The following is a 57,173-nucleotide window of genomic DNA, read 5'->3' as shown; positions in this document are numbered from 1 at the left end:
GCGCTGGCTCTGCGGCCGGTCGACCTCGATCCGGACCGGACCTACGGCGAGCGGTGGGCGTTCATGGTCGAGGACTTGTTCTCGACCATGAGCGGCGCGGGCCACAAGGACGAGGTGACGAAGGACTTCGAGTACACCCGGGAGGACGCCGAGATGCTGATCGTCGCGACCGCCGGGATGCTCAAGCGGCTGTCCGTCGACAGCTCGCTTTAGCCGGCCGAGAATCACATAAGGTGGCTCGGACTATCCGTTGGGTCCACGCTTCGCAGCGCCTCGGAAGATTCTGCCCTGGGTGGCTACCCAGCAGGTCAGCACGCACTGGCTACGCCATACAACCTTGACCTGGGTGGAACGGAGCTTCGGCTATGCGGTAGCTCGAGCGTTCGCAGGTTACAACGGCAGGTCCGATGCGGGTACGACCAGCACCTATGTGCGAGCTGATATCTACGAGGTCGCCCGAGCCCTGGCAGCGCTTACAGGTGAGCCGCATCCTCTGCTGCCGGCAGCTTCGGCGCCGCCCGCTGATCTTGGGGGCTCCGGGATCAAGGCTGTTGCTCGGCCCGGCGCCGGTGGCTAGTTCGGGTGATAGCCGTACTCAGCAAGCCGGTCGCGGGCGATCTGTAGTTCCTCATCGGTGAAGAGCGCCGACCAGGGTTCGCGCAGGATGAATGCCTCGACGGTGAGGTCGAGGCGGCCCTTCTCCCAGAGGGTGGTGAATCCGCTGGAGACCGAGGACGCGTGCAGGAGTTGCCGGGCCGCGCCGAGCCCGCCGTGGGTGGAGATCATGCGGATGTAGATGGTCGCGTTGTAGTTGATTTCGCGCTTCATGGCGCGGTAGCCGTTGACGAGCGCCTGGTGGAAGTTCTTCTCCAGTTCCTCGTTTCGCGCCGACGGCGCGTTCTCCGGTGCCTCGGTGGTGGCGGGTGGCACGGCGTCCATGGAAGTCTTCGGCGGCCTGCCGGCTGCGTTCGGACCGAGCGCGATGTGATCGGCGAGCCCGGTGCCGAGGTGCTGCGGACGGGGCATGCTACGCGCGTGTAATCCACGGACGAGGGCCGTGTAGATGTCGCGTAGCGAGAGCAGATCGTCCGCGCCGGGGATGCCGTCGCGTAGGACTCGGAGCAGTTCGCCGGTGAAGGCGGTGAATCGTTCACCGGCCGGAGCGATGGCAGTCGAGTTCGCCGGTGCGGAGGTGAGGGTGTAGGTGCCGCTGATGTCGATGGCGGCGGTGACTACTGATGAGACGGAGGTCATTGCGGTCGCCGCATGCCCGGAGAAGCAGCAGTCCAGGATCAGGATCCGGTTCTTCGCCGGGCTCTCGGCCAAGGCGGTGCGCAGCCACTCTATGGGAACGGCGGTGTAGGCAACGCGGTGTGGATCAGTTTCGGCCACGGCGAGGTGCAGTACTCCGCGAGGAGTAAGTAGACCATGGCCTGCGTAGTAGACGATCACGGTGTCGTCAGCGGCGTTGACAGTCTCGTCGAGCGCCGTGCCGACCTCGCGCTGGGCGCGTGGATTGATCAGCTGGCGACATCGGGAAGGATTTACTACTCCGGCGGCCGGATCCGTGAGCATTTCCGCCAGCGCGGTCACGTTGTTGGCGACGGACGGCAGGTCACTGATCGCATCACTCGTGAATTGTGCTGTTCCGATCAGCAGGGCGTTGGAGAGCCTTGGGTCCGGCAGACGCGTACTCATGAGAGTCCGCCAGTCGTCTCATACGCTTCTCGCAGCAGCCGGGCGGCGGCGCTCGCATTCGCGGAGTCGATCTCGACGCGCCGGCTGCTGTCGCCATCGGTGATCTCGACACTGATCCTGGTGCGGCGGGCCGACAGCCAGGCACTCAGCGTGCCGGCGAGCACGGCCACCGCACCGCCGCTTCCGAGCGCCACGGTCAACGTCTCCGTGACACCGCCCATGTCACCCGGCTTCAACTCCGCTGCAACCGACCGGACTCGGCCACGCAACTCGTCGTCGCGTTGGAGCCAGGCGTAGAGCGACGCCAGTTGATCGGCTGTGTCGTCAACAAGTGCGATGCTTGCGTGCACCCAACGATGATCCGCTACCCGCTGCACGAGCGCCACATGCCAGTAGTGTCGCGTAGGCGACCATTCCGAGTCCGCATGCAAGTCAAAGAAGGGCAAGCGGCCCGACGTGGCGGGCCACATCGCTATCGCCTCGTTGTGCGGCCCTGCCGACACCGTCACTAACGTTTGGTCGCCGTCGACCTGCGTCAGTTGTCCGTGGGCGCGCAACGGCACGCTGCGCTGGGCGGACCTGGATCTGGTCACCGTCTGCACCTCCGCCGCCAGAAGGATCGGCCGGAGGCAGATCCTGGCACACACGACACGAGACCGAGGCGACCTTCGACGAGGCGATGCTGGAGAAGGTTCCGGTGGAGTCGGTGCTGGTCGGCTCGGTCGGCGACGTCGCCGCCGTGCTGCTGCAGCGCTGACGACGTACCGGAGAACTTGCGGCTCCCGAGCTGGCCATGCTGTCGACCTCCGGGTTGGGAGCTTCTGAGGAGGGGGTCAGGGTTTTGTCTGAGGCGGCACCGCCTGGTCAGGGCGGATTGGAGACCAGTCCCGTCGGGTGCCGAAGGGCCCGGCCGCCTGTTGGTGCGCCTCGTTCAGGATCGCCTCCGCCTTCCGCCGTGCGGCGGCCACGATCGCCTCGGCTTCACGCCGGGCCTCGGCTCGGTGGTCGTTGCCCTGTTCCTCGGCGAGTTTGAGAATCTGTTCGACGCGGGTGCCGAGGCCGGCGAGCGTCGGTCGCTCCCCACTTCGCCGTCGCCGGTGCGCGACGACGGCTTTTCCCCTGCCCGTGCCGTCGTCCGTCACCGGTGAGTCCTTGTCGGGATCGTCCCCGACGAGGTCGGTCTCCGCCGTGCCGACCAGAGAGAGCACGATGCCGAGCGCGATGATCGCGACGCCGGGCCAGAAGGCGGCCGGTCCGAGGGCTGATCCGGCGGTGGCGCCGACACCGAGTCCGAAGAGGACCGCGCTCGTCCCGGCCGGCTTACGCATGGGTGCTCCTTCGGGATGGTGTGGGTGGGGGGTCCCGTTCCAGCATGACGATCGAGTCAACCCGGGTCGATACCCGAACTGCCCCGCGCCACCTGGCGACGGTGGGGTCGCAGGTGTGTGTTGTCGTAAGGCTGCTACCGGATCGGCACCCGGCGTGCTGGGATCACCCTTGTGGTGATGCAGTGCCGGGTGCTGGGCCCGCCGGAAGTCGTCCGGGACGGGCGGGTGGTGCCCCTCGGCGGGCCCAAACAGCAGGCACTGCTGGCGTTGTTCCTGCTGCGACCGAACCGGTTCGTCGCCGCCGACTGGCTGGTCGAGGCGCTGTGGGACGGGCGGCCACCGCCCAGCGCCCATACGACGTTGCGCACGTACGTCGCCGGGCTGCGCCGGGCCGTGGAGCCCGAGCGTTCCCGCGGTGAGCCGGCCCGGGTCCTCTGTAGCCGTCCGAGGGGGTACGAGCTGCGGGTGGCTATAGAGACCATCGATGCGATCCGGTTCGGCGGCCTCGTGGACCGGGCGGCGGCCGAGTTCGGGGCGGGGGAGCCGGCGGCCGCCGAGCGCAGCTACGCCGAGGCCTTGGCGTTGTGGCGTGGCGAGCCGCTGGCGGGCGTCGCGGAGCTGAGCGCTGTGCGCCCGGAGGTGGCACGCCTGGCTGAGCTGCGGTTCAGCGCGGAGGAGGGGTGGTTGAGCGCTGCCGTCCTGGCCGGCCGGGACGCGACGTCACTGGCGGAACTGCGCCGGTTCGTCTCGGCGCACCCGCTGCGGGAAAGGGCTCGCGCGCAGTTGATGCTGGCGCTGTACCGGTCCGGCCGGCAGACCGAGGCGCTGGCGGTCTTCGACGAGGGGCGCCGGATCCTGGCCGACGAGTACGGCCTCGACCCCGGCGAAGAGATCCGGGCGGTGCACCGGCTGATCCTGGAGCAGGCGGTGCTGTCGGAGTCCGGCCGACTGTCAGAGCCCGGCAGCCCGGCGGAGATCGTCCGTCCGGCGGGGGCCGACCCTCTGGTGCAGTCCGGCCATCCGGCGGCGTTCGGCGCACCCGATCGGGGCATGGGCCCGCTGATGGGGCGCGGCGCGGAGCTGGGGCGGCTGCGGGAAACACTGCGGACCGCAATCCGGCACGGCGGGCGGATGCTGGCCCTGGTGGGGGAGCCCGGCATCGGCAAGACCACCCTCGCCGCGGCACTCGGGACGCAGGCAGCCGCAGACGGCGTACCCGTGGTCTGGGGCCGCTGTCCTGACGTTGGGCAGGCGCCGCCGTTCTGGCTGTGGCGCCAGGTGGTACGCGTGCTCGTGGCGATGCAGGAGGCCGGCGCCACGGGCTCGGCGAGCCGGCTGGACGGGTTCGCCGCCGGATCGCTGCCCGGACCGGCAGACAACGGACCCGACCCAACGGCGCGGTTCCAGGTGTACGAGGCCGTGTCCGAACTGGTGCGCGCGGTGGCCCGGCAGCGCGGCCTGCTGGTCGTGCTGGACGACCTGCACGCCGCCGACCCGGATTCGCTGCTGTTGCTGCGGTTCCTCTGTGCCCAGCTGTCGGGCGCCCGGGCCCTGGTGGTCGCCACTCTCCGGCCGTATGAGCATGATCCGGCCCTGGTGGCGACCGTCGCCGAGCTGGCGCGCGGATCGGGGTTCGGTCAGCTCCGGCTCGCCGGACTGGACGCGTCCTCGGTCGCCGACCTCGTCCGGGACCGGACCGGGGTGGCGCCGTCGGAGCCGGTGGTGGCCCGGCTGGTGACCCGTACCGGCGGGAATCCCTTCTTCATCACCGAGCTGCTCCGGTCCCACGCTGACCCGGCAGCCGGCGCGGAGCTGCCGCCGAGCATCCGGGACACCGTACGGCTGCGGCTCGGCGGGCTCCCCGATGCCGCCCGGCGCTGCCTCGACCTGCTCAGCGTGGCCGGCCACGACCTGGACCTTCAGGTGATGGCGACGGCGCTGGACACCACGGCCCCGGCGCTCGCCGAAGGGCTCGCCCCGGCGTACACGGCGGCCCTGGTGACCGAGGCCGGACCGGGCGCGGTCACCTTCTGCCATCCGCTCATCGCCGAGGTCACCTACGCCGAACTGGTCCCGCCGCGCCGGGCCGCGCTGCACGCCCGGCTGGCCAGGACCTACGAGCGGGCCGCCGATGTGGCACCGGCCGAGCTGGCCCACCACTACGGTCAGGCCATCGGGCTCGGCCACGGCGAGGACTACCTGCGGTGGTCACTGCGCGCCGCCGACGACGCGACCCGGCGGGTCGCCTACGAGGACGCGCTCGGCCACCTCGAACGCGCCGCCCACCGGCTCGCCCCGGCCGCGCAGGTGTCGCCCGCCGCGGCGATGACCGAACTGGGCGTCCAGTTGCACCGCGCGTCTCTGCTGCAGATGACGGTCGGTGTCGGCAGCGACGCCGTCGACCAGGTCTGCGCCCGCGCCCGTGAGCTGTTGACGCTGGCGGGGCCGGATGCCGACATCCGTCACGCCCTCTGGGCGCTGGGGGAGCTGGCCGCCAACCGGGCCGAGTACGCGATCTGCGCCGATCTCGCCGGGCGACTGGTGCGGGCCGAGGACGACGGCAGCGGGTTGTTCGCCGTGGCCGGCGGGTACCTGCTGGGCGCCCTCGGCTACTTCATCGGCCGGCCGGCCGATGGCGAGCGCCGGCTCACCGCCGCGATCGACCGGCTGCGCACGGTCGACCGGGGACTGCTGCGCCGGGAGGTGGGCCGGCGTCCGGTGCTGGGCTGCCACAACTTCCGGGCGCTGGTCCGCTCGGTGCGCGGCGACCGCTGCGGCGCCTGGGCGGACATTGCCGACGCCGAGGCCCTCGCCGAGGAGCTGGACGACCCGTACGGCCGGGCGAACGCGGCACTCTACGCCGCCTGGCTGGCGATGCAGGAACACGACGTCGTCGCGGCTGATTCCGCGGCGCGCCGGTGCCGGGACATCGGCCGGGCCACCGGCCTGCCGCACATGGTGGCAACCGGTGCGTTCTTCACCGAATGGGCTGCCGCCCGGGGCGGCGACCACGGGCGGCTCGAAGCTATGTGCGCCGCCGGTGACGAGATCTACCGTCCGGGACTGCGCTCCACCCGGACCATCCTGCTCTGCGCGATGGCCGAGGCGTACCTGACCGCCGGCCGCGCGGAGAGAGCGGCGAGCTTGGCGCAGGAGGGGCTGGCCGTGGCGGACCGGGTGGGCGAGCGGGTGTTCGTCGCGGAGCTGCACCGGATCCGCGGCGTAGCCCGCCGTGACCGAACGGAGTGGAACACCGGGGCCCGGATCGCCACCGAACAGGGTGCCCGGCTGTTCCTGCCCCGGTTCGCCGCCGACGGCGCTTCCCGCCGGCTGTAGAGGCCGGCCTCCACGTCGTCTCCACAGCTTTTCCACGCCGGCCTGGTGCCCTGGTCAGCGTCGGGTGAGGACGGCCGGCGCCGTCTCCACAGGAAGCCGTTGTCGAAAGGGCAGCACGATGAATCCGGTACAACCGTCGGTTCACCACCCGGTCCAGGAGGTCGAGGTGGCAGTCATCGGCTGCGGGCCGGTGGGCGCGCTCACCGCCAACCTGCTCGGCGCCCGCGGCGTCACCACGCTGGTCGTGGAGCGCAGCGTCGCCCCGCACGGCCAGCCGCGGGCCTTTTCCTGCGACGACGAGGCGTTGCGCATCTACCAGCAGGCCGGCCTGCTCGACGAGCTGCGGGACGACATGATCGCCCCGCCGCTCGTCGAGTACGTCAACCGCGCGGGCCGGGTCTTCGCCCGGATGGCGCTGTCCGAGACGGATTTCGGGTACGGGCACGCGCCGCTGCGCTTCTTCGACCAGCCACGGCTGGAACGGACGCTGCGGGCCGGGCTGGGCCGCTTCGGACACGTCCAGCTCTCGCTCGGCACCGAACTGGTCGGCCTCACGCAGGACGACGACGGGGTGACCGTGCAGCTGTCCGATGTGGCCACCCAACGGCGGTGGACGGTCCGCGCCAGGTATGTGCTCGGTTGCGACGGCGCCCGCAGTGCCACCCGGTCGGCCGTCCGGATCCCGCTGGCCGGGGCGAGCTACGCCGAGCCGTGGCTGGCGGTCTCCGGCGACGTGCCACCCGACGCCGTACGGGTCAAGGACACCAGGTTCGTCTGCGACTGGCAGCGGCCCGCGTTCGTGTCTCCCGGCGCGGCCGACAGCTACCGGCTGGAGTTCATGCTGCGCCCGGGCGAGACCGAGGCCGAGATGCAGCAGCCGGACATCATCGCCGCGCTCGTCTCACCGTACGTCGATCCGGCACGTTTCGGCGTCACCCGGGCGGTGGTCTACTCCTTCCACCACCTCATCGCGCAGCGGTGGCGGCAGGGGAGGGTCTTCCTGCTGGGCGACGCGGCCCACCAGATGCCCCCGTTCATGGGCCAGGGTCTGTGCAGCGGGCTGCGTGACGCGGCGAACCTGTCGTGGAAACTGGCCCTGGTGCTGTCGGGCGCCGCCGACGCTGCGGTACTGGAGACGTACGAGACCGAGCGGCGCCCGCACACCACGGAGATGGCGCGCACGAGCGTCCGGCTGGGGCACGTCTTCCTGGCCCGCAACCGCTCCGCCGCCTGGCTTCGGGACACAGTGCTCCGGGCGCTCCAGACGATCCCCCGGGTACGGCGGTTCGTGGAGCGGTTCGAGTTCAAGCCGGTGCCGGCGTACCGGCGGGGCCTGATGGCCGGCGGTCGGCGAGACGGCGTGGTCGGGACGATGTTTCCCCAGCCGCGGATCGTGATGCCGGGGTCCACCGGTGTGCGCCTGCTCGACGAGGCGCTCGGCGACGGCTTCGCCGTGCTCGGCCCCGCCGCAGCGGGCAGTGCGTTCGGATCGCAGTGGCAAGGGCTGCCGGTGCGGTTCGTTGCCGTCCACCCGTGCGGCACCCCGGTGGCAGATCTGCCGGTCCCGGCCAGGGCGGGCCGGCCGGAGCGGGTCGATGTCGTCGACGTCGACGGTGTGCTCGGCGGGTGGCTGCGGCGCCACCGCGCCGACCTGGTGGTGCTGCGGCCGGACCGGTTCGTCTTCGCCCTGACGGCGGCCGTCGCGTTGGAGCAGACCGGGCGGGATCTGAGTGCCACCCTCGGCGTGTCGTCGGGCGGACCGGGTCGGCCCCTGCCGCACGGCCCGGGGGTCGCGGCGGCACCGGGACGGCGGATGTGACCATGCCGGTCTCGTTAATCCACATTCGTGAGGCGACCACGAAGGGGAGCGAGGTGAGCACGTACGACCGATCGATCCTTTCCAGAAAGTTAACCCTCGTTTACAGTGCTGTCATAGGCCGTAGGGCCCTCGAAGCACAATCCGCGGGGTGCGCCGGTCTCATCAGCACCAGGCCCGGTTACGACTAAAGGAGTAGCCCATGGACCCTGCCGACACCCTCGCCGACGAGTGCGCCAAGACGGCGGCCGGGCTGACCGTTCCCGCGCTGCTGCACCGCAATGCCACCGAGTTCGCCGATCTGCCGGCGTTGACCACCCTCGGCCGTGACGACACCCGTACGTGGGCCGAGCTGCGCGCTGAGGTCACCGAGCTCTCCTGCGGCCTGGCCGAAATCGGCCTGGAGCCGGGGCACCGCATGTTGATCATGATGTCGAGCAGGCCGGAACACTGGCTGGTCGACCTGGCCGCAGTCCATCTGGGCGCGGTGCCCTCCACGATCTATCCGACACTGAGCGCCGATCAGATGCGCTACCTGGCGCTGCACAGCGGTGCCCAGGTGCTCGTGCTCGAAGGCGCCGCCGAGCTGGCCCGCTGGCGGGCGATCCTGCCCGAGCTGCCGCAGCTTCGCCGGGTGGTGCTGGTCAACGGGGCCGAACCCGGCGACGGTGACCCGATGCTCGTGCCGCTGTCGCAGTTACGTTCCATCGGCCGGGCCGCGCACCGGAGCGACCCGGACGCCTTCGAGCGGCGCTGGCGGGAGATCCGCCCCGAGCAGCCGGTGACGCTGCTGTACACCTCGGGGACGACCGGCGACCCGAAGGGCGTCGTGCTCAGCCACCACAACGTGATCTATCAGGCGGTGGCACTTGAGGCCCTCGTGGCCGTCCCCGATCACGCGCCGTCGGTCGCCTATCTGCCGCTGGCCCACATCGCCGAGCGGTTCCTGGGCGTCTACAACCCCATTTACCGCGCCGGTCACGTGACCATCTGCCCCGACCCCACGCAGCTGGTCATGGCGCTGCGTGCGGTCGCTCCGCCCTCGTTCTTCGGCGTGCCGCGGATCTGGGAGAAGATGGCCGCCGGCATCCAGGCCCAGTTGGCCACCGTGGAGCCCGCGGTGCGGGCCGCCTTCGACGCCGCCGGCGCGCTTGCCCTTCAGGCGTACGAGCTGCGCGCGGCGGGCCAGGCCGTGCCGGACGAGTTGGCGGCCCGGTTGGCGCAGGCCGACGCCACGGTGCTGCGACCGATCAAGTCCTCACTGGGTCTGCAGAACATGGTCTGGGCCGGCAGCGGGGCGGCCCCGATCCCCGTCGAGGTCCTGCGGTTCCTCGCCGGGATCGGCGTCGACGTGCTGGAGGTGTGGGGGATGACCGAGACCACCGGCACCGCCACCATCAACCTCCCGGAGCGTTTCCGCACCGGGACCGTCGGGCGGCCGCACCTCGGCATGCGGGTGCGCCTCGCCGACGACGGCGAGATCCTCGTGCGCGGCCCGCTGGTCTGCTCGGGCTACCTGCGCGGCGACGGCGGCGTCGAGCCGATCGTCGACGCGGACGGCTGGCTCGCCACCGGTGACGTCGGCACCGTCGACGAGGACGGCTTCCTCACCATCACCGACCGCAAAAAGGAACTCATCATCACCTCGAGCGGCAAGAACATCTCGCCGGCGCAGATCGAAGGGCTGCTCCGGGCGCATCCGCTCATCGGTCAGGCGGTCGCGATCGGCGACCGGAGGCCCTACGTCACCGCGTTGATCGTGCTGGATGACGAGTTCGCGCCGCAGTGGGCGCGGGCGCGCGGCATCGCCGACGCGCAGCTGCCCGACCTGGCCTCGGACCCGCTGCTGCTCGCCGAGATCCAGGCCGCCGTCGACGCCGCGAACGCCAAACTCGCCCGGCCGGAGCAGGTCAAGAGTTTCCAGGTGCTGCCGTCGAGCTGGACGCCGGAGTCCGGCGAGCTGACCCCGACCTTGAAGCTGCGGCGGCGCATCATCGTCGACCGCTACAGCGAGAGCATCAACGGCCTCTACTAGTCGGCGGGAGACCACCGCCGGGCGGGCCGCCGTGCGCCACTGCGCGCGCGGCGTCCGCCGTGTCTGCCACTCCTGCCAGGTTGTCGAGCCGCACCTCCAGCGCCACGTTGCCGGAGGTGCGGCTCGCGTCGTACACGCCTCTTGCCGAGACAGTCAAGCTCCTCTATGTTAATAGAGAATCACATGCTCGATGCACTGGAAACTCGCTTTCAGTACGTCCGCAAGCTCGTGTTCAGGGAGATTTCTGGCCGATTTGGGAAGTGGTGCAAATGGAAAATCTCAACAGACGAAGAGTCCTGACCCTCGGTGCCGCGCTGGGCCTGGCGGCCGCGGCAGAGGCGCCCAAGGCCTGGGCGTGGTCGTCGGCCAACTCGATCGCCGGCACCGACACGGTCATCGACCCGTGGGACGTCTGGGATGACGACACCGACCCGCTCGTCGCCACCCTGCTCGACAACGGTCAGATCCCGGCCGTCAACGCCGCGTTCGACTCCTGGCGCAGAAACGGCGACCCACTGCCCAGTGGTCTCCCTCCCGCGCTCACCGCCTATCTCTCCCGCGTCAACACCCTGCCGGCCTGGGCCGACCAGGCCAAGCTCGACCGTGCCGCGCAGTTCAACGAGCGCATGAGCATGTACTTCTTCCTGCTGTACGGCCTCGGCAGCGGAATCATGAGCACGGTGATCCCGCGGGAAGCCCGCAACGTCTACTGGTCCGAGGGCGGTGCCGACATGCAGGCGCGCGCGGCCAAGACCTTCACGTACGGGTACGACCTGAACGCCGCCGACGCCTTCAAGCCGACGGGCCACTTCGTGGTCACCTCCCACAAGACCCGCCTGACCCACGCCGCGGTGCGGCACCTGCTGCCCCAGTCGCCCGCCTGGCGGGCGGTCACCGACCATCCGATCCCGATCAGCAACGGCGACATCCTGATCACCTTCCACAGCCTCGGCACGTACGTGCACAGCAAGCTGCGCGAGTGGCGCGGCTGGGGCCTGCGGGTGTCGGCCGCGGAGGAGGAGGCCTACTTGCACATGTGGCAGGTCGCGCTGCACCTGCTGGGCGTGCGGGACGAGTTCATCCCGAACAGCTGGGCTGCCGCCCACGAGCAGTCGCAGTACGTGCTGACGCCACTGCTGGCGCCGACCCGGGAGGGCATCGACCTGGCCGACACCCTGTTGAACCTGACCTCCTCGGTCGACCTGGGCGTCACCAAAGGATTCCAGCGCGAGTTCGCGCGCTACCTGCTCAGCGACAGAATCGGCAACTGGCTGCGGCTGCCGCGCGACTATGTGTCGCGGGGCGTGATCGAGGCCGGCTGGCCGACGTACCTGGTGTTCCGCGAAGGGTTGTCGCCGGTCATGCCGCGCACCTTCTCCATGTTCGACCGGTTCGTGCGGGGCCTGGCGATGCTCTTCCTCAACAACGGCAGCTCGCCGGACCACACTCCCATCACCATTCCGACCCGGAACCGGCCCGGCGCCTGAGCCGGCCGCTTCATCGCATGAGGGCGCCGGTGACCAGGGCCGTGACAGCGTCCCGGTGAGCGGGCGTGTTCTGCCAGCGCAGAGCACGCCCGCCCTCGACCACGACGCCGAACCCCGCATGCACCAGCAGCCGGGCCTGTCGCGCGTCCAGCTCCGGGCGGAGTGTCCGCAGCTGCTGCTCCCAGACGGCGATGTGCTCACGCTGCGCGAGGATCAGTGGGCGCTGCAGATCGGCCGGAAGGCTGGCGACCTCCGCGTCGGCGACGCTGTTGAGCGCGTTGTGTTCGAAGCAGTAGGCAACGTACGCCGCGGCCAGCGCGGCCATCGCCTGACGCGGATCGGCGGCCTGGCGGAGGCTGCGGTCAACCGCCTGAGCCAGCAGCCCCGCCGCCTGCAGACACGCGCTCACCAGGATGTCGACCTTGCCGGTGTAATGGCGGTAGATCGCGGACGGGGCGAGCCCGGCGGCCTGCGCGATCTGCACGTTCGTGACGTTGGCGAACCCGTCCCGGGCGAACAGCGGGATGGCCGCCGCCAGGATCTCGGCCCGCCGGGTGCGCGGCACCGGCTGGACCGGCAACTCGACCTGGCGGGTGCTGCCGGCAGCCGCCGTCGGATCGGTGGCGACCACACCCATGGCGGATGCCAGCAACAACTCCTCGATCCGGCGCTGCGCGATCGAGGTGCGGTGCATGGTGACGGACCCGATCACGCCGAGGGCCGCCACCGCCCGGAGCCGCTCCTCGGGCAGCGGGTACTCGCGCCGCACCATCTCGATGACACGCCCGACGACGTGCGTGAACTTCGTGCGCAGCTGCCGGCGGTCCTCCCGCTCGAGGTAGCGGGCCTCCCAGCGGTAGAGGCCACCCGACGCGCGGTGCGAGACAGTGACCCGGATGAGAGCGGCGAGCACGTCCTGCAGGGCCGCCTCCGGTGGCCACTGGTCGAGGACCTCGATGAGGTTGTCCACCATGCCGTTGGCGCATTCGGCGAAGAGCGCGTACTTGTTGGGAAAGTGCCGGTATAGGGCCGCCGCGCTGATACCGACGACGGCGGCGATCTCCTCCATGGACGCCCCGTGGTAGCCGCGCTCGCTGAAGACCTGGCCGGCCGCGTCGACGATGCTCTGTTTGCGGTTGCGCGGCCGGGTGGCGGCAGTCGGCCCGGTGGTCACCGGGTCACCCGATCAGACGTGGGCGGGCGCAAGACCATAGGTGCCAGTCAATCACAGCGCCATTACGGCTCTGTGAAGCCACGGGCGGGCTCCGGTCGAGCATGCAGCACCGTGCCCCGGAGGGCCTCTCGGGTCACCCCGGTCGGCGTGGTCAGGGACATCCCGGAACGTACCCGGAAAGGCGGCCTTTCCTCTGGTATGGCACCCCGGTGCCAGGTGACGCTGCCGGTACCGACACCGGAGGTGCCACGTGGCCGCACGACGACATCCCGTCACCCGAGTCCTCAGCACCCTGGCCGCTGTGGTCGTCGTTCTCTGTGGAGCCGGCGCCGTCGCGGCGGGCTGGGCGTTCAGCCGTGTCGGCACCGACACGGTCGACCGGGTCGATTTCGTACGCCCGCTCGCCGTGCCGCCTCTGGCACCCTCGCGCGTCGACGGGTGCAGTTGCGGGCGGCCGAGCGGCTCGCCCCGTCCCCGGTGGTGCCGGACGCGCTGGTGCCGATGGAACGTCTCGGCCCGGCCTCCGCCGTCGCCACCCGCACCCTCGAATTCCTCGGTCGCGGCATCAACGGCCGCTCGATGGACATGGACCGGATCGACTTCGCCGCCACCCGCGGCACGACCGAGGTCTGGGAGGTGGTGAACGCCGAGGACACCCCGCACAACTTCCACGTGCACGACGCGCAGTTCCAGGTGCTGACCGTCGGCGGTGGTCCGCCACCTGCGGCGTTGAGCGGCTGGAAGGACACCGTCTATCTGCCGCCGCACCGGCCGATCCGCATCGCCCTGCGCTTCACCGACCACAGCGACCCGGACGTGCCGTACATGTACCACTGCCACCTGCTCTGGCACGAGGACACCGGGATGATGGGGCAGTTCGTGGTGGTGGAACCGGGCCAGTCGCCAGGGCGCCCACCCCGCCACGGCGACCACACCGGACACGACTGAGGTACGCCGATGAGCACACCACCCGGCTAGCCTCTGTCCCGTGACCCTTCACCGGTTGTCGATCCGCGAGGCGCGGCGCATTGCTGTACGTGCGCAGCTTCTGGACGGCGCGCGGCCGGGCGGACTCGTCGAGATGGTGCGTCACCTGACCCTGCTGCAGATCGATCCGACCGCGGCTGTCGCACCCACGGCAGACCTCGTCTGCTGGAGCCGGCTGGGCCGGGACCGGCTCTGGGACCTCGCCGAGCGGATTTACCCCGACGAGCCCATGGTGCCGCCGGCCGAGGCGCTGCGCCGACGCGACGAACGCCGTCTGCGGGCGTTGGGCATCGCCCGGGCCAAGACGACCAAGGTGCCGATCGAGCCGTACGACGTCGGCGAGGCCGGCGAACCGGCGGTCGTGGAGGGCGTGCCGGGGCCGTGGCGGGTCGACCCGGCCCAGCTCGGGCAGCCGTTCAATGGACGTACGGCGCTGTTGTCGCCCTTCGACCGCCTCATCCACGACCGGAGGCGCGCACTGGAGCTCTTCGATTTCGACTATGGACTGGAGATGTACAAGCCGGCCACGAGGCGGCGCTGGGGGTACTACGCATTGCCGATCCTGCACGGCGACCGGCTGGTGGGCAACCTCGACGCGAAGGCCGACCGCAAGGCGGGGGTGCTTCGGGTGAACGCCGTCCACGAGGACGAGCCGTTCGGCGCCGACGTCACCGCAGCCGTCGACGGTGAGATCGCGGCGCTCGCCGACTGGCTTCAATTGGAACTGGTGCGCGGGTAGGCAGGCGCTCCACCCTGGCCGTGGCCTGGGTCGCCGCCGGACGCCGCGCCGCCTACGTCACCGATGGCCGGTTGGGCGTCTTCACCTCGCGAATCGTGGATCTGCGGGGCGACCGGTGCGGGAGTTGCCCATTTCGGTGATGCTCTGTTGGATGGCAAGGCCGGTCATGACGTCGGTCGATGTTCGGCCGGTCCGGCCGCGCCGATGCCCAGGAGAGGTATCAGACAATGACCATCAGCAGGGAAATGCTTCAGGGCAGGGTCGCCTGGGTGACGGGTGCCGGTCAGGGCGTGGGGGCGGCGGTCGCCGAAGGGCTGTCGCGGGCCGGCGCGTCCGTGATCCTCCAGTCCCGCCGCCCGGATGCGCTGCAGAGGGTCCGGGGCAAGATCGTGGCGGACGGCGGTACGGCCGAGGTCGTCGCCGGCGACGTCACCGACGAGTCCGCCGCCGAGTCCGTCGTGGCGCTGGCCCGGCAGCGGTGGGGCCGTCTCGACATCCTGGTGAACAACGCCGGGATCAGCCCGGCGCTGAGCCGAAGCGAGCAGTTGAGCGTCGCGGACTGGCAGCAGGTGATCGACACCAACCTGTCCGGGGTGTTCGTCTGCGCCCGCGCCGCCGGCGCGTTCATGATCGAGCAGGGAACGGGCAGCATCGTCAACATGTCCTCGGTCCACGGCCAGGTCGGGTTTCCACGGCTGGCCGCGTACAGCGCGAGCAAGGGCGGGGTCGAGCAGTTGACCCGGACGCTGGCGCTGGAGTGGGCGGCTGCCGGCGTACGGGTGAACGCGGTCGCGCCCGGTTACCTGGAGACGCCGATGACGCAGGGGCTGCGCAGCCACGACGAGTGGTCGCAGCGCCTGCGGGACCGGATTCCGATGGGCCGATTCGGCCGCCCCGACGAGGTCGTCGGCGCGGTCGCCTTCCTGGCCTCGGACGCCGCCAGCTACATCACCGGCAGCATCCTGCACGTGGACGGTGGTTGGACCGCGCAGTGACGATGGCGCAGGGGCATCGGTTAACCCGTTTTCCCGTGAGCCCCAGCGGTGACCGGTGCGGCGATGTGGTCTGGTGACCTCGGTTCCATGGGAAACAAGGGCGCGTCCTCCGCGCCCCCTTTCCAGGAAGTTAACGCTCGTTTACAGTGCTGCCATGGTTGCGGAGAAGCCTGCGATGGACGCGAGTCAGGCCCGGGCCCGCTTCTTCGGGCTTCGGCGGCAGGGAGGCCCGGTCTCCGCCATCGAGCTCGACGAGATCTGGGCCGCGCTGGAGACGGTGCGTCCCGAAGAACTCCTCGGCGAGTGGAAGGGCGCCGAGTTCGACACCGGCCACCCTGTCAACGGCCAGCTGGAAAAGATCCGCTGGTACGGCAAGACCTTCGTCTCCGTCAAGGACGTCAAGCCGCTCGTCTGCCGCGACGAGAGCGGCGAGCTCTACTCCAACACGGTTGTCGGCAAGGGCGAGGCGAGTCTGTGGAACGTCGAGTTCCGCGGTGAGTCCACCGCGACGATGGTCTACGACCGTCAGCCGGTCTTCGACCACTTCAAGCGGGTCGACGAAAAGACCCTGATGGGGATCATGAACGGTAAGAAGTTCCCCGCCGACGGGCCCTTTTTCTACTTCCTGCTCGAGCGCGTCGGCTGAACCGGGCCCGTCCCGAAGGAGTGTGGTCATGCGGATCCGGGCGGCGCTCACCGAGACCCCGGGCGGACCCTTCGTCCTCCAGGACGTCGATCTCGAAGCCCCTCGGCCGGACGAGGTGCTGGTCCGGATCACCGCGGCCGGTCTCTGCCACACCGACCTCGGCATGCAGGCGACCTGGCCCCGGCGGCGTACACCGATGGTCTTCGGTCACGAGGGAGCGGGTGTCGTCGAGGCGGTCGGTGTCCAGGTGGGCGGCCTGGCGCCGGGCGACCATGTCTGCCTGACCTTTGACAGCTGCGGATCGTGCGCGCAGTGCGCGGCCGGGCAGCCGGCGTACTGCCACTCGCAGCACGCCCTCAACACCTCCGGCCGTCGTGGTGACGGCAGCACCGGGCTCTCCCGTGACGGTGCGCCTGTGTACGGCAGATTCTTCGGCCAGTCCTCCTTCGCCACGTACGCGCTCGCCCACGAGCGCAACACCGTCAAGGTCCCCGCCGACCTTGCGGCGGTGCTGGCGGCGCCCCTGGGCTGCGGTGTGCAGACGGGGGCGGGCACCGTCTTCAACCGGCTGCGCCCAGAACCGGGAAGCGCCCTGGTCGTCATCGGTGCCGGCGGGGTCGGGCTCAGCGCGCTCATGGCCGCGGTCGTGGCGGGCTGCGACCCGGTGATCGTCGTCGAGCCGGTCGCCTCGCGACGCGCCCTCGCCGTCGAACTCGGCGCCAAGGCGGCCCTGGATCCGAACGGCGCCGACGACCTCGTCAGCGCAGTGCGGGACCTGACCGGCGGCGGCGCACACCACATAGTGGACAGCACCAGCCGGTCGGAGGTGCTCCGGCAGGCTGTCGCCGCTCTGCGTCCCCGGGGTGACCTCGCCCTCGTCGGCATCGGCGACACGATCTCGCTCGACGTCATGGCCCTGCTCACCCAGGGAATCCGGCTCCACGGCGTGATCGAGGGGGACGCGGAACCGGCGCGCTTCATCCCCGAGCTGGTCGGGCTGCACCAGCGCGGCCGCTTCCCGCTGGACCGGCTCGTCACCACCTTCCCGTTCGAAAAGATCGGCGACGCCGTGGCAGGCATGCGCGACGGTACGGCGATCAAGCCCGTCCTCACCTTCGACTGAGCCGCCCGCCGCGCCGCGGCGCCTGTGCGTCTTGGGGCGGTACCCGTCGTCACCTCAGGGCGGCGGCCAGACGCTGGGCGTTCATGTACGCGATGGCCTCCACGGAGATCATCGGGTTGACTCCCAGCGACGCGGGGAAGGTCGACGCGTCGGCGACGACCAGGTTCGGGACCTCCCACGTGGCGCCGTCGGGCCCGGCCACCGACGTATCCCGGCTGCCGCCCATGCGGGCCGCGCCCATGATGTGCAGGGCAGCCATCGCGACCTGGCCGGGACCGGTGCCCAGGGCGTTCGTACGCCGGATGAAGTCGTCGACGGAGCTCTCGCCGCGCTCCCAGATCCGGCCACGCTGATGCCCGGAGAAGAGCCGGAGGGCGCCTGCGGCCTCGAGGATCCTGGCACCGCCGGCGATCCCGGCGCGCAGGTGAGCGGCGTCGTAGACGGAGATCCGGTAGTGCACCGTCGGCTCGCCGTCGTCGCCGACCCGGACCTCCCCGCTGTCGCGGTCGCGGGTGATGATGCCGATTCCGCTCAGGTGCGGCAGGGAGCGCATCTGGTCCAGGTGCGACTGGGCGCCCCGCCAGCTCATGAACGACACGGCGGTGGCCGGGTTGGTGGCGGCGGTCTCGTAGATCACGCCGTAACCGCGGCCGTCGAGGTCGGCGTGTTCGGTGGAGTAACGGGTCTGCATTCCGCCCTCCCACGGCCGCACCTCCTCGGCGAAGACACCCCAGACGCCGGTGGCGGGGTGCAGATGGAGGTGCCGGCCGATGTTGGGGTTGGTGAGGCCGGAGCGGCGCAGCAGGGCCGGGGTCTGCACGCTGCCCGCGGCGGCGACCACGGCGCGGGCGTGAATGGTCACCGGGTGGCCGTCGGCGGTGTGGCCGGTGACACCGGTCGCCCGGCCGCCGCTGACGGTGACGGTGCGGACATCGACACCGACGACGAGCCGCGCACCCGAGGCCTCGGCGTCGACGAGCCAGGTCTTGCTTACCGACTGCTTGGCGCCGATGCGGCAGCCCAGCCCGCACCGTCCGCACTCGACGCCGGTGTCGCAGCCGAGGACGTTGCGGGGCATCTCGTCGACGTGCCAGCCGAGCGTGCTCAGCCCCCGCTCCATGAGCGCGTCACGGGACGAGACCCGGCCGTGGTCGCGGTTGACGCCGAGCCGGGACCAGACCGCGTCGAGGCAGTGGTCGTACTCGTCGCTGACGAACTGCGGTACGCCCAGCGCCGCCCACTCCTCACGCACCCGCGGCGGAGTGCGGAATGAGGTGGTGTAGTTGACCACGGTGCTGCCGCCGAGGCACTGTCCCTGCAGGATGCTCAGCTGCCCCTCTGCGCTCGCCGAAGGGCCGGGAGCGTAGAGCCGGGACATGCCGGAGAGTTCGCCGCCGTCGAAGTCCCGGTCGTCGTAGTAGCCGCCCTTCTCCACGACGATCACATCCAGCCCTTCGGCGGCGAGGACGGCCGCGGCGGTGCCGCCGCCGGCGCCCGACCCGACGACGACCACATCGCAGTCCAGGGTCGTCGCCCCGGACGGGCGGATCGGCGTCAGTACCGGCTCGGGCGCGTCGGGCCTGGTGCCGAGCGGGCCCGGGTAACCGATGGCGTCCCAGAGCGGCGAATGTCCGGTCGGTCCGGGCGTCATGTAGTACGACAGGGTGGCGGCGCCCTTGAGCGCCTGGAAGAGCGCCCGCTTGCTGGTGATGCTCGACCCGGCCAGGGCGAGCAGCATCTGCTCGCGTCGCTCCTGGCTCTGCTGGGAAAACCGCCGTGGGCTGCCACTGAGGACGAGTTGGGTGACGGGGGAGTCCCACCGCTCCAGCAGCCGGAGGAACTGCTCGGTCTCGGCGGCGCGCGGGTTGCTCAGCACCAGGGCGGCCATGACATCGACCGCGCCGAGCCGGCTGGCCGGCGGAAGTCCGTCCCCGTCCCCGGGGGCGAACGTGTCGCAGATGCTCTCCAGGGCGGCGCGTTGCTTGGCGGACAGCTCCATCGTCTCTCCGTTCGGAGGGGGACCGGGTCGGGCGTGCTCCGGCCGGGCGTGGGGAGGTGCCGAAAATCGGGCTGGTCGATGCTGCGCCGGCCGCCCTCGGGCGCCTGGCGCGGAGCCGGAAGCCGCAGCGCGGTAGGAGCCCGGGGTGTTCATGGGTGCCGAGCACGGTGACACCCGGAGGGTGGCAGGAGACCGGGTCGGCTTGCGGACGACGGCGGGGACAACTCCGTCAACTCTTTACGGCACTGTAAATCATCGTTAACTTTCTGGAAAGCGTAAGAAAGTCATACCAGGGCTTGGCGCCACCTCGGCCGGCCAGTCGCGTGAGGCCGAAACCGCTCGCCGCTCCCCCCGACGCAGCTACGTCCTGATGCGAATGGCGGTCGTCACAGCCGAGCGAATTCGCAATCACATAACGGCAGTCCCGGGTGGCGTCGCGTACCCGGTTTCCCGGGCCAGCCGCGCCGCCCGGTCGTCCAGCCGCGTCGCCTCGGCCAAGTCCGCGGACTGCTCCGCGACCCGGGCGAGCAGGTGTGACGCCCGGATCTCGATCGGCCGGTAGCCGGAGCGGACGGCCAGCCCCAACGCCGCCCGCCCGTGCCGTCCGGCAGCCTCGGAGTCACCCCCGGCCAGTTCGGCGGCGGCGAGTCCGGTCAGGGCGGTCGCCTCGCCCCAGCAGAACCGCGTACGCCGTGCCAGCTCCAGCGCCCGGCGGTGCTGCTCGGTCGCCTCGCCCGTGTGCCCCAGCACGAGCAGCACCCGCCCCAGCGCATCCGCCGCCCACGCCTCGGTACCCTCGTCGCCGATCTCCCGGGTCAGGGCCACCGCCCGCTCGGCGTCGGCGCGGGCCGGCTCGGCTCGATCCGTGCCGCACCAGAGCACCGCACGGCCGGCGAGGGCGGTCGCCTCGCCGTAGCGGTAGCCGAGCTCCTGATTGGCGGCGAGCGCGCGGGAGTAGAGCTCATCGGCACCGCGATGGTCGCCCCGGTCCCGGCGTACGTTGGCCAGGTCGACCAGGAGTACGGCCACGTTGTAGTGCGCCCCGGCCCGCTCTCCGTGCTCCAGCGCGGCCCGGAAGTGGACGTCCGCCTCCGCGAACGCGCCGAGTTGCCAGTGCGAGAAACCGAGGTTGGCCAGGGACATCGCCTCTCCGCCGTCGTTGCCCGAGGCGCGGCTGAGCGCCAGTGACCGACCGGCACAGTCGATCGCCGCCTGCGGGTCGCCGAGACGCTGGTGCACCGCGCTGAGGTTGTTCAGAATCCCGGTCCGGCCCTCCTGCCAGTTTTCCGTGTCGGTGCACCGCAGTCCGTCGAGCAGATGTTCCCGGGCCTCCTCGTACCGTCCGCTGTTGACCTGCACCAACGCGATGCTCTGGTGCATCGCGGCTTGGGCGCGCGCGTCCCCCTCGGCCTGCGCGGCGGCCAGCGCCACCGTCGCCGCGGCCAGCCACTCCTCCCGCCGACCCCGCTGGTGGAAGTACGCGCGCAGGGCGTCGGTGAGGTGCCAGGCGTACCGGCGGGGACCGCGCCGGGCGGCCTGCGCCACCGCCGCGGTGAGGTTCGCCCACTCGGCGTCCAGCCAGGTCAGGGCGGCGTCGTTGTCCGCGAAGGGATCCGCTGCCTCCGGGCGCGGCAGCCGTACGAAATGCGGAATGATTCGGCGGCCCGCGGCGTCCGCCGTGTCCAGGTAGTGGTCGAACAGCCGCCCCCGGGCCGCCTCCTGGGCCGGTTCGTCCTCCTCTCCGGTGAGGCGATCCACGGCGTAACGGCGCAGCAGGTCGTGGAAGCGGTACCGTTCCCCCGGGTGCCGTTCCAGCAGGTGCCCCGCGGCCAGCGCCCGCAGCCGTTGGGTCGCGGTGGCCACCGGTACGCCGGCGACCGCGCCCGCCGGCCCGGCGGTGATGCTCGCCCCGGGCACCAGGCCGAGGCGGCGGAACAGTTCCCGCTGCGGTGCCGGCAACACCCGGTACGACAGTGCGAACGCCGCCTTCACCGCCCCCTCCTCGGCGCCGTCGACGGTCAGCCCGGCCAGCGGGTCCCCGTCGGTCAGTTCGCGGACCAGACCGGCGACGTCCGGTTTCCCGGCCGACTGCACGTTGGCTGCGGCAATGCGCAGGGCCAGTGGCAGGTGGCCGCAGAGCCGGGCCAGCTCGGCTGTCGCCGCCGGTTCGGCCTGCACGGCAGCCGCGCCCAGCAGCGCCCCCAGCAGGCGCACCGACGCGATCGGGGTGAGCACGTCCAAGGGGAGCGGCCGGGCGTCGGCGCGGACCACCAACTCACCGAGACGGTGCCGGCTGGTGACGAGAACGGTGCCGCGGGACGGGATCAGCGGCAGCACCTGGTCGGCGTGGCGGGCATTGTCCAGCACCAGCAGCACGTCCCGGCCGGCCAGCAGCGAGCGGAGTAGTGCCGTTCGGCCGTCCAGTCCGTCCGGCACCGCACTCGGATCGACCCCGAGCGCGGTCAGCAGGTGGGTGAGCGCCGTTTCCGGCGGCATCGGATCCCGTTCGGCGTCGAAGCCGCGCAGATCGAGGTGGAGCTGCCCGTCGGGGAACGCCGCGCGGACCCCGTGCGCCCAGTGCAGGGCCAGGGCGGTCTTGCCCACCCCGGCGGTACCGCTGATCACCCAGATCCGGGTACGGCTGGCCGGCTCGGCCAACCCGGCGTCGAGCTGGGCCAGTTCGGCGTCGCGGCCGGTGAGAGTCGTGCTGCTGTGCGGCAGCCCGGCGGGGCGGAGGAACGTGGAGCGGGGGTCCACGCCCGGTCCGGTGAGGTCGACGGGCGGTTCCAGTGTCGGGTCGGCGCGCAGGATCCGTTCCTCGAGGCGGCGCAGCGCCGGGGCCGGATCGAGGCCGAGTTCGTCGGCGAGGCGATCGCGTACCTGCCGGTAGATCGTCAGCGCCCGGTCGGTACGGCCCTCCCGGTACAGGGCGAGCATGAGCTGACCGGTCAGCCGTTGGCGGCCGGGTTGCCGGAGCACCGCATCGGTCAACTCGTCGACGACCTGCCGGGACCGCCCCCGCCGCAACAGCACCTCGGCCCGTTCCTCGACCGCCGCCCAGCGGGTTTCGCGCAGGCCGGCGCAGAGCCGGTGCCGCAGTTGCTCGTCGGCCACGTCGGCGAGCGGCTCGCCCCGCCACAGGGCCAGCGCCTGGTCGAAGAGTTCCACGGCGTTGTCGTCGCCTGCCGCCCGGGCCTGGGCCACCAGGGCGGTGAACCGGTGTGCGTCGACCGCCAGTGGGTCGACCCGGAGCAGGTAGCCGGGCTCACGGCCGATCAGCTCCACCGGCGTCTCCGACCGCCGCAACGCGGTGCGCAGCCGTGAGACCAGCGCCTGTACGGTGCCCCGGGCGCTGTGGGGCGGTGTCTGCCCCCACACCAGGTCGATCAGCTGGTCCACCGACACCACCCGCCCCGGTTTCAGCAGCAGCGCCGCGAGAACGAGCCGGGGCTGGCGCCCACCGAGGTCGACCCGGACGCCGTGCGCCCACACCTCGACCGCGCCCAACACCCGGAACTCCATCGCCGCCACCTCCCCACCGGCGAGTATGACCCTCCGCTGTGGACGTTCTGCAAGCCGGCTGCAAGCGGTCTGCATGCACGGTTGTGGATTCTGTCTTCCGTCCCGATCGGCGGTCTCGCGCCGTCGGCCGGGACGCGCGGTCGGCTCCGGCCGCGCGTTCACCTTCAGGAATGAGGAACGGCGCGTGGAACAACTCAGACGGCCCGGCCTACGCCGGCTGGGCCTTGCGGCGGCCGCCGTCGCGGTGGCCGCGATCGTGACGGCCGTTGGTGCCGGTCGAGCCGATCCCGGGGTGCACTATGACGCCCACCCCGAGGCGCTCGCCTTCGGCAAGGAAATGTACGAATTCGACACCGTCGAAAAGATGACCGCTACCTCGCATCTGGTGGTCTTCGGCACGGTCACTGCGGTGGAGACCGGCCGGCTGGCCGGCGCCGACGAGGACCCGGAGGAGGCCGGCGGCGACATCCGGCTGCGGAAGGTCACGATCGGCCGGCTCGACGTCCTGCACAACTCGAAAAACCTGATCATTCCGCCCTCCATCACGCTGGAGGAGGAGGGCTGGGACGAGGAGGGGCGCGGTTACATCGTCAACAACGTCGAGTGGAGCGAGGTGGGCGACACCGGCTACTTCTTCCTGCGCCGCGCCGCCGGCATCAGCGACCCGTACACCTATCAGCTCGTCAGCTCCGACGGGCGTGCGCTGGTGGTCGACGGCTCGCTGCGGCCCAGCAACGCGGAGAACGAGCTCGCCGGGACGATCACCACGATGATCCCCAGTTTCCTGAACAACACGGTCGTCGCGGCGAGTGGCCAGGTGGCCGCGGGCATGTTGAGCGAGTCGGTGCCGACGGGCGACCTGCCGCAACCTCCAGAGGAGAGTGGGGAATGAAGCGTACGTCGATCGTCCTTGGCGCCACGCTGATGGCCGTGGTGGCGTTGACGCCACCGGCCATGGCCGGGCACGGCGGCAAGGCCAACAGTGGCAAGCCGGACAACAAGTCACAGGCGGTGGAGTCGAACTCGCTGACCACCGCCGGCAAGGCGGCGGTCTCGCACGGCCGGGCGCAACTGGACCGTTCGCAGATCACCACCTCGACCGGCAGTTCGGACATCCACGTCTATGACAAGTCGTACTCCAGCTCCTGGTACGGCCAGACGAGCTGCACGGACACCAACTGGTGGAACGGGCTCTGCGACCACTACGACGTCAAGTTCAACACCCGGACGATGAGCGGCAAGTCCACGGGCTACTGGCAGAGCCTCGGCTGCCACGAGTTGGGGCACACCGGCTCGCTGGGCCACCGCACCAAGAGCACCGACACTGACAACAACTCCTGCATGCGCAGCGACATCTGGCCCAAGAACTTCGACAGCCACGACATCAACGCGATCAACGACAATGTCTGACCGTCGTCTGCTGCTCTCCGGTGGGGCGGTGGCCCTGGTGGCCGCGGTCGCGCTGGGCGGCTGGTGGCTGTTTCGGCCGGATCTGCCCTCGGACTGGTCGGGCCGGGACCAGTTCTGCGCGCAGGCGCAGACCTTCGCCCTGGTCAACCAGGGCGAGATCACCGGTGATCAGCGGGTCGAGGCGATGGCCGGCCTGATCCGGTTCGCGCCACGGGAGCTCACCCCGGACCTGGAGCGGCTCGCGGGCGCCCTGGGGGGCCACCACGAGCCCGCCACCGGGCACGACCACGGCACGGCCGGACCGAGCCCGGAGGTGGCCGCGCACGAGCACGGTCCGGGTGCGACCGACCACGATCACGATCCGGGTACGGCTGCGCACGGGCACGTGGACGCGTCCGGTGTGGAGGAGCCCGTACCGAACGGTGAAGCGGTGGAGGCGAGCGGACGCCGTGCGGGCGAGTTCATCGAACGCACCTGTCGGGTCAACCTGCCGAACATCCGCACCTGAGCGGCACGCCCCCGAATGGGGCAACGGCGACACAGCGATCGGGGGCGGCCGGCCCGGACCATGCGTCCGGGCCGGCCGTGTCGCCGGCCATCAGTGTCGTCGAGGTGAAGGCCCGGGCGAGCGGCGAGCCGCCGGGGCGCGTGCGCCCCAGCGGGCCCGGGCCGTTCGCCGTCAGCCGTTGTTGTCGATCAGGCTCGCGATCTCGTTGTAGATCAGGTGGGCCTTCGCGCCCTGGTTCGAGGGGCAGCCGCCAAGGTGGTGCAGGGCGACCACCCGGTGACTGGCGTTCAGCACCGGTGAGCCGGAGTTCCCGCCGGAGGTGTCGCAGCTGTAGCTGATGTTGTGGGTGTTGTAGTTCGCGCTGCGCACGCTGCACAGTGGCCCGCCCTGGCTGTCCTCATAGATCGACAGTCGCTTCGGGTTGCCGTCGCCGTGGCCGGGAATGTAGATGCGGGCGCCGTTGGTGGTGGCGCTCGTCGCCAGGTACAGCGTGCCGAACCCCTGGATACTGGCGAAGTTGTTGACCGAGTAGAGGGCGTAGTCCAGCTGGCTGGAGCCGCCGCTGCTCACCTTGTAGAGGGTGGCGCCGCTGACCTTGGTGCCGGCGCCGGGGTTCGCGCCGCCGCAGGTGGCGCACTGGTAGTTGAACTGCATCTCGCTGCCGCTGACGGCCGACTGCGTCGAGAAGCAGTGCTTGTTGGTCAGCATCCGGTTGGTGTTGCCGACCCGCCAGGTGGTGCACATGCCACCGCCGCTGATCAGCAGCCGCGCCACGGCCCGGCCGCGGGCGTACTCGGTGGGGTGGCTGCTCTGGTAACAGACCACGTCGCGGCGTGCGTCCGTGCTGCAGACCGACTGCGTGGAGATGTTGTGCTGGGAGATCTCGGCGCGGTCATAGCCGCGCCAGAACCGGTCGATGGTCGCGGCAATGCCGCGGGAGGGATGCTTGCTGTGCAGCGTCACCACTGCGGTATCGCCCTCCACCGACATCGCCCAGAAGCCCGGTCGCCCGTCGGTGGTGTAGTCCGAACCGGTCGTTCGGCTCAGGTCGCGGTCGTACCGATAGCTTTCCTGGCCGTCCGGGCTGGACACGGTCACGTGATCGCCCGGGGCCAGTCGCAGGGAGCTGAAGTGGACCTTGATGTAGGCCGCGCCGGGGTGGCTGATGACCTGCGTCCGGCCGTCCTGGGCGTAGGACAGCGAACTGGTGATGGTGCGGAGTTCGCCGACGGTGGTGACGCCCTCGCGCGAGAACTGCTCCGCTTCGGGTGCGCGCTCGGATTGTGGCGCGAGCGCCTGGACCGGCTTCGCCTCGGCGGCGGGTGCTGACAGCAGACTCAGCCCGAGTGCGCAGGCGCCGAGCGCGACAGCCGCCTTTCGCAGGCGGCGGGGGATGTTCTTCATCGTCGCTCCTCTTCGATACCCAGCACCGGGGTGTGCTTGCAGACTTCATACCGATTCAATCGATGGATGTAAATAGAGCATGCTTTCGACATGCAGAGCGTGTACGACGCCGTCGGTGGCAGCCAGGAACGGCTAGCCGCGTACTGGGCCGAAGCGCTCGGCGGCCCCACCCTCTACTCCGACCGTTACGGCAACGAGTCGTCGGTCGTACGGATGCACAGCGGCAACGGCGCGCACGAGGAGATGGACCGGCGGGCAATTGCCTGTTTCGACCAGGCGCTCGCCGACGTGGGGCTCACGGCCGGGGCGCTGCGGCAGGTGATGCACGACTACTTCACCTGGGCCACCACGACGACGGTGGCGCAGTACCCCGAGTCCGCTGACGACGTACCCGAGGGCTTGGGAATCCCGCGCTGGTCCTGGGACGGACCGCAGCGCTGAACGGCGGTGTACCTGATCAGCGGCGGCGGCTCAGGTCCGTCGAAGCTCCCTGCCAGGCGTGGGTTTCCGTCCCGGCGGACGCCGCGCCGATCAGTGGGCGGGTGTCGCCGCGGCGCAGCGTCTGGATCGCGGGGCGCAGATCGTGCCGGGCCGCCGCCCCGAGGAAGTCCGTCAGCGGGGACCGGAAGACCCGGTAGTCGTCGTAGTGGATCGGCAGGGTGACCTTCGGGTTGACCAGGCGCATCAGGTCGACGCCCTGCCGGCCGTCCATGGTCACCAGGAAGCCGAGGATGCGGGTGCCGCCCAGATGCACGAGCATCGCGTCGATGCCGGGGAAGCGGGCCGGGATCTCTGCCAGCTCCGGCCGGTAGAGGGTGTCGCCGGTGACGTAGAGGCGCAGCAGCCGCCGCCCGGCACGTTCCAGGTCGATGATCGAGCCCATCACCGGGGGCAGGAGCCGGTCGAGCAGCCCCGGGCCGTGGTGACCCGGCACCGACGTGATCGTCAGCCGTTCGTCGCCGCGGCGCAGCTCGTACCGTTCCCACGTGGCCAGGCCGTCGGCCGCGCCGAAGCCCCACCTCTTGAGGCGGCGTTGCGCCTGCGGGGTGGTGATGATCGGCAGGGAGCGGGGCAGGCCGTGGCGGGCACGGCGGTCGAAGTGGTCGCCGTGCAGGTGGGACAGGAGCACCGCGTCGAGTTCGGGCAGCTCCGTGAGGTGCAGCGCCGGATTGGTGAGGCGGCGTGAGAAGAGACCGTAGCCCAGGTAGGCGTGCTCACCGGCATGCAGGAAGTTCGGGTCGGTGAGCAGGGTGAAGCCGCCGAGCCGCAGCAGGGTCGTCGCCGTACCCACGAAGGTCACCTGGCCGGCGGGTTGCAGGTCGTCTGCCATGTCTCCTCCGAGGGCCGGCGGCAAACGGTCAGTGGCGATCGCGCCAGGCCCTGGCACGCCGCATGTACCGGAGTATCCCGGCGGGACCGGTCGAAACCGGCCAGTCGTCGGTGCGGAACCACGCGTCAGACCCGCCGTCGAGGAAGATCACCGATCCGCAGAGGAAATCCGCGGCCGGGGAGAGCATGAACGCCACCCAGTCGCCGACGTCCTTGGGGTTGCCCCGGCCGCCGATCGGCACGGCCAGCCCTTCGACCGCTTCCTTCTCGCCGCGGGCGATCTGCTCCTCCAGCAGCGGGGTGGAGATGATGCCGGGAGCGAGGACGTTGACCCGGATGCCCGCGCCGGACCACTGCGGCGAGATCGCCGCGTGCCGCGCCCACCGTGTCACGGCCAGCTTCGAACTCGCGTACGCGAACGGCGCCGAGCGGCCGCGGAAACGCCCCACCACCCGCAGCGCCTTCTCCTGGTCGCCGCGGAGCAGGGCCCGCACCGCGCTCTCCGGGACCATCGGGGTGAGCGTGGTGGAGTTCGAGCCGATGACCACCACCTTGCTGTTGCCGGCCGCCGCCAGCGCGGGCCGCCATGCTTCCAGCAGCTCCACGACACCGAAGTAGTTGACCTGCTGCACGAGCCGGTCCCGTCCCGGGATGCCGCCGAGCCCGGCGGCGCAGACCGCGCCGTCGAGCCGGTCGCCGGCCCGTGCCAGCACCTCCTGCGCCGCGGTGGCGCGCCCCTGCGGCGTCGAGAGGTCGGCGATGACCTCGACGTCACGCAGGTCCACGCCGATGACGGTGTGCCCGTCCCGGCGCAGCCGCTCGGTCGTCGCCCGTCCCATGCCCGAGGCGGCCCCGGTCACCGCGTACGTGCCCATGTCGGTTCCTTCCTGTTCCGCCGGCTGCCCGGCCCGGTGCGCCCCGCTCGTCGGTGCCGGACCGGACCCTCCGGCTGCCGGTGGGTCGGGCGCCGGCGTACGTCGGTGCACCGGGCTGCCTGTTCCCTTTTCCGCGCCGGATGCACCCGGTGCGCCCCGCGGAGGCGGGCGCACCGGGTGCGTCACGGCCGTCTGACGTGCCGTTGCCGTGATCAGCGAGCGGCGGGTTCCGCCGGATCGGGGAGCTTGCCGGCCGCGTGCCGGCCCACGATGTAGCCGTAGACCAGCCCCTGCCCGATGGTGGCCCCGGCCCCCGGGTACGTGTTGCCGAAGGCGTTCGCCGCGGCGTTGCCGATCGCGTAGAGGCCGGGGATCGGGGCACCGGTGGTGGACAGGGCCCGGCCCAGCCCGTCGGCGCGGACACCACCGCAGGTGCCCAGGTCCGACAGGACGATCCTGACCGCGTAGAGGGTGCCGTCCAGTGGCCGCAGGTTCGGGTTCGGGGCCACCGTCGGGTCGCCGTAGTAGCGGTCGTAGGCGCTCGCGCCCCGCTGGAAGTCCTCGTCGACGCCGGCGGCGGCGAGCTCGTTGAAGCGCCCCAGGGTGGCGCGCAGCGCCTCGGCGTCCACCCCCATGGCGCGTGCCAGGTCGGCAGGGTTGTCGGCGCGGTGGGCGATGCCCGCCTCGTACCAGGCCTTGGGCAGCGGGGCCCGCGGGAAGTGCGCGCCGGCGAAGACGTAGCTGTTGCGGTACCGCTGGTCGAAGAGCAGCCACATGCCCGGCAGCGCCCCGCGGTCGCGGGCGAGCTCGAGCACCCGCTGCCCGAAGCTCATGTAGTCGCCGGACTCGTTGATGAACCGCTTGCCGGTCTCGTCGACCATCAGCGACCCGGGCAGGGAACGTTCGGCCAGCAGCACGTCGGGCGCGGCGTCGCCGAGGGGCGCCACGGCGGGGAACCACCACGCCTGATCCATCAGGTCGGTGCCGGCGCCCACCTCCTCGGCGGCGCGGATCCCGTCGCCGGTGTTGGTGTCCGCGCCGAGGCTCCAGCCCTCCAGCTCGGGGTGCTGGTGGGCGTGCCGCTGCGGCAGGTTGTGGTCGAAGCCGCCGGTGGCGAGCACGACCCCCCGCTCGGCGCGCACAACTACCGTCTTCCCGTTGTGGCGCAGTTCGGCGCCGACGACCCGCCCCTGCTCGACCACGAGCCGCTCGAGGGAGGTCTCGGTCCAGACGGGGATACCGGCCCGGCGTACGCCGGCGAAGAGTCCAGCCGCGATGGCCTGGCCGCCGGCGGCGTACTCGCGTCCCACCAGCAGGCCGCCGATGCCCTGCGCGACGCGCTTGGCGATGCGCGGGATCGCGCGACCGGGCTTGCGGGCCATCAGGTTCAGCCACTTGTAGTCCGCGCCGGTCACCGGCATCGGGACCGGGGCTTCGAGGACGGCGGGACGCAGCTTCTTGCGGTCTGCGCCGAGGAGCTTCAGGTCCAGCGGCCGGCACTCACAGCTGCGCCCGGCGGCGCTGCCGCCGGGCAGCTCGGGGTGGTAGTCGGAGTAGCCGCGGGCCCAGAAGAGCTTCATCGGCGTCAGCCGCCGCAGCATCTCCACTGTGGCGCTGCCGTGGTCGAGGAAACTGCGCCAGCGTTCGGCCGGCGCGGAGCCGGCGACCACCGACTCCAGGTACGTCGCGCCGCGCTGGTACGTGTCGGCGGAGCCCTCGTCGGTCAGCACCGGGTTGGCGGGGATCCAGAAGGCGCCGCCGGAGCGCGCCGTGGAGCCGCCGACCCACTGCGACTTCTCCACGACCACCACGGAGAGGCCGGCCTCGTACGCGCTGAGCGCGGCGGCGAGACCGGTGCCGGATCCGATGACGACCAGGTCGACCGTGGTCGATTCGGGATGCCGGGGAAGGGTCATGTCGTACTCCTGTTCCTTATATGGATCTCCAGGTGACGCAGGACGGCGTCGACGGCGGCGGCGGGGGAGCCGCCCGCGTCGGTGTGGGCCCATTCGCGCAGCGCGCCCTGGGCCGCCTCCCGGTACGCGGCGGCGACCGCCTGGTAGATCGCCTCGGGCGCGCCCGGCCGGTGGCGGGCGATCTCCCGGGCCAGGGCGTCGCTCCACGGCGCGTACGCGCGCGCGGCCGAGGCGGCGAGCTCCGGTTCGGCGGCGATGATCCGCTGCCACGCCGCGCCGTTCCTGCGTACGAGCTCCTCGTCGGAGACCGAGGCAACCACCGCGCTGCGCAGCGCGTCCGGCAGGGGTGCGTCCAGGGGCAGGGTGGCGAACGCTTCGGTCAGGCGCCGGGTGGCCGCGGGCACGCCGACCCAGGCGAGCGCGGTCTTGGCGGGGAAGTGCCGCATCAGGGTGCGGACGCTGATCCCGGTGGCCGCGGAGATGTCGTCCCAGCTTGTCGCGGCGTAGCCCCTCTCCGACCAGAGCCGCAGCGCCGCGGCGCCGACCGCTTCCGGGTCGAGCACCGTGGGCCGGCCCCGCCGGCGTGGTGGGTCAGAGGATGCCGAGGCCATACCGCCATAGAAGCATTTTTGGCAGGACGCGTCAATAATCGAGCGCCGGCGACAGCCGGGCATGTGACGATGCGGGCATCATGGCGTAGTGATCATTTCTGGCTACCTGGACGGGTTCGTGCCACCGGTTGTGCCGTCAACGCTGGTCCCTTCCGAAATCGGGTCGAGCGACCTGTTCTGGCCCGCGTTCCTGTGTACCGTCGGCACGTCCGCCTCCGCGCCGTACGCCTTCGGCAGCGACCCGGGCGACTTGGACGAATTCGTCGATTCACTGGTCGACCCGTCCCGTTGGCCGGTCTTCACGCTGCCGCTGGCCGGCGACAGTCTCCTGCACATCGTCCTGCGCAACTTCGAGGACGACAGCGGCGTCGACTACCTCCTCGAACCCTCCCCGGGACGTGACGTGATCCAGCTCGCCGCCCTCGACGGGCACTTCAGAGGGCCGGCGCTCGCGTGGCCGGAACTCGTCGCCGCCGCCGCACAGCCAGACCCGGACCACACTCCCGCCGAGCGGCTGCTGTTGTTGCTGCCGGTCTGCGCCGACAGCGACCGTCCCGGTGTCGCCGCCGATGTGGTGGCCAAAGCGCTGACCGCCGTCGGCGCCCGGTCCCGCGTACGGCAGGTGAGCGAGGAACTGCTCGCCGACGGCCCATACCGGGCTCCCGCCGAATGGATCACCTTGGAGGGCATCCGCTACTGCCACGGGAAGCACGCGTATCGCTCTTTCGCGGGTGAACTGACGCTTGCCGATCTGCGGGCCGTCACGGAGGCGTTCACGCTGCCCGCAGGCTGGGGTCCAGGTTCGGCAGGGCGAGCCGGCGGCGTTGTTGTCTGACGGTTGCAGCCGGCTGCGGTGAGGAGCTGCCGGCCGCCTGGAATGCATTCCGATGACAGGGTGCGAATGCCCGGGGTCCCCCCGGAAGCAAATTCGCTCGCCGGATCTCGAAATCCGTCGGTAACCTCCGTCGTCGACGCGAGGAGGCAGCGGTGACCGAGACCATGACCCTGTGGCGGCCGGTGGGCCCCGAGGAGTTGGAGCTCGTACGCGCCTCCGGCTGGAAGGCGTGGCCGCCGCGCCTGCCCGACCAGCCGATCTTCTACCCGGTCCTCAACGAGCAGTACGCCGTCATGATCGCCCGGGACTGGAACGTGCCCGCCTCCGGCGTCGGCTACGTCACCCGCTTCGAAATCGACCGTGAGTTCGCGTCCCGCTACCCGGTGCGGCAGGCCGGTGGGCGCGACATCCTCGAGCTGTGGGTGCCCGCCGAGGAACTCGACGAGTTCAACCGGCACATCGTCGGGCTGATCGAGGTCGTGCACGAGTTCCGGCCGGTCACCGGGCAGGCCCGATGAGCGGCCGTCTGCGGGAGATCGCGCGGCAGGACGGCGCGTTCGCCGAGGCGCTGCGGACGGCCGACCGGTTCGACCATGTGGTGTTCGCCATCCGCGACGGCCTGCCGGGCTGGCCCGTGTACCGCGCGTTTGCGGACCGCTTCGCCGGATCGGTGCCGGATACCGCCCGTTGCGGCGGTCCGGGCTGACCGTCGTGGGTCGGAGTACGTCGATACGCGGGCCCGGGTCGCCGCCACTCGTTCGGATTGCGTACGCAGCTAAACATGATTAATTCCAGAAAAGCGGCTATGTTCTTGGCATGACCTCCGACCTGGAGACCCAACTGCGGGCGGTCTCGTTGCGCGTGACACGGCCCCGGCTGGCCGTGCTCGCCGCGCTGCGCGACCATCCGCACGTCGACACCGAGACGGTGATCACGCTGGTCCGCGCGGACCTGCCCACCGTCTCCCACCAGGCGGTCTACGACGTCCTGCGCGCCCTCACCGACGTCGGTCTGGTGCGCCGCATCCAGCCGACCGGGGCGACCGCCCGCTACGAATCCCGGGTGGGGGACAACCACCACCACGTCGTGTGCCGCTCCTGCGGTGCGATCGCCGACGTCGACTGCGCTGTCGGCCATGCTCCCTGTCTCACCGCCTCCGACGACCACGGTTTCACGGTCGACGAGGCGGAGGTCGTCTACTGGGGCACCTGCCCCGGCTGCGCGACCGACCGCACCTCCCAGTGATCCAGCAGTTCGGAAGGAAATACATGAGCGACACCCAGGATTACCCGGCCAGCGCGCAGGGCGTGGACAAGAAGGAGGCGGCCGGCTGCCCGGTCGCGCACGACTCCGTGACCGCGCACGGCAGTGAGAGCGAGAACCCGGCGATCGACTCGCCGACCCCGAAGACCGGTGGTCGTCCGCGCAGCAACCGGGACTGGTGGCCCAACCAGATCGACCTCTCGGTGCTGCACGCCCACTCGTCCAAGGGCAACCCGCTGGGGGAGAACTTCAGCTACGCCAAGGAGTTCGCCAAGCTCGACGTCGAGGCCCTCAAGCGCGACATCACCGAGGTCCTCACCACCTCGCAGGACTGGTGGCCGGCCGACTTCGGCCACTACGGCGGCCTGATGATCCGGATGAGCTGGCACGCCGCGGGCACCTACCGCATCCACGACGGCCGCGGTGGCGCCGGTGACGGCGGCCAGCGGTTCGCCCCGCTGAACAGCTGGCCGGACAACGCCAACCTCGACAAGGCCCGCCGCCTGCTCTGGCCGGTCAAGCAGAAGTACGGCCAGCAGATCTCCTGGGCCGACCTGCTCGTCCTCGCCGGCAACGTCGCCCTGGAGTCGATGGGCTTCAAGACCTTCGGCTTCGGCTTCGGCCGCGAGGACGTCTGGGAGCCGGAGGAGATCTTCTGGGGTCCGGAGGACACCTGGCTCGGCGACGAGCGCTACGTCTCCGAGAAGGAGATGGCGCCCGAGGTCGGCGCGACCGAGATGGGTCTGATCTACGTCAACCCGGAGGGCCCGAACGGCAACGCGGACCCGCTGGCGGCGGCGCACTTCATCCGCGAGACCTTCGCCCGGATGGCGATGAACGACGAGGAGACCGTCGCCCTCATCGCCGGTGGCCACACCTTCGGCAAGACCCACGGCGCCGGCATCGCCGACGACCACGTGGGCCCCGAGCCGGAGGCCGCCCCGCTGGAGGCGCAGGGCCTGGGCTGGCTGAGCACCTACGGCACCGGCAAGGGCCCGGACACCATCACCAGCGGTCTCGAGGTGACCTGGACCGACAAGCCGACGCAGTGGAGCAACCGCTTCTTCGAGATCCTCTTCGGGTACGAGTGGGAGCTGACCACCAGCCCCGGCGGTGCGAAGCAGTGGGTCGCCAAGGACGCCGAGGAGATCATCCCGGACCCGTACGACCCGTCGAAGAAGTACAAGCCGACGATGCTCACGACCGACCTGTCGCTGCGCGTCGACCCGGCGTACGAGCAGATCTCGCGCCGCTTCCTGGAGAACCCGGACGAGTTCGCGCTCGCCTTCGCCAAGGCCTGGTACAAGCTGCTGCACCGTGACATGGGTCCGGTCAGCCGCTTCCTCGGCCCGTGGGTGCCGGAGGCCCAGCTCTGGCAGGACCCGGTGCCGGCCGTCGACCACGAGCTCGTGGGTGACGCCGACATCACCGCCCTCAAGGCGAAGGTCCTGGAGTCGGGTCTGAGCACCGCCCAGCTGATCTCCACCGCCTGGGCCTCGGCCGCCAGCTTCCGCACCACCGACAAGCGCGGTGGCGCCAACGGCGCGCGGATCCGCCTGGAGCCGCAGCGCAACTGGGAGGTCAACCAGCCCGAGCAGCTCGCGCAGGTCCTGGAGACCCTCGAGGGCATCCAGCGCGACTTCAACGCCGCCGGTGGCGCGCAGATCTCGCTGGCCGACCTGATCGTGCTGGCCGGTTCGGCCGCCGTCGAGAAGGCAGCGCGTGACGCCGGCGTCGAGGTGACGGTGCCGTTCCACCCGGGTCGCACCGACGCCGCCCAGGAGCAGACCGACGTCGAGTCGTTCAAGGTCCTGGAGCCGCGCGCCGACGGGTTCCGCAACTACCTGCGGGCCGGCGAGAAGACCCAGCCGGAGACGCTGCTGCTCGACCGCGCGTACATGCTCAACCTGACCGCGCCCGAGATGACCGTCCTCATCGGCGGCCTGCGTGCCCTCGGCGCCAACCACGGCGGTACGCAGCACGGCGTGCTCACCGACCGGCCGGGCGTGCTCACCAACGACTTCTTCGCCAACCTGCTCTCCCCGGGCACCCGGTGGAAGGCGTCGGAGAACGACGAGCACGTCTACGAGATCCGGGACCTGGCCACCGACGAGGTGAAGTGGACCGCCACCGCGGTCGACCTCGTCTTCGGCTCCAACTCCCAGCTGCGGGCCCTCTCCGAGGTCTACGCCAGCAACGACGCGCGCGAGAAGTTCGTCACCGACTTCGTCGCCGCCTGGACCAAGGTCATGGAGCTCGACCGCTTCGACCTCGTCTGATCCGGCCCTGACGAGCCCCGGCTGATCCATCATGGATCAGCCGGGGCTCGTTCGCCCGCTGCGACCGGTGATCAGTCAGATCTCCAAATCCGGAGGCGGCTCGACGCGGAAGCGGCACCACAGCGGCGGGAATACGAAGCCCTCTTCGGTGACGTCGATGACCCGGAGCAGGTTGATGAAGTCCAGCGCTACCTCGGCCTGACCTCGGCTGAACCGGTCGGCCGGCCGCACGCGCACGTCCCACAGCTTTTCGGCCTCCTCGTCATCCGGGCCCTGCACGAGGTACGGGGCGACGTCCGAGCGCTGGAGGGCAAGGTCCGGGAAGGCGGCGACAACGGCCTCCGGCCGGCCGGAGAGGTCCTTACCGGGAAACCAGCTGTTTCCCACTCGGGGCCACTGAATGAACCAGTCAACCGCGACGCCCCGGTCGAACAGCTCATACCCCCAGTCGTCGCCGTCGTACACGAATACCAGGATGCCGGCGCAGTCCAGCACCCTGGAGACATGCAGTTGGGCGGCACGCCGGAGGTTCCATTCCCAACCTCTCGACCAGACCATGGCCGTCCAGCCATTGCACTGCTCGTGGAGGTCGAACGCGTCGACTTGCGGGTCTTGCGGCAACGACTCGACCTGTCGGTCGTGCCGTGACCAGAAGTCGTTCAACGCAGCTTTGACATCGCCCTGCGAGACGCCGCGGAACGCATTGAGGCGAATGAAAAATCCCACCGCCGGAGCCTAGGGATCCGGGGTGCGCCCGCGCACGCCGATTGCTGCCAGGTCGGCCATCGGCTCCCCGACCTGTGGGACCGGGGCGGGTGCGAGGCCGAGATCGCTCGCAGCAACCTCACCAAGCGCGACCCGCACGGCCGCGTGCAGGCCGTTAATGGGTGGACGTGAATTGGAGGACCGTGCAGAGTTGTCCCGGGCAACTCCGGATGAGGTGTGCATGGAGCGCGTCGTAGTGGTCAGTGGCGGCGGCACCGGCATCGGTCGCGCCACCGCGGAACTGTTCGCCCGCCAGGGGGACCAGGTCGTCCTCGTCGGCCGCCGTGCCGAGGTCCTGGCCAGGACCGCCGCCGAAATCGGCGGTAAGGACGGCCGGGTGGCGGCGCTGCCGGCGGACCTGACGGATCCGGTGCAGGTGCGGCGGCTGGCCGACGAGATCGTCGAACGCCGGCAGCGCGTCGACGTGCTGGTCAACGCCGCCGGCGGGAACGCGCTGTACCACCCGGGGCCGGAGCCGCTGGAAGGGCTAGCAGCGACCGCTTTGCAGTGGACGGAGAACTTCCGCGTCAACACCCTCACCGCAGTCCTGCTCACCGAGGCGCTCAAGCCGCACCTCTCGTCGCGCGGTGGGCGGGTGCTGCTGCTCAGTTCCATCGCGGCCTACCGGGGCTCGGGCTCGGGCTCGTACGCCGCCTCGAAGGCAGCGCTGCATCCCTACGCGTACGACCTGGCCAACGAACTGGGCGAGCGCCAGATCACGGTGAACGTCGTCGCCCCCGGCTACATACAGGACACCGAATTCTTCGCCGGTCAGATGTCGGACGAGCGGCGGCGGCTGCAGATCAGCCAGACGCTGAACAAGCGGGCGGGCACCCCCGAGGACGTGGCCCACACGGTGCACTGGCTGGCGTCCGCCGGGGCCGGGCACGTCACCGGGCAGATCATTCAGATCAACGGCGGCGCCGAGCGGGGCCGCTGACATGGACGCCTCCGCACTCCTCGACAGGTTCGTCGCCGCCGTCGATGCGGAACGGCTCGGCGCGTACGGGTCGTTGCGGGGCTGAAAAAGTCATTGCCTCGCCGACGCGGAAGAATCGCGCCGACGAGGCAATGATCAGTGCGCGCTACTACTTGACGATGGTGACCGTCGCCGAGCGGTAGTTCTTGCTCTTCTTCTTGTCGGTCGGGTCGTAGCCCTTCTCGACGTTGCCGGAGGCGTCGACCGAGAACCAGTTGAACGTGGTGGTCTCGGTGATCCGGAACACCTGGCCCGGCTCACGGAACTCGGTCGCCTTGTAGCGGGGCGAGTCGAGGGTGGGCCGGCTGCCGTCGGTGGTGTAGTAGATGGTCGCCGGCTCGCTGGTCTCGAAGCGAACGTCCACCGAGCCGCGGTACTTGCCCTTGCCGGGCACCAGCTCCGAGGTCGGCTTCTTCTTGTCGTTGCCCCAGTCGGCCGCGACCCGGAACATCTCCATGATGCCGTTGGCGTACTCCATCGTCTCGGCGTGGCCGCTGACGAGCGAGGGGTCACCCTCCCACGGCGGCTGGAACGAGCCGCCCTGCCAGTTACCGGTGGCCGGGTTGTAGACCGAGCCGCCGACCTCCCAGCCGAACGCGTAGATGCCGTACGTGTGGTACAGGTCCTCACGGACGTTGCCGGCGGAGGAGTAGAGCACGTCGGACGAACCGCCGACGTTCTCCGGGGTGACGACGGTCTCCCGGTGCGCCTTGACCTGCGACAGGATCCGGCCGGCCGACTGCCAGTAGAACGCCTCGTCACCCAGGGGCGGGCGCGGGGTGGTGATGCGGCCGTCGGCGATGTACGCGCCGGGCTGCCAGAAGAGCTGACCGCCGTTGGAGTGCACCGACATCATGAACTTGATGTTCGAGTACTTCTCGACCAGCCAGACGATGTTCTTCGACTCCGGCTCGGAGAGCTTCTCCGGGCCCTGGTAGGTCCCGCTGGTGCAGACGTTCGAGCCGCCGGCGTAACCGTCGTGGGCGGAGCCCACCCGGTAGTTGCGGTTGAGGTCCACGCCCCACGAGTTGCGACGACCCGGGTCGGCGTCGACGTCGGCGCAGTGGTTGGTCAGGTTCTTACGCTGCGAGGCGTAGTTGTAGAAGCTGTAGTTCGCCCCGTCGGGGTTGTTGGAGAGGATGAAGAAGATGTCCGTGTTCTGGACGATCTTCTTCGTCTCCTTGTCGGTCTTGTAGTTGTGCACCAGCCGCTCGGCGCTCTCCAGCGACGTGGTGGCGGGCACCCACTCACGGGCGTGGTCCTGGGCCTGGATCAGCACACCGGGGTTGCGGCCGTCGCGGTGCTTGCCGATGCGCAGCACCGGGATGGTGGCCTCGCCGCGGGGCACCTCGCCCTCCGGCGCGCCGACGCGCTTCTCGTCGAGGAAGTCGCTCAGCGACACCGGCGCGACGGTCGGCACGACGATGCCGGTGCCGGTGTTCGTGCGGTACGGGTGCGCCCGGTCGATCAGGCCCTGGGACTGGGACTTCAGCGCCGTCGCGACCTGCGTCGCGGTGCTCGCCAGCGCGCCGGAGGCGTCCTTGGCCAGCAGGACGCGGACGGCCTTGCCGCTCACCTCGACGGAGAGGGGCAGGTTGGCGCCCGGCCGCTCCACGAACTCCACGGTGATGTCGTTGCCACCCTCGTGACCCCACGCGGCAGAGCTGACCACGACCGCGGACTGCCCGGTGCCGCCGATGGTGGCCTGCGCCTTGCGCTGGTAACCGTTGGTCTTGTTCGGCAAGTAGACGATCTCGGCGATGTCCGGGTACTGCCGGGCGATCTCGTGGGCCCGCGCGAAGAGCTGCTGCGGGTGCTTGTAGCCGTCGACGAAGTCGTACTTGTAGCCCGGGTTGTCGGTCAGCGGCGGGGGAGCGTTCTCCAGCCAGTCGGAGACCTTGCCGGTGGTGACGCCACCGGTGGAGCTGGTCACCCGGATCTGGTCCGGACGCTGGTCGAGCTTGAACAGGTTCCGGTGGAACATGTACTGGCCGGAGTCGACGAAGCGGCTCATCGTCCGGGCGAAGCCGAACTCGGTGCGCTTGCCGGAGTCGTTCTCGAGCTGCATCAGCACGACCGGGTCGGACTGTGCGCCCTCCGTGGTGCGAGCCTCGACGTAGAGGAAGCCCTGGCCCTTGGTGGTGAACCAGTCGGCGCGCACGACGCGTACGGTCGCCTCGTCGGACTGGGCCGGGGCGGCGAGGGGCTGCGCGGACCGCGCGCCGGCGGCCTGGAACCCGCCGTCGGCCACCTCGCTCCACTGGAAGCCCTCGTCCTCACCGAGGACCTTGACGCCCATCGCCTCGAGGCCGGCGAGCTGCTCGGCGGTCACGACCGCCTCGCCCTCGATGCCGTCCGGCACCCGGGTGAGGCCGTGCTCGAGGTCGTAGCCGGCGGCCACCACCTTGTCGAGCATGTCGGCGCCGGTGAGCTGGATGCGGACGTTCTGGGCAGACCTCGGATTCTCGAGGTGGGATCGCTGCGAGCCCGCGGCTGCGGGGTTCGCGGGGTCCGCGTTCACGGGTCCGCCGGCGATCAATGCCGACGCCACGAGGGCGGACATCGCGAGAAGCACGATGCGTGGCTGCTTGCCTCGCATGCTCCCCTCCTTCTGTTGGGGGGTCAGGGGTTACATGGCCGGCCGACGTGCAATCCGCACCAGACAGTCCGTTCAGGATGTCGTGGTGTGCCTCGCGCGACGGGTCCGGATCCGGTGAACCGATCCGAGGGACGGTGGCGGGTGCGCGCGGCGGTGGGGGTGGTGGGTGCAGGACGCCTTCCACGTCGGCTGGTCAGGTGACCTGGATCTTTGCATTGTCTGAGCTCGTGGATCAACTGCTTGCCATTATCTGGAAGGACTGGCAAGATGCCGCGGCCGATCTCGGGATCCTTGGGTGATCTGCTGCGGTCACGGAAGCAGATGGTCCAGTTCCGCCAGCAGTTTCTTCGGCGCGAGCCGCCGCCACGCCTCGGTGAACGTCCTGCCCCACCTGTTCAGGTCACCAGGCCCGCATGGTAGGCGTAGACGACCGCCTGCACCCGGTCGCGCAGGTCGAGTTACGAACGCCCGGCCAGTGGCAGCGCCCTGAGGCTGGTTTCGGACGGCGCGAAGCTGGACATCATGGCCGGTAACCGCCTGGTGTCGGTGTGGCCCCTCGCCGCCGACGTGTGGGCGGCCCTCGCGCATCCGGCAGCCGGGGCTGCTCCGCCCTGGCGGCCACACGCCGGCAGTGACCGGATCAGTCTCGGTGCGGTCAGGGACGGACAGACCGGTGAGGTGACCCACGTGCTTCTCAACGGGCTCCCGTACCGGCGGGCCGGCCGCCGTTGTCGAGTCGGAGGGGCGGGTATGTGAAGGTCGCACTTGGAGGCCGGGCAGGCCTGGTACTTGCCCTGGTGTGCAGCGTGCAGTTCGTCGACGTGCTCGGGGTCACCGTGCTCGTTGTCGCGCTGCCGGCCGTGCAGCGGGACCTCGTCCTCGATCCGGCGACGCTGTCGTGGGTCGCCGCGGCGTACCCGCTCTTCTTCGGCGGGTTGCTCATCGTCGGCGGCCGGGTGGTCGACACGTATGGCCGCCGGGCGGTGTTCCTCGGCGGCACCCTGGTGGTGACCGCGGCGTCGGCTGTCTGCGCGCTGGCACCCCACGGTGCGGTTCTGCTCGCCGGCCGGGCGTTGCAGGGGATCGGCGCCGCCGTGGCCGTGCCGGCGGCGCTCGCGGTGCTGCTCGCCGTCTTCCCTCCGGGGCCGCGCCGTGACCGTGCGCTCGGTGCGTGGACGCTCAGCGGTGCGCTCGGCGGCGCCGCGGGTTTCGTCCTCGGTGGACTGATCACCGAAGCGGTCGGCTGGCGCTGGCTCTTCGCCGCTCTGGTGCCGCTCGGCGTCGCTGTCGTGCTCTTCGCCCGTCGCGCGATCGAAGCGACGAAGGGCACCGGGACCCGGCCCGACGTCGCGGGCGCGCTGCTCGCCACCGCCACCGTGATCCTGCTGATTCTCGGCTTCACCCGGCTCGGCGAGCACGGACTCGCCGACTGGACGGTGTGGCTGCCGCTGATGTCATCGGCGTCGCTCGGCGTCGCTTTTCTCGCGGTGGAGCGGACCGTACGCGACCCGCTCGTGCCGCCGTGGGTGTGGTCGGTGGGATCGCTGACGCTGGGCGGCGTCGTCGCGCTGGTACTGACCTTCGTGACCAGCGGAGCGAACGTGGTCGGCACTCTCTTTCTGCAACAGGTCCTCGGCCGCTCCGCCGGGATGAGCGGGGCGGTCTTCCTGGCGTTCAGCGTCGCGGTCGCCCTCGGCTCGGCCGTCGCCGCGACCGCAGTCGGCCGGCTGGGCCGGGAGTGGGCGATGGCCGCTGGTCTGATCGTCGTCGCCGCTGCGATGACGGTGGGCGCGGCGGCAGTCGACCGGCGTGCGCTGGTGCTGTTCCTGGTCAGCCTGGTGCTCTCCGGCGTGGGCCTGGGCGTCGCGTCGGTCGCCTCTACCGCCCATGGCACCAGCACCGCGACCGACGGGAACTCCGGGCTGTACAGCGGCGTCCTGAACGCCGCCGCGCAGATCGGCACGGCCGTCGGTATCGCCGTGCTGCTGGCCGGGGTCGCGATCGGGGCGGGTCCGCCTCCCCGGTCCCTGGACGCGACCACACACGGGCAGGCCGTTGCCTACCTGCTCGCCGGGGCGGTCGCCCTGTTCACCGCCGTGACCGTCGCGCTCAGCACCGGACTGCGACGGCGCCACCGGCCGGCAGCCCGACGGCCCGGCGACGGTGCCGGGGAGGCGGCCGTCGATATCGACCGTCACCAGCGCCACGGTTGACCACGGGGCCTCCTGCGGTCTCTCATCGGTGCTCGAGCAGGCTCGCGACCGCCTCGGCGGTGGCCGGGTGGGCGGTCAGCAGCGCTGCCACGTCCGGTGTGCCACTGTCGAGCGGGTGCCATCCGCCCTCGGCGCCGAGCAGTGCGGCGACCGCGTCCACGGGCTCGGGGTGGCCGGCCAGCAGGGTGTGCCCCGGGCCCGCCGCAGTGCCTGCCGCCTTCGGCGCGGGAGCGGGAGCGGGGGTGGGGGCGACCCATGGCGGCACCCAGGCGTCCAGCGCCGGCAGTGTCCCCGGGAAGGTGCGTTCCGCCTCCCGGACCAGCAGCGGCACCAGCTCCGGCCCGTGCTCGCGCAGTGCGGTGACCAGGTTCGGCAGCCAGGGCAGCAGCACCGGGTCGGGCAGCCGGGCGAAGGCCGTGGACATCGTCTCCACCACGAAGGGCGCCAGCCCCGGCACCGGCTCCAGCGCGTGCACGAAACCGGAGAGGTACTGCGGGAACGCCGGCACCACCAGCGGGTTGTCGAGCAGGTCCCGGCAGCGCAGCCGCAGCTCGGCCAGGGGGAGCAGGCCGAGCTGGTGGCGGGCCGCCCAGAGGAGGCCGACCTTGGCCGGTGGCTCCGGGTGGGACTGGGCGACCGCGAGTTCGAGCTGGGACCGGTCGCAGCCCAGCGAGAGCGCCAGGCTCTCCATCCCGAAGAGGAAGCCGAGCATCGCCGCGACCTGCCGTACGCTGCTCTCCTCCTCGACGAAGGCGGTCGGCAGCAGGGTGCAGTAGTGGGCGTACCCGGTGGTCACGAACGCCTCGCACCAGGCCGGCAGGCTCGGCGCGGTCGCCCGGTAGTGACCGAGGAGCCGGCGGATGCGGCGCAGCACCTCGGGGGCGTCGTCGACACTGCGTTCGGCGGCGAGCAGCTGCACCGCGTGTGCACCCAGCTCCTCGACCAGCCGGGGACTGTCCAGCAGCCGGATGGCGTCCTCGACGGCGGCGAGGGCGACGGCCGCGGTGGCGTCCGGGGCGCGTACCGCCCGGCGCAGTCGCTGTTCGAGCACCTGCTCGACGGTCACACCCTCGTAACCGAGTTCGATCAGGGCGCGCTGGTGGCGGCCCAGCGCCAGGTCCCAGCTCTCCTGGACCGACCGGTGCCCGAGCCGCCGCTCACCCATGATCGGGCGGGCCGCGTCGGCCGGCAGCAGGTGCCGCAGCATCCAGAGCAGATCGGAGCAGCCGGCCAGCTCCGGGTCGGCGCGCAGATCCAGCAGCGCCCGCTGGACCGTACGTTTCTCCAGGTCGAGGCCGAGTGGGGCGAGCCGGTCGAGGACGTCGCGGGCCAGTGGCGGCAGGGACTCGTAACCGACCTGCCCGATCCGGTCCCCGCCGAAGAGGATCTCGCAGAGCCGGCGCACGTCCCGCCGGCCCGGCACCACGTCCTTCTCGATGCAGGTGACCGCCGCGTCCGCGAAGTCGTACGGAGTGGGGCGGGCCCGGTTGCGCAGGCCGGCCAGCAGGATCGAGGTCTCGAAGACCGCGATCGCGTCGGCGGTGCTGGCCAGGTATCCGTTGCGCCGGGCCAGCCGGACGATCTCCACGCACCAGCCGCGCAGCTCCGCCTCGTCCAGGGCGTCCGGCGCCGGCGGTGCGGCGAGAAAGCCGGAGAGCCGGTCGGTGACCGTCCCGCCCGGCGCGCCGCCGGCGTCGGCCCGGCCCTTGCGGCCGCGGGTTTTCCCGCCGCGCCGGCCGCCGAGCCGGTACGGCGTCGGCCCCGACCCGCTCACCGCCTTGCTCCAGCTCGCGGCCGCGATCGACACCGAACCGGATGCCAGGCCGAACTGCGCCTCGATCGCCGAATGGCTGGACGGGATCAGCCCGTACCGCCAGCGGGTCGCCGTCGGCGTGGTGATGTCGAAGTCGGCGGTCGAGTCGAGGCCGAACTGCTCGACCCGGCTGGCGGCGTGGAAGGCGCCGCAGACGTAGAGACAGTCGGCCGGATCGGCGCCGGAGACGGCCAGGTGTGCGCGCATCCGGGTCCACATGTACCGCTCACGGTCGGCGTCCCGGTCGGTGCGGTCCGCCGCTGCGGGGCGCAGCCGGCGGAAGAGACTGCCGATGAGCACCATCACCTGGCGGTAGGTGTCGTAGTCGGCGTCGGCCAGTGGCCGCTCGACGTACTGGTCCCACCACTCCGACCAGTGCCGCACCTTGCCGTGGTGCAGCAGGTGCGCCTCCAGTTCGGCGAAGCGTGGCCGCAGGTCGCCGACCTCCACGCCCACCGCGTCGCCGTGCAGCGCCGACTCATCGGTGGTCCCGCGGGCCTCGGCCTCCGGTGGCGTGTCGTCCTGAGCCGCCCACTGGAAGACGTGGTCGCTGGAGCGGTCAACCAGGACCAGCTCCACGCCCGGCGTCTCCAGCGCGTACGCGATGGCCTGGTACTCCGCCGACGCCTCGGTGATCGGGGCGACGACGCTGAGCGGACCCCACCCGGTGGGGAAGCCGTCGAGCTCCGAGGCGAACGCCTGCAGCGCCACCGGCAGCCGGCAGTTGCGCAGCTCGTCCAGGAGTGGCCGCAGGTCCTCGCAGAGCTCCAGGTAGATCACCTTCGGCTGTTTCTGCCGCAGCCGGCGCACCATCGCCAGGGCGGAGGCGGGAGAGTGGTGGCAGACCGGGAAGATCTCCAGTCGCTCGCCCAGCGCCCGGTCGACGTCGTCGACGATGCCGCGCAGGATGCCGGCCAGGGCGTCGGGGGTGTCGGCGAAGGCGGCGGCCGCATCGGTGAGCTGCTCGCGCAGCGCCCCGAAGGCGCCGGCGGTGACGGGGGCGGTCATGACAGGGTGGCGATTGCCTGGCGGCCGCCGTCGAGGAAGCCCGCCCAGCCCTCGTCGGTCTTGGCGCGGGGCTCCACGACCCCGTGCAGGTACTTGTTGAGGATCGCCAGGTCCTCCGGGCTGCGCCGGGCCAGTGACCCCATCAGCGACGACGCCAGTGTCTGCGCCCGCAGGGTGCGGTCGCCGAAGAACTGGCTGTGCAGGATGGCGTCCTCCAGCACGCCGATCTGCTCGGCGGTGGAGAGCGCCGACTCCAGCTTCTCGTCGTCGCTGCTCGCGGCCGCTGCGGCGGCGCGCAGGTCGGCGAAACTCTGCAGCAGGATGTCCAGCAGCGTCGGTGGCACGTCCAGCTCGATGCGGTGCCGGCGCAGCAGCTCCTCGGTGCGGAAACGCACGATCTCCGTCTCGCTGCGCTTGCTGGTGACCATCGGGATGCGGACGAAGTTGAAGCGCCGCTTCAACGCCGACGACAGGTCGTTGACGCCCCGGTCCCGGCTGTTCGCGGTGGCGATGATCGAGAAGCCGGGCTTGGCGAAGACGATGTTGTCGGTGCTCAGCTCGGGGATGGAGACGTACTTCTCCGACAGGATCGAGATCAGCGCGTCCTGCACGTCGCTGGTGGAACGGGTCAGCTCCTCGAAGCGCCCCACCACGCCCTGCTCCATCGCCGTCATGATCGGCGACGGGATCATCGACTCACGGGACTGCCCTTTGGCGATGACCATCGAGACGTTCCACGAGTATTTGATGTGGTCCTCGGTGGTGCCGGCGGTGCCCTGCACGACCAGGGTGGAGTTGCGGCAGATTGCGGCGGAGAGCAGCTCGGCCAGCCAGCTCTTGCCGGTGCCGGGGTCGCCGATGAGCAGCAGGCCCCGGTCCGACGCCAGGGTGACGATGCTCCGTTCGACGAAGCTGCGGTCGCCGAACCACTTCTGCGGGATCTCCCGGTCGAGCCCGTCGGCCCGTTCGGAGCCCAGGACGAAGAGCCGGACCATGTTCGGGCTCAGCCGCCACGAGTACGGCTTCGGGCCGGTGTCGACCGACTCCAGGTAGTCGAGTTCTTCGGCGTACTTGACCTCGGCGGGGGCACGCAGCATCTCGGACATGAGGGGTCTTTCTCCTAGGTGAGGAAGCTCTTGAGCTCGAAGACGAGTTTGCGGATGTGTCCGGAGAGGACGGGGGTGCCCAGGTCCTTGAGGCGTTGCCGGAACCAGGGGTTGACGCTCTGCTGACCGGAGCTGCTGACCGAGCCGACCGGAATGACGCGTACGCCGGAACGGTGCACCGCCGCCATGTCGTCGAAGAGCTGCTGGGCGTGCCACTCGTAGAAGTCCGAGATCCAGACCAGGACGGTGTTCCTGGGCTCGAGGATCTTCGGACGGGCCTTGGCCATCGCCACCGTTCCGTCGGTGCCGCCCCCGAGTTTGGTGCGCAGCAGCACCTCGAACGGGTCGTGCACCCACGGGGTCAGGTCCAGCGCCTGCGTGTCGTAGGCGATCAGGTGCACCTCGACCTTGGGCAGACCGGCGAAGATGGATGCCAGGATGGTGCAGTTGACCATCGAGTCGACCATCGAGCCGGACTGGTCCACCACCACGATCAGCCGCGACGGGGTGGTCTTGCGGGCCGTCCGCCGGTAGTAGAGCCGGTCGACGTAGAGGCGCTCGTCTTCGGGATTCCAGTTGGTCAGGTTCTGCCAGATGGTGCGGTCCAGGTCCAAGTTGCGGTAGACCCGCTTCGGCGGCACCGACCGGTCGATCGTGCCGACGCTGGTGCGCTCCACCTGGGTACGCAGCACCTGTGCGACCTCGTCGACGAAGCGGCGGATCAGTGCCTTGGCGTTGGCCAGTGCCACCCCGGAGAGGTTCGCCTTGTCCCGCAGCAGCTGCTCGATCAGCGACATGCTCGGGGTCAGCTGACGGGCCAGCGCCGGGTCCGCCAGTACCTCACGCAGGTGCATCCGGCGGACCAGGTCGCCCTCCAGGCGTGCCAGGGTGGCGCCGAGCCCGCCGTTCTGCCCGCCGCCCTGCCGGCGCAGCTCACCCGGCGCGTGGCCGAGCGCCTGCTCGAACCAGCCGGCGTCGGACTGCCAGCGGGCCAGTTGCCCGGCGCTGACCGGACCGGCGCCGGTGCCGAAGACGTTGAGCAGCACCTTGGAGACCAGCGCCGCCCGGCGGACCTCGGCCTGGCCCGGTGTAAAGGGTCCGGCGTCGTCCGAGACGGTTTCGGTCCCGGTGAGCAGCCCGCGCAGCTCGTCGGCGAGGGCCGGGAAGCGCTGGACCACGGTGTCCACCGACACCGCCGGGTCGAGCAGGGCTGCGGGCAGCCCCAGGTCGTCGACGACGGCCATGCTCGTCGACTCGAGGCCGGGCTGCTCGTCGGGGTCGAAGAGCCGGCCCAGCAGCCGCCAGTAGAGGACCTGGCGGCGGTTGGCGTCGGCCAGGTCGCCGGGGTTCACGGTTTCGGTCATCGGCGCAGCAACCGTCCCGCGCGTTCGCGCAGCACGGCCACGGCGTCGCCCGCCTTGGCCTCGGCCTTGGCCACCTTGGGGTCGGTGACGCCGGTGGCCCAGTCGCCGTTGTGCGCCTCGACGGGCTTGCGTTTGACGGTGCCCCGCACGGCCAGCGGCTGCACCAGCCAGCTGCCGCCGTCCCAGCGGGCCAATCCCAGGCACGTCGACGAGGCAGCCACGAGCGCGGGGGTGAGCGGGCCGGCCGAGGGCAGCCGGTCGACGGCGAGCGGGACCGCCTGGCCGTCCAGTTCCGCCACGAGCCCGCCGTCGGTCTTGCGCACCACGTACCCCTCCAGCAGCACCGGCTCGGCGATCGCCGCCGGGTGCCGGTCCAGTGGCGCCGTGGCCGCGCCGGTCGCGGTGGCGAGCAGCACCCGGGCGGTGGCGAACGGGTCGGCCTGCTCCCCGGCTTTGGCCTGCCCGTCACGCCAGAGCAGATCGCCGCCGGCCAGCGGCAGATCGGTGACCGTCATCGCCCGGTGTTCGGCCAGCGCGGTCAGCAGGACCGGGTGCGCCTGCAGCAGCCGCCACACCGCCGGCCCGGTGATCGTCTCGACCTTCGCGGCCGCCACGGCGGTCCGGACCAGCCGGTTCGCCGAGCCGTCGGCGGGTTCGAGGATGGCGTGCACCTGCACCTGGACGACGGTGGGGTGTTCGTGGACGTCGACCCCGAGCGGTAGCAGCCGCCCGGAGACAGGTTCGGCATCCTCGGTGGGGCCGAACCCGTCCTGGGCGAGCAGCAAGCCGCGTGACCACAGGTCGGCCCAGCGCCGCGCCGGGACCTGCGGCATCGTGGAGACCGGCAGGACGGCCCGCAGCTCGGCGGCGAGGCCGTCGAGCAGCACCGCCAGCCGGATCAGCCCCGGCTCGGCCAGGGCGGCCTCGATTGCCGTGCCCGCGGCGGAGAGCAGTTCGTGGTCGGCGCCACGCCAGCCGCCGAGGGCTGCCTCGTGCAGCCAGGACCGGGCCGCGGCGCGGACGGCCGAAGGGGTGGCCGGGTCGCCGGCCGGCGCCGGCCATGCTTCCCGTTCCCGCCCGAGGGTGGCGTCGAAGTGGCCGAGCAGGGCGTCGTGAGCGGCCCCGAGCAACGCCGACCGGGCCCCCGCCAGGGCGGCGAGGTGCTCCTGGCCGAATGAGCCGGCGATCACCTTGTCGACGGCCTCGGCCACCCGGTCGCGCAGCGGAGTGCCGGCCACCGTGTCGGCGAGTGCGGTCAGTGCGGCGGTGGCCTCGTCCCCGACCCGGGCCACACCGCCGATCAGTGCGTCGTCGACGCCGGCGACCACGCCGTCGATCTCGGCCAGGCCTGTCGGGATGTGCCCGCGCAGCTGCGCCAGCTGGGTGCCGCGCATCAGCGCTCCGCCCGGGTCGACGGGAACCAGTGCAGCTCCGGCAGCGGGGCCGTGCTCTCCGGCAGCTCGAGGTAGGCGAGGTGACGCAGGAACCGGTCGAAGACCACCGAGGCCGGGGCCGGTTCGTGCCGGCCGTCGATGCGGGCCAGCAGATCGGCCCCGGTCGTCACCCCGTCGCCGGCGTCGATCCGCAGGTAGCGGACGACCCGCTCGGCGCCGTACCCGGCGACGGCCTCGTCGGCGAGGGCGACCAGGTGTTTGCAGGGTGCGCCGCGCAGCCCGCCGCAGGGCCGGTTGTTGTTGGTGCTGCAGTGGTACGCGTGGGTGCCCGCGGTCACCGACGAGACGTAGACCCGGTCCAGGTCCGAACCGCTGGACACCACGCCCTGCAACCGTCCGTCGGCCAGCTCGACGAAGGGCACCTTGGCCAGCTTGCGTGGCCGGGCGGGCGGCACCACCGCCAGCACGCTACGCCGCGACCCCGCGGTCCCGTCAGTGTCGGTCACTGCCTCTCCCTCCGCCCGCCGGGAACCCGGCGTCGCCCACAGTGATGCCCCAGCCGGCGGGTGCCGGCGTCGATGTGACGGCAAGATCATGGACTGTGGGTACGACACGATGCGGCGCGGCCTCGGCCGGCGGTGGAGATCGGCAGGTGGGACCCGTGGATCACCCCGACGTGGGGCTTGTTCCGAAATAGCGGAATAGGCAAAAGTCCACATAGATCGCTGCGCTATCGTTACCGCCGCTCTGCCGTCCCGCGTCGTACGCGGTGGGCCGAGGTCAGGATCGCCCGGGGTGTGTGACCGCGAGGAGTGCGACTGTTGGCGGCGATAACGGTCCATGGCCGAGCCGTGCCAAACCGGGGGAAGAGTCGGGGTGAGTGACGGCCGGTTACGGGTCGAAGGCCTCGGACCGCTCACCGTCTTCGTCGACGGTGACGAGATCGACCTCGGCCCACCCAAGCAGCGCGCAGTCTTCGCAGTACTCGCGCTCTGCGAGGGGGCGACCGTCTCCCGGGGCGAGCTCGTCGATCACGTCTGGGGCGAGTCGCCGCCGACGACGGCGGCCGGGAGTCTGCACACCTACGTCTCCGGACTCCGCCGGGTCCTCGGGCCGGCGCAGGAGCGGCTGATCAGCACCCGGTCCGGTTACCGGCTGCGACTCGAGGGTTCGATGTTCGATATCGCGGTCGCGAAGGATCTGGCTGGACGGGCACAGGCGGCCCAGGGCACGCGGCACGCCGTCGGGGCGTACGAGCAGGCGTTGGCGTCGTGGACGGCGGGAACCATCCTCGCGGGGGTGCCGGGGCCTTTCGTCGCGCTGGCCCGCAACCGCCTCGCCCGCCTCCGGCTGCAACTTCTGGTCGAGTACGCCGAACTGGCCCCTCCCGGCAGGCTCACCGAGCTGGCCGACCTGCTGCTCGCCGAGATCCCGGCCCATCCGTTCGACGAGCGGCTGCGCTGTGCGCTGATGAAAGTGCTGCATCGCGGCGGTCGCAGCGCCGAAGGGCTGGGACAGTACGAGGATCTGCGCCGCAGGCTCGCCGCCGAGCTGGGAATCAGCCCGGCTCCGGCCACCCAGGCCGTCTATGCCGCGATCCTGGCCGACGGGCACAGCCCGGCTGAGGCGTCGTCGGCGGCAGACCGTGCGCGCTTGCCGAAACAACGGAACCCGGAGCGGGGCCAGGGGAGAGAACCGTTGCGCGACCCGGGTGGGGCCGCCGAAGGACCGGGAGTCGGCGCACCGCTCCGGCCGGCGCAGCTCCCACACGGCACCGACGTCTTCGTGGGGAGAACCGCCGAGCTGCTGACCGTCGTACGCAGCGCAGCCGGGGCCGGGGGATCGAGCCGCCGGATCGTCATGATCGTGGGCGTCGGTGGCATCGGCAAGAGCGCCCTTGCGCTGCGCAGTGGGCATCTGCTGCGCGACGGCTACCCGGACGGGCAGGTCCACATCAATCTGCGGGGGTTCGATCCCTCCCGGGCCCCGCTGACGCCGGAGGCCGCCCTCCACCAGCTGCTGGCCTCCGTCGGCGTCCGGCACGTGCCGGACGGACGTGAGGAGCGGATCGCGCTCTGGCGCAGCCTGCTGGCCGACCGGCGCATGCTTCTCGTGCTCGACAACGCCGCCTCCGCCGACCAGGTGGAGGACCTCCTGCCCGGCAGCGGAAGCTGCTTCGTCATCGTGACCAGCCGCAACCGGCTCTCCGGGCTCGCCGTCCGGCACGCCGCGCGCCGGATTCCTCTGGGGGCGCTCAGTGAACAGGAGTCGTTGAGCCTGCTCGCCGCCGCGATCGGGGAGGAACGGGTAGGGGCTGAACCGGAGGCCGCACGCCGGCTCACGCAACTCTGCGACCGCTCGCCGTTCGCCCTGCAGATCGCGGCAGAGCAGGTGGTGTCGACCTCCGGGGCCCACATCAGTGATCTTGTCGGACAGCTCGAGGACGTCCAGCACCGGCTGGACGCGCTGGAGCTGGCCGACGATCCGCTCTGCTCCGTGCGCGGCGTCCTCTCCTGGTCGTTCACCGCACTCGGCGAGGACGCCGCCCGGGCCTTCCGCCTGCTCGGGGTCTTTCCCGGGGCGAGCGTGACCCGGCACACCGCGGCAGCACTCTTCGCCGTCCCACCCGATCGGGCCGAGGTGCTGCTGGCCACCCTCGGCGCGCTCTCCCTGCTGGAGCAGGAGGACGACCGGTTCACCATGCACGACCTCACCCGGGCGTACGCCGCGGAACTCTCCGGGCAGCTGCCCGGCGGCGAGCGGCAGGACGCCCTGGTACGGGTCCTCGCCTGGTACCGCCTCACGCTCTCGCGGCCCGGCAGTGGCGTGGTCTCCCGCGACCTGCCGATCGAGGCGCCGCAGAGCGACGTGCCGCCGATCATCTTCGCCGGCCAACGGGACCGGCTGCGCTGGTGCGGCCTGGAGTGGCAGAACATCGCCGCGCTGATCCGCGCCGCGGGCCGCAGCGGGCCGCCCGGTCCGGCGTGGCATCTCACCTGCCTGCTCTTCGAGTACTTCTATGCGGCGGGTCAGCCCCGGGAGTGGCTGCAGCTGCTGGGGGTGGCCATGCGGGACGCCGAGGCGGCCGGCAACCCGGTGGCACAGGCGATGATCTTCAACCATCGCAGCGTCGCCTACTCGCGGCTGGGGCGCAACGAGACCGCGGTGCAGCAGCTCCACCGCGGGCTTGAGCTGCTTGCCCGCCCGCAGGACTGGCAGCACCGGATCAGCCTGCTCGGCAATCTGGCGTCGACGCTGCGCGAGGCCAAGGAGTACGACGCCGCGCGCGGTCCGGCCCAGGAGGCGTTGGCGCTCGCCGAGCAGGAGGGCATCCACTACTACCTGGCCGCGACGCACGACGTCCTCTGTGAGCTCAACGCCGAAACCGGGCGCTGGGAGGAGGCCGTACAGCACGGGGTGCCCGGTCTCTACTACGCCCGCCGCGCCGGCGACCGGATTCTCGAGGCCAACCTGCTCATCAACCTCGGACTGGCCGGGCACGGTCTCGGCCGTCAGGAGGAGGCCGAGAAGGCGTTCGGTGATGCGCTGCGGATCAGCGAGGACGCCGGCGACCGCTACCACGAGGCGCTCGCCCTGTTCGGCCTGGCGCGGGTGGGCGTGCCCGCACACGAGGGGGCCGACGATGGTGTCGCCGCGGGACTCGCTCGCCGGGCGCTCGCCCGGTTCGAGGAGCTGCACGCCGAGGAGGCCGCTGTTGTCCGTGCCTTTCTGACCGCTCTGGAGGGCTAAGCGGTCGTAACCGGGCGCCCTTGCCAGATCAGCACCGCTTCGACACGGCTGCGGGCGCCGAGCTTGGTGAAGATGCGGTTCACGTGATTCTTCACGGTCTTCTGTTCCACCCGCAGCAGCGCCGCGATGTCGGCGTTGCTCATTCCGCGGCTGATCGAGTCCATGACCTCCGCCTCGCGCGGCGAGAGCGGCGGTGCGCCGTACGTCCGCCGGGTGTCGCCGGAGTGCTCGTCGCCGCCGGCCGGACGCTGGTGCGGGATCAGCGCCAACCGGTATCGGGCGGCGGCCGGATCGCGGCGCCGGGTGTGCGGTCCGGCGAGTTCATTGAGGGCGTCGGCGAGTGCGCTCCACGCCGGCTCGGGGCCGGTCCCCAGGGTGACGACCACGTCGACCGCGGGCAGTCCGTCGAACTGCACGTCCAGACCTCTGCTGGCGAACTCGTGACGGATGTGGGCGAGGATCTCCGGGCTGGCGACGGCGATCCGTACCCGGCCGCCGATCGCGCCCGGCGTAGGAGAAGCCGTGGACACGCCGTTCAGTCTGGTCTGTCCCGCTTCAGGACGGCTTCACGTTCGCTCCACACGGCTCGTCACGGGCGAAGACGGACGTGCTCATCCAGCAGGCCGGTGTCGACGGTGCCGTCCACGCCCACCACGAAGCGCCAGGTCGCCTCCGCGGCGTCGACGGCCACGACCGACCAGCGCCGGGCCGGTTCGCCGAGAAGCCGGTCGACCTGATGAAGGTCGCGTCCCAGGGGCTGGCCGGCGAAGAGCAGGACGCCCCCCGGCTCCGGGCCGTCGAGCGTCGCGGCGACCTCGATGAGCCGTGCCACGTCCAGCCCGGTGAAGTCGGGATCGGGTTCGAACCCCACCCGGATCACCCGGATCGCCGCTGCCCACGGGCTCGTGGCGAGCCGTCGTGCCCACGACCTGGCAAGGCCGCGGGCCAACTCGGTGTCGCCCTCGAGGCTGATCATCCCGGCTGCCTCGGCGAGGTTGAGCAGCAGCCGCCCGTCGTCGGTCATCCCGAGCGAGACGAGCAGTGGAAACGGCTCCGGCAGCCGGTCGTCGACCGCGGCGGTCTGCAGCCACCGCAGTGACGCGCGCCAGGTGCGGCCGTGCTCCTCGACGGTCCAACCGGGGGCCGGGTTCTCGTCGGGGGTGGTCAGACGCAGCGCCACGGTCTCCGGGCCGAGGACGACGGCGCCGACCGCGGGCACCGGGCGCTGGTGTGCGGCGCAGCCGGTGGCGAGGGCGCGAATCGCCCGGTCGACGGTCCAGGCGCCGGACTGCTCGTAGGAGCCCGGCTCGGGTGCGCGCCGGTCGCCGGGGGATCTTCCCAGCCACTTCATCCTCGACTCCTCAGACGGCCGGTTCGGGGCCAGTCGAAATGGTCAGGGCCAGGGCCGTGGCTGTCAACGATGTCTCTGGGCCCTGGGGCCCAGATCCTCGAACTCCGCTCTGGACCGCAGCGGGATCCCTTCCTAGGTTGATCGACGTTGTCGACAACGAGCCGGGCGTGCGGCACGGCTCGCACCATTCGAAGGGACGACACAATGCCGAACCTCAACATCACCTATACGGAGATGTCGGACAGCGCGACCCGCATGCGCAACAACAAGAACGAGATCGACGCCCGGTTGACCGAGTGCAAGTCGATCGTGGACAACCTCACCGGCTCGGGGTTCGTCACCGACCAGGCGTCCGGCAAGTTCGACGAGGTCCACACCGAGTTCGTCACCGCGGCGAACGAGGTCATGGAGAACCTCGACCTCCTCTCCGAGTGGCTGGACAAGGCGGTTCAGGCGCTGCGCGACATGGACACCCAGCTCGCCGGCTCCCTCGGCAAGTAACCAGAGGTACACCGTGCGCATGTTGATCACGCTGACGTCGCGGCAGACGGGGTCGGCTGATGTGGTCGTGGACGCCGATCCGGCCACCCCGGTGCGGGACATCGTCAAGAACCTGCTGGACAGTCTCGACCCGTCGTACATCGCGCACGGTCACACCCTCGGCGGCGGCCAGGTCTACCTGGACGACCGGCCGCTCGACCTCGGCCTGCCGCTGGCCGCCAGTGGCGTGCACGACGGTGCGGTGCTCTGGGTCGGCGAGCCGGGGCCCGCCCCGTACACCACCGGCGGGCTGATCACCGTCCGGGCCGTCTCGGGCACGGGGGCCGGACGGATCTGGTCGCTGGGCCCGGGTGAGCACCGGATCGGTTCGGCCCCCGGCTGCACGGTGCGGCTGGCGGAGGACGTGGCGCCGGTGGCCGGTGTCGTCCGGGTCACCTTCGACGCCCAGGTCCACGTACGCGGCGTCGACGGCTCGCTGCTGCTGGACCGCGAGGAGCTGGGCGCAGAGGAGGTCCGCTGGACGGAGACAGCCCAGTTGACGGCGCAGGGCACCGCGCTGGAGGCGCACCCGGTCCGCTGCCCGGACGCGGTCGTCGAACCCTCGCCGGAGAGTGAGTACCTCGACTACAACCGCCCGCCGCGGCTGCTCCCGCCGGTACGGCCGGACAAGTTCCGGATCCCCGCGGAGCCGAAGCCACCGACGCCGAACGCGCTGCCGTGGCTGGCCGCCGCACTGCCGGCGATCTTCGGCGGCGTCATGGCGCTGGTCCTGAAGAACCCGATGTACCTGATGTTCGCGGCGATGTCCCCGCTCATGGTGCTCGGCAACTGGTGGACCGGGCGGCGGCAGGGCAACCGCAGCCACCGCAGCCAGATCGCCGAGCACCAGGAGCGGGTGGCCGCGATCGAGGCCGACATCGCCGAGACGATAGTCCTGGAGCGCCACGACCGCCGCGTCGCCGCCCCGGACCCCGCCGAGCTGTTGATCGTCGCGACGGGCCCGCGGGCCCGGTTGTGGGAGCGCCGCCGCACCGACCCCGACCACCTCGTGGTCCGGGTCGGTATCGCCGACCTGCCCAGCATGATCACCGTCGAGGCCGCCGGTCAGGACCGGCGCACCGAGCCCCGGCAGCTGCACGACGTACCGGTCTCCTTCTCGATCGTGCGGGCCGGCGTCGTCGGTGTCGCCGGGCGCGGTGAATGGCCCCGCCGCCTGGCGCGCTGGATGACCGGCCAGCTCGCCGTCGCGCAGAGCCCTCGCGACCTGCAGCTCTATGTGCTCACCGATCCGGGCGGCGGTGAACTGTGGGAATGGGCGGCCTGGCTGCCGCACACCCGTCCGTCGCTGGGACAGCAGACCCTGACGCTGCTCGGCATGGACGCCGAGACGATCGCCCGCCGGATCGCCGAGCTGCTCGAGCTGACCGAGGCCCGCCGCCAGGCCCGGCTGAATGCCGGCGCGGGCGCGGTGATGGGTGACCCCGACGTGGTGGTCGTGCTCGACGGCGCCCGGCGGCTGCGGGCCCTGCCCGGTGTTGTCTCCCTCCTGCTGGGCGGCCCGGCCGTCGGCATCTACTTCATCTGTGTGGACAGCGACGAACGCACCCTCCCCGAGGAGTGCACGACCGTGGTCGTCGGCGGTGACGGGCTGCCGACGACGCTGCGTCAGCAACGGGCAGCCACGATCGAGGGCATCCGCGTCGACGAGGTGATCGACGACTGGTTCCCGACCACCGGTCGGCGGCTCGCCCCGGTTCGCGACGTCAGCGACACCCACGGTGATGCCGCACTGCCGCCCTCGGCGCGGCTGCTCGAGGTGCTGAGCATGGAGGACCCCTCGGTCGCCGCGATCAGCGCCCGCTGGACCGCCTCGCCCCGCAGCACCCGGGCGGTGGTCGGGTACAGCCTGGACGGCCCGTTCGCGCTCGACCTGGTCCAGCACGGACCGCACGGCCTGGTCGCGGGCACGACGGGCTCCGGCAAGTCCGAGTTCCTCCAGACCGTGGTGGCCTCGCTCGCCGTGGCGAACCGTCCCGACGGGATGAACTTCGTCCTCGTCGACTACAAGGGCGGAGCGGCCTTCAAGGACTGCGTCGATCTGCCGCACACCGTCGGGATGGTGACCGACCTCGACACCCATCTGGTCGAGCGGGCCCTCACCTCGCTCGGCGCGGAGCTGACGCACCGGGAGCACCTGCTCGCCGCGGTCGGCGCCAAGGATCTCGAGGACTACGTCGACTACTCCACCCGGCGCCCGGTCCCGGCGCCGATCCCGCGACTGCTGATCGTCATCGACGAGTTCGCCTCGATGGCCCGGGAGCTGCCGGACTTCGTCACCGGCCTGGTCAACATCGCGCAGCGGGGGCGGTCGCTCGGAATCCACCTGATCCTGGCCACCCAGCGCCCCAACGGCGTGGTCAACGCGGAGATCCGCGCCAACACCAACCTGCGGGTGGCGCTGCGGGTCACCGACGCCGGGGAGAGCGCCGACGTCATCGACGCCCGGGAAGCGGCGAGCATCTCCGCGGCGAACCCTGGGCGCGCGTACGCACGACTGGGGCACAGCTCGCTCATCCCGTTCCAGACCGGCCGGGTCGGTGGCCGCCGACCGCAGCAGAACCCGGCGGACGCCGTGGCCGCGCCCTTCCTGCACCCCGTGGGCTGGCTGGATCTGGGCAGGCCGGTGCCGCAGCGGCCCCGTACCGTGGTCGAGACCGACGAGGCCACCGACCTGTCGGTGCTGGTCTCGGCGATCCGGCAGGCGAACGACATGCTGGGCCTGCCCGCGCAGCGCCGGCCCTGGCTGCCGGCGTTGCCGACCGTGTCGGTGGTGGACCTGCCGGCCGAACCGCTCCGGGACGACCGGGGCGAACCCTCCTTCGCGTGGGCCCGGCAGGACCTGCCGAAGACGCAGCAGCAGGTGCCGCTGACGATCGACCTCTCGACCTTCGGCCACCTGCACATCGTCGGCGCGCCCCGGTCCGGCCGGTCGCAGGCCCTGCGGACGATCGCCAC

The 57,173-nt window shown here is 71.1% G+C and carries 44 protein-coding genes and 1 pseudogene (1 of these 45 only partly in view); 25 read left to right on the top strand and 20 right to left on the bottom strand.

Annotation, left to right across the window (positions count from 1 at the left end; all coding sequences use genetic code 11):
• The first annotated feature begins 63 nt into the window (after positions 1-63).
• Entirely contained in the window at positions 64-213 is a 150-nt protein-coding gene (locus ACK8GG_RS06915; protein WP_440352879.1) for a hypothetical protein, read from the top strand.
• A gap of 360 nt (positions 214-573) precedes the next feature.
• Here ACK8GG_RS06915 and ACK8GG_RS06910 read toward each other — a convergent pair whose 3' ends face one another.
• The 3 genes from ACK8GG_RS06910 to ACK8GG_RS06900 all read right to left on the bottom strand — a co-directional run bounded on the left by ACK8GG_RS06910 (position 574) and on the right by ACK8GG_RS06900 (position 3,026).
• Positions 574-1,698, bottom strand: a complete 1,125-nt coding sequence (locus ACK8GG_RS06910) for a caspase family protein (protein WP_440352880.1) — start codon at positions 1,696-1,698, stop codon at positions 574-576.
• Positions 1,695-2,291 (bottom strand): effector-associated constant component EACC1, encoded by a 597-nt coding sequence (locus ACK8GG_RS06905; RefSeq protein WP_440352881.1) that lies wholly within the window; start codon positions 2,289-2,291, stop codon positions 1,695-1,697. The genes ACK8GG_RS06910 and ACK8GG_RS06905 overlap by 4 nt, the downstream gene beginning before the upstream one ends.
• A 240-nt stretch (positions 2,292-2,531) precedes the next feature.
• The gene (locus tag ACK8GG_RS06900; protein ID WP_440352882.1) at positions 2,532-3,026 is read right to left on the bottom strand and encodes a hypothetical protein; all 495 of its coding nucleotides are present in this window, start codon (positions 3,024-3,026) and stop codon (positions 2,532-2,534) included.
• Positions 3,027-3,203: 177 nt separating this feature from the next.
• Here ACK8GG_RS06900 and ACK8GG_RS06895 point away from each other — a divergent pair, with 177 nt between their 5' ends.
• The 4 genes from ACK8GG_RS06895 (at position 3,204) to ACK8GG_RS06880 (ending at position 11,700) form a co-directional block, all read left to right on the top strand.
• Positions 3,204-6,362: an ATP-binding protein gene (locus ACK8GG_RS06895; RefSeq protein ID WP_440355876.1), complete on the top strand. Its 3,159-nt coding sequence runs from the start codon at positions 3,204-3,206 to the stop codon at positions 6,360-6,362.
• Positions 6,363-6,480: 118 nt separating this feature from the next.
• Complete coding sequence (locus tag ACK8GG_RS06890) at positions 6,481-8,181, top strand: bifunctional 3-(3-hydroxy-phenyl)propionate/3-hydroxycinnamic acid hydroxylase (RefSeq protein WP_440355875.1); 1,701 nt, start codon at positions 6,481-6,483, stop codon at positions 8,179-8,181.
• A gap of 199 nt (positions 8,182-8,380) precedes the next feature.
• Entirely contained in the window at positions 8,381-10,213 is a 1,833-nt protein-coding gene (locus ACK8GG_RS06885; RefSeq protein ID WP_440355874.1) for an AMP-dependent synthetase/ligase, read from the top strand.
• Between the two features lie 269 nt (positions 10,214-10,482).
• Positions 10,483-11,700, top strand: a complete 1,218-nt coding sequence (locus ACK8GG_RS06880; RefSeq protein ID WP_440355873.1) for an oxygenase MpaB family protein — start codon at positions 10,483-10,485, stop codon at positions 11,698-11,700.
• A gap of 10 nt (positions 11,701-11,710) precedes the next feature.
• Here ACK8GG_RS06880 and ACK8GG_RS06875 read toward each other — a convergent pair whose 3' ends face one another.
• Positions 11,711-12,874: a TetR/AcrR family transcriptional regulator gene (locus ACK8GG_RS06875; protein ID WP_440352887.1), complete on the bottom strand. Its 1,164-nt coding sequence runs from the start codon at positions 12,872-12,874 to the stop codon at positions 11,711-11,713.
• Between the two features lie 438 nt (positions 12,875-13,312).
• On the opposite strand from ACK8GG_RS06875, the gene ACK8GG_RS06870 reads away from it, so the two are divergent.
• The 6 genes and pseudogenes from ACK8GG_RS06870 to ACK8GG_RS06845 all read left to right on the top strand — a co-directional run bounded on the left by ACK8GG_RS06870 (position 13,313) and on the right by ACK8GG_RS06845 (position 17,364).
• A complete protein-coding gene (locus tag ACK8GG_RS06870) occupies positions 13,313-13,822 on the top strand; it encodes a multicopper oxidase domain-containing protein (protein ID WP_440348870.1) in 510 nt (169 codons plus the stop codon).
• A gap of 40 nt (positions 13,823-13,862) precedes the next feature.
• A complete protein-coding gene (locus ACK8GG_RS06865) occupies positions 13,863-14,600 on the top strand; it encodes a DNA glycosylase AlkZ-like family protein (protein WP_440355872.1) in 738 nt (245 codons plus the stop codon).
• A pseudogene (locus ACK8GG_RS06860) lies at positions 14,555-14,668 on the top strand (inositol monophosphatase family protein); the annotation flags it as partial. The gene ACK8GG_RS06865 and the pseudogene ACK8GG_RS06860, both read left to right, overlap by 46 nt.
• 159 nt (positions 14,669-14,827) lie before the next feature.
• Complete coding sequence (locus ACK8GG_RS06855) at positions 14,828-15,595, top strand: SDR family NAD(P)-dependent oxidoreductase (RefSeq protein ID WP_440355871.1); 768 nt, start codon at positions 14,828-14,830, stop codon at positions 15,593-15,595.
• Between the two features lie 154 nt (positions 15,596-15,749).
• Positions 15,750-16,241 carry a DUF4334 domain-containing protein gene (locus tag ACK8GG_RS06850; protein ID WP_440355870.1) on the top strand — a complete coding sequence of 164 codons (492 nt, stop codon included), beginning with the start codon at positions 15,750-15,752 and terminating at the stop codon, positions 16,239-16,241.
• Between the two features lie 28 nt (positions 16,242-16,269).
• Complete coding sequence (locus ACK8GG_RS06845; RefSeq protein WP_440355869.1) at positions 16,270-17,364, top strand: NAD(P)-dependent alcohol dehydrogenase; 1,095 nt, start codon at positions 16,270-16,272, stop codon at positions 17,362-17,364.
• A gap of 49 nt (positions 17,365-17,413) precedes the next feature.
• Here the strand turns inward: ACK8GG_RS06845 and ACK8GG_RS06840 are convergent, their stop codons facing one another.
• Both ACK8GG_RS06840 and ACK8GG_RS06835 read right to left on the bottom strand, forming a co-directional pair.
• Positions 17,414-19,363, bottom strand: coding sequence for a GMC family oxidoreductase N-terminal domain-containing protein (locus tag ACK8GG_RS06840; protein ID WP_440355868.1), 1,950 nt, complete (start codon positions 19,361-19,363; stop codon positions 17,414-17,416).
• 408 nt (positions 19,364-19,771) lie between these two features.
• On the bottom strand, positions 19,772-22,885 hold the full coding sequence (locus ACK8GG_RS06835; protein WP_440355867.1) for an AfsR/SARP family transcriptional regulator: 3,114 nt from the start codon (positions 22,883-22,885) through the stop codon (positions 19,772-19,774).
• A gap of 184 nt (positions 22,886-23,069) precedes the next feature.
• Here ACK8GG_RS06835 and ACK8GG_RS06830 point away from each other — a divergent pair, with 184 nt between their 5' ends.
• Genes ACK8GG_RS06830 through ACK8GG_RS06820 form a run of 3 tightly spaced genes read left to right on the top strand, consistent with a single transcriptional unit; the run spans position 23,070 to position 24,803 of the window.
• Positions 23,070-23,777, top strand: a complete 708-nt coding sequence (locus ACK8GG_RS06830) for a hypothetical protein (RefSeq protein WP_440355866.1) — start codon at positions 23,070-23,072, stop codon at positions 23,775-23,777.
• Positions 23,774-24,295, top strand: coding sequence for a hypothetical protein (locus ACK8GG_RS06825; RefSeq protein ID WP_440352896.1), 522 nt, complete (start codon positions 23,774-23,776; stop codon positions 24,293-24,295). Before ACK8GG_RS06830 ends, ACK8GG_RS06825 begins: the two co-directional genes overlap by 4 nt.
• The gene (locus tag ACK8GG_RS06820; protein WP_440355865.1) at positions 24,288-24,803 is read left to right on the top strand and encodes a hypothetical protein; all 516 of its coding nucleotides are present in this window, start codon (positions 24,288-24,290) and stop codon (positions 24,801-24,803) included. The genes ACK8GG_RS06825 and ACK8GG_RS06820 overlap by 8 nt, the downstream gene beginning before the upstream one ends.
• Positions 24,804-24,974: 171 nt before the next feature.
• On the opposite strand, the gene ACK8GG_RS06815 is transcribed toward ACK8GG_RS06820, so the two are convergent.
• Positions 24,975-26,207: a trypsin-like serine peptidase gene (locus ACK8GG_RS06815; RefSeq protein WP_440355864.1), complete on the bottom strand. Its 1,233-nt coding sequence runs from the start codon at positions 26,205-26,207 to the stop codon at positions 24,975-24,977.
• Between the two features lie 90 nt (positions 26,208-26,297).
• Between ACK8GG_RS06815 and ACK8GG_RS06810 the strand changes: the two genes are divergently transcribed.
• A complete protein-coding gene (locus tag ACK8GG_RS06810) occupies positions 26,298-26,648 on the top strand; it encodes a globin domain-containing protein (RefSeq protein ID WP_440355863.1) in 351 nt (116 codons plus the stop codon).
• 16 nt (positions 26,649-26,664) lie between these two features.
• Here the strand turns inward: ACK8GG_RS06810 and ACK8GG_RS06805 are convergent, their stop codons facing one another.
• The 4 genes from ACK8GG_RS06805 to ACK8GG_RS06790 all read right to left on the bottom strand — a co-directional run bounded on the left by ACK8GG_RS06805 (position 26,665) and on the right by ACK8GG_RS06790 (position 30,938).
• Positions 26,665-27,537 (bottom strand): MBL fold metallo-hydrolase, encoded by an 873-nt coding sequence (locus tag ACK8GG_RS06805; protein ID WP_440352900.1) that lies wholly within the window; start codon positions 27,535-27,537, stop codon positions 26,665-26,667.
• 28 nt (positions 27,538-27,565) lie between these two features.
• Positions 27,566-28,411 (bottom strand): SDR family oxidoreductase, encoded by an 846-nt coding sequence (locus ACK8GG_RS06800; protein ID WP_440355862.1) that lies wholly within the window; start codon positions 28,409-28,411, stop codon positions 27,566-27,568.
• A gap of 212 nt (positions 28,412-28,623) precedes the next feature.
• The gene (locus ACK8GG_RS06795) at positions 28,624-30,327 is read right to left on the bottom strand and encodes a 3-ketosteroid-delta-1-dehydrogenase (RefSeq protein ID WP_440355861.1); all 1,704 of its coding nucleotides are present in this window, start codon (positions 30,325-30,327) and stop codon (positions 28,624-28,626) included.
• Entirely contained in the window at positions 30,324-30,938 is a 615-nt protein-coding gene (locus ACK8GG_RS06790; protein ID WP_440355860.1) for a TetR/AcrR family transcriptional regulator, read from the bottom strand. Before ACK8GG_RS06790 ends, ACK8GG_RS06795 begins: the two co-directional genes overlap by 4 nt.
• A gap of 250 nt (positions 30,939-31,188) precedes the next feature.
• Here ACK8GG_RS06790 and ACK8GG_RS06785 point away from each other — a divergent pair, with 250 nt between their 5' ends.
• From ACK8GG_RS06785 to katG, 5 genes are all read left to right on the top strand, one after another.
• On the top strand, positions 31,189-31,773 hold the full coding sequence (locus tag ACK8GG_RS06785) for a hypothetical protein (RefSeq protein WP_440355859.1): 585 nt from the start codon (positions 31,189-31,191) through the stop codon (positions 31,771-31,773).
• Positions 31,774-31,925: 152 nt separating this feature from the next.
• Complete coding sequence (locus ACK8GG_RS06780) at positions 31,926-32,291, top strand: ADP-ribosylation/crystallin J1 (RefSeq protein ID WP_440355858.1); 366 nt, start codon at positions 31,926-31,928, stop codon at positions 32,289-32,291.
• Positions 32,288-32,479 carry a hypothetical protein gene (locus tag ACK8GG_RS06775; RefSeq protein WP_440355857.1) on the top strand — a complete coding sequence of 64 codons (192 nt, stop codon included), beginning with the start codon at positions 32,288-32,290 and terminating at the stop codon, positions 32,477-32,479. The genes ACK8GG_RS06780 and ACK8GG_RS06775 overlap by 4 nt, the downstream gene beginning before the upstream one ends.
• Before the next feature lie 110 nt (positions 32,480-32,589).
• Complete coding sequence (locus ACK8GG_RS06770; protein ID WP_440355856.1) at positions 32,590-33,018, top strand: Fur family transcriptional regulator; 429 nt, start codon at positions 32,590-32,592, stop codon at positions 33,016-33,018.
• A 23-nt stretch (positions 33,019-33,041) separates the two neighbouring features.
• Positions 33,042-35,315 (top strand): catalase/peroxidase HPI, encoded by a 2,274-nt coding sequence (katG, locus tag ACK8GG_RS06765; RefSeq protein ID WP_440355855.1) that lies wholly within the window; start codon positions 33,042-33,044, stop codon positions 35,313-35,315.
• 75 nt (positions 35,316-35,390) lie between these two features.
• Here the strand turns inward: katG and ACK8GG_RS06760 are convergent, their stop codons facing one another.
• Entirely contained in the window at positions 35,391-36,041 is a 651-nt protein-coding gene (locus tag ACK8GG_RS06760) for a hypothetical protein (RefSeq protein ID WP_440355854.1), read from the bottom strand.
• Positions 36,042-36,261: 220 nt separating this feature from the next.
• Between ACK8GG_RS06760 and ACK8GG_RS06755 the strand changes: the two genes are divergently transcribed.
• Positions 36,262-37,020, top strand: a complete 759-nt coding sequence (locus ACK8GG_RS06755; RefSeq protein ID WP_440355853.1) for an SDR family NAD(P)-dependent oxidoreductase — start codon at positions 36,262-36,264, stop codon at positions 37,018-37,020.
• A gap of 148 nt (positions 37,021-37,168) precedes the next feature.
• On the opposite strand, the gene ACK8GG_RS06750 is transcribed toward ACK8GG_RS06755, so the two are convergent.
• Positions 37,169-39,658: a M14 family metallopeptidase gene (locus tag ACK8GG_RS06750; protein ID WP_440355852.1), complete on the bottom strand. Its 2,490-nt coding sequence runs from the start codon at positions 39,656-39,658 to the stop codon at positions 37,169-37,171.
• Positions 39,659-40,464: 806 nt separating this feature from the next.
• Between ACK8GG_RS06750 and ACK8GG_RS06745 the strand changes: the two genes are divergently transcribed.
• Positions 40,465-41,871: an MFS transporter gene (locus ACK8GG_RS06745; protein WP_440355851.1), complete on the top strand. Its 1,407-nt coding sequence runs from the start codon at positions 40,465-40,467 to the stop codon at positions 41,869-41,871.
• Positions 41,872-41,893: 22 nt separating this feature from the next.
• Here ACK8GG_RS06745 and ACK8GG_RS06740 read toward each other — a convergent pair whose 3' ends face one another.
• The 5 genes from ACK8GG_RS06740 to ACK8GG_RS06720 are packed head-to-tail and all read right to left on the bottom strand — an operon-like array spanning position 41,894 to position 49,023.
• Entirely contained in the window at positions 41,894-44,692 is a 2,799-nt protein-coding gene (locus ACK8GG_RS06740; protein WP_440355850.1) for a DUF5682 family protein, read from the bottom strand.
• Complete coding sequence (locus ACK8GG_RS06735; protein ID WP_440348854.1) at positions 44,689-45,798, bottom strand: ATP-binding protein; 1,110 nt, start codon at positions 45,796-45,798, stop codon at positions 44,689-44,691. Before ACK8GG_RS06735 ends, ACK8GG_RS06740 begins: the two co-directional genes overlap by 4 nt.
• 14 nt (positions 45,799-45,812) lie before the next feature.
• A complete protein-coding gene (locus ACK8GG_RS06730; RefSeq protein ID WP_440355849.1) occupies positions 45,813-47,162 on the bottom strand; it encodes a VWA domain-containing protein in 1,350 nt (449 codons plus the stop codon).
• On the bottom strand, positions 47,159-48,556 hold the full coding sequence (locus ACK8GG_RS06725; protein WP_440355848.1) for a hypothetical protein: 1,398 nt from the start codon (positions 48,554-48,556) through the stop codon (positions 47,159-47,161). Before ACK8GG_RS06725 ends, ACK8GG_RS06730 begins: the two co-directional genes overlap by 4 nt.
• Entirely contained in the window at positions 48,556-49,023 is a 468-nt protein-coding gene (locus ACK8GG_RS06720; RefSeq protein ID WP_440353349.1) for a hypothetical protein, read from the bottom strand. Before ACK8GG_RS06720 ends, ACK8GG_RS06725 begins: the two co-directional genes overlap by 1 nt.
• A 409-nt stretch (positions 49,024-49,432) precedes the next feature.
• Here ACK8GG_RS06720 and ACK8GG_RS06715 point away from each other — a divergent pair, with 409 nt between their 5' ends.
• Positions 49,433-52,306 (top strand): AfsR/SARP family transcriptional regulator, encoded by a 2,874-nt coding sequence (locus tag ACK8GG_RS06715; RefSeq protein ID WP_440355847.1) that lies wholly within the window; start codon positions 49,433-49,435, stop codon positions 52,304-52,306.
• On the opposite strand, the gene ACK8GG_RS06710 is transcribed toward ACK8GG_RS06715, so the two are convergent.
• Positions 52,303-52,836: a helix-turn-helix transcriptional regulator gene (locus ACK8GG_RS06710; RefSeq protein WP_440355846.1), complete on the bottom strand. Its 534-nt coding sequence runs from the start codon at positions 52,834-52,836 to the stop codon at positions 52,303-52,305. The two genes, ACK8GG_RS06715 and ACK8GG_RS06710, sit on opposite strands and share 4 nt — an antisense overlap.
• Before the next feature lie 59 nt (positions 52,837-52,895).
• Positions 52,896-53,657 (bottom strand): hypothetical protein, encoded by a 762-nt coding sequence (locus tag ACK8GG_RS06705; protein WP_440355845.1) that lies wholly within the window; start codon positions 53,655-53,657, stop codon positions 52,896-52,898.
• Between the two features lie 204 nt (positions 53,658-53,861).
• On the opposite strand from ACK8GG_RS06705, the gene ACK8GG_RS06700 reads away from it, so the two are divergent.
• Both ACK8GG_RS06700 and ACK8GG_RS06695 read left to right on the top strand, forming a co-directional pair.
• Positions 53,862-54,158, top strand: a complete 297-nt coding sequence (locus ACK8GG_RS06700; RefSeq protein ID WP_440348846.1) for a WXG100 family type VII secretion target — start codon at positions 53,862-53,864, stop codon at positions 54,156-54,158.
• Between the two features lie 19 nt (positions 54,159-54,177).
• Positions 54,178-57,173, top strand: the 5' portion of a protein-coding gene (locus tag ACK8GG_RS06695) for an FtsK/SpoIIIE domain-containing protein (RefSeq protein WP_440352917.1). It continues 1,384 nt past the right edge of the window; 2,996 of the gene's 4,380 nt are visible here — the first part of the coding sequence; its start codon is at positions 54,178-54,180; the stop codon falls past the right edge of the window.

The organism is Melissospora conviva (assembly GCF_049523535.1).
Lineage (GTDB): Bacteria > Actinomycetota > Actinomycetes > Mycobacteriales > Micromonosporaceae > Melissospora > Melissospora conviva.
Note: the sequence above shows the minus strand (reverse complement) of the source record. Positions and strands in the feature narration are given on the sequence as shown.

Bases quoted from the DNA above. Each gene is read 5' to 3' on its own strand.
- ACK8GG_RS06890 (WP_440355875.1), top strand. From the start codon at position 6,481: ATGAATCCGGTACAACCGTCGGTTCACCACCCGGTCCAGGAGGTCGAG.
- ACK8GG_RS06705 (WP_440355845.1), bottom strand. From the start codon at position 53,657: ATGAAGTGGCTGGGAAGATCCCCCGGCGACCGGCGCGCACCCGAGCCG.
- ACK8GG_RS06730 (WP_440355849.1), bottom strand. From the start codon at position 47,162: ATGACCGAAACCGTGAACCCCGGCGACCTGGCCGACGCCAACCGCCGC.
- ACK8GG_RS06790 (WP_440355860.1), bottom strand. From the start codon at position 30,938: ATGGCCTCGGCATCCTCTGACCCACCACGCCGGCGGGGCCGGCCCACG.
- ACK8GG_RS06915 (WP_440352879.1), top strand. From the start codon at position 64: ATGGTCGAGGACTTGTTCTCGACCATGAGCGGCGCGGGCCACAAGGAC.
- ACK8GG_RS06910 (WP_440352880.1), bottom strand. From the start codon at position 1,698: ATGAGTACGCGTCTGCCGGACCCAAGGCTCTCCAACGCCCTGCTGATC.
- ACK8GG_RS06900 (WP_440352882.1), bottom strand. From the start codon at position 3,026: ATGCGTAAGCCGGCCGGGACGAGCGCGGTCCTCTTCGGACTCGGTGTC.
- ACK8GG_RS06850 (WP_440355870.1), top strand. From the start codon at position 15,750: ATGGTTGCGGAGAAGCCTGCGATGGACGCGAGTCAGGCCCGGGCCCGC.
- ACK8GG_RS06770 (WP_440355856.1), top strand. From the start codon at position 32,590: ATGACCTCCGACCTGGAGACCCAACTGCGGGCGGTCTCGTTGCGCGTG.
- ACK8GG_RS06740 (WP_440355850.1), bottom strand. From the start codon at position 44,692: ATGACCGCCCCCGTCACCGCCGGCGCCTTCGGGGCGCTGCGCGAGCAG.
- katG (WP_440355855.1), top strand. From the start codon at position 33,042: ATGAGCGACACCCAGGATTACCCGGCCAGCGCGCAGGGCGTGGACAAG.
- ACK8GG_RS06775 (WP_440355857.1), top strand. From the start codon at position 32,288: ATGAGCGGCCGTCTGCGGGAGATCGCGCGGCAGGACGGCGCGTTCGCC.
- ACK8GG_RS06810 (WP_440355863.1), top strand. From the start codon at position 26,298: ATGCAGAGCGTGTACGACGCCGTCGGTGGCAGCCAGGAACGGCTAGCC.
- ACK8GG_RS06805 (WP_440352900.1), bottom strand. From the start codon at position 27,537: ATGGCAGACGACCTGCAACCCGCCGGCCAGGTGACCTTCGTGGGTACG.
- ACK8GG_RS06700 (WP_440348846.1), top strand. From the start codon at position 53,862: ATGCCGAACCTCAACATCACCTATACGGAGATGTCGGACAGCGCGACC.
- ACK8GG_RS06815 (WP_440355864.1), bottom strand. From the start codon at position 26,207: ATGAAGAACATCCCCCGCCGCCTGCGAAAGGCGGCTGTCGCGCTCGGC.
- ACK8GG_RS06835 (WP_440355867.1), bottom strand. From the start codon at position 22,885: ATGGAGTTCCGGGTGTTGGGCGCGGTCGAGGTGTGGGCGCACGGCGTC.
- ACK8GG_RS06880 (WP_440355873.1), top strand. From the start codon at position 10,483: ATGGAAAATCTCAACAGACGAAGAGTCCTGACCCTCGGTGCCGCGCTG.
- ACK8GG_RS06825 (WP_440352896.1), top strand. From the start codon at position 23,774: ATGAAGCGTACGTCGATCGTCCTTGGCGCCACGCTGATGGCCGTGGTG.
- ACK8GG_RS06750 (WP_440355852.1), bottom strand. From the start codon at position 39,658: ATGCGAGGCAAGCAGCCACGCATCGTGCTTCTCGCGATGTCCGCCCTC.
- ACK8GG_RS06885 (WP_440355874.1), top strand. From the start codon at position 8,381: ATGGACCCTGCCGACACCCTCGCCGACGAGTGCGCCAAGACGGCGGCC.
- ACK8GG_RS06855 (WP_440355871.1), top strand. From the start codon at position 14,828: ATGACCATCAGCAGGGAAATGCTTCAGGGCAGGGTCGCCTGGGTGACG.
- ACK8GG_RS06840 (WP_440355868.1), bottom strand. From the start codon at position 19,363: ATGGAGCTGTCCGCCAAGCAACGCGCCGCCCTGGAGAGCATCTGCGAC.
- ACK8GG_RS06735 (WP_440348854.1), bottom strand. From the start codon at position 45,798: ATGTCCGAGATGCTGCGTGCCCCCGCCGAGGTCAAGTACGCCGAAGAA.
- ACK8GG_RS06755 (WP_440355853.1), top strand. From the start codon at position 36,262: ATGGAGCGCGTCGTAGTGGTCAGTGGCGGCGGCACCGGCATCGGTCGC.
- ACK8GG_RS06725 (WP_440355848.1), bottom strand. From the start codon at position 48,556: ATGCGCGGCACCCAGCTGGCGCAGCTGCGCGGGCACATCCCGACAGGC.
- ACK8GG_RS06895 (WP_440355876.1), top strand. From the start codon at position 3,204: ATGCAGTGCCGGGTGCTGGGCCCGCCGGAAGTCGTCCGGGACGGGCGG.
- ACK8GG_RS06795 (WP_440355861.1), bottom strand. From the start codon at position 30,327: ATGACCCTTCCCCGGCATCCCGAATCGACCACGGTCGACCTGGTCGTC.
- ACK8GG_RS06845 (WP_440355869.1), top strand. From the start codon at position 16,270: ATGCGGATCCGGGCGGCGCTCACCGAGACCCCGGGCGGACCCTTCGTC.
- ACK8GG_RS06820 (WP_440355865.1), top strand. From the start codon at position 24,288: ATGTCTGACCGTCGTCTGCTGCTCTCCGGTGGGGCGGTGGCCCTGGTG.
- ACK8GG_RS06800 (WP_440355862.1), bottom strand. From the start codon at position 28,411: ATGGGCACGTACGCGGTGACCGGGGCCGCCTCGGGCATGGGACGGGCG.